Below are 54,477 nucleotides of genomic sequence, written 5' to 3' on the forward strand. Positions count from 1 at the left end.
GCTGATGCCGTCGAGGAAGCGGACGTCCTCGTCGTTGAGGTAGACGTTGACGAAGCGGCGCAGCTTGCCGTCGTCCACGATCCGGGCCTGGATGCCCTGGTGCCGGGTGTCGAGGTCGGCGAACAGGTCGGCGAGGGTCTCCCCGGTGCCTTCCACCGCCTTCTGACCGTCGGTGTAGGTGCGGAGGATGGTGGGGATGCGGACCTCGATGGCCATGGCTCAGGGCTCCTGTCGGAAGTGTCGTGGGTTGGTACACGGGCGCGCCGGTGGCCCCGCCCGGGCTGTCGGCCCCGGGGGAGCACGCCGCGGCTCATGGCCGTACGGCGGCGGGGTGGGGGTCAACAGATGGCGCTGGCGAGCCTGCACAGGTCGACGTGCAGCCGCGCCACGAGCAGTGCGCCCGGCGTCTTCGTGCTCACGTCGTGGGAAACCATGCGGTCATCGTATCGATTCCCGGTCCGGTACCTGGAATGTGATCTCAGCCTTCGGACGATGTTCATCCGTAGTGCGAGACCACCCGTACCTCTTCCTCGGTGACCTCGCCCTCCACGATGCGGAACGAGCGGAACTGGAAGTCGCCGCCGCCGTCGGTGTCGGCGGTGGAGACCAGGACGTAGTGGGCGCCGGGCTCGCCCGCGTAGGAGATGTCGGTGCGGGACGGGTACGCCTCGGTGGCCGTGTGGGAGTGGTAGATGACCACCGGTTCCTCGTCGCGGTCGTCCATCTCGCGGTAGAGCTTGAGCAGGTCCTGGGAGTCGAATTCGTAGAACGTCGGTGAGCGCGCGGCGTTCAGCATGGGGATGAACCGCTCGGGGCGGCCTTCGCCCACGGGGCCGGCGATCACTCCGCACGCCTCGTCGGGGTGGTCCTCGCGGGCGTGGGCGACGATCTGGTCGTGCAGGGCCTGGGTGATGGTCAGCATGGGAAGCAGGATAAGCAGAGGGGCCCCGCCGTACCGGTGGGTGGTACGGCGGGGCCCACATCGCGGACAGCGGTGGTCGTCGGGTCAGCCGACCTTCTCGAACTCGGGCTCGCCGCCCAGCTCGTCGTCCGACCCGCCGCCGAGCCGGGTGACCTGCGGGCTGCGGCTCTTGAGCACCGCCCAGCCGATGCCGAGGGCGACGGCCCAGCCGGCCATCACGTACAGGCAGACCCGGGCGTCGGCGTCGTAGGCGATCAGGCCGGTGACGAAGAGCAGGAAGGCGATCGCGAGGTAGGAGCAGACCGAGCCGCCGGGGGCCGGGAAGGAGGAGGCGGGCAGCCGGCCGGCGACCACCTCGCGGCGGTACCTGACGTGGCTGACCAGGATCATCAGCCAGGTCCAGATGCCGGCGGCGGTGGCCACCGAGGTGACGTAGCCGAACGCCTTCTCCGGGACGACGTAGTTCAGCACCACGCCGATGCCCATGAAGACCACCGAGACGGTGATGCCGAGGGCGGGGGTCTTCGTCGCCGAGAGGCGGCTGAAGAAGCCGGGCGCCTCGCCGTTGTCCGCGAGGGTGCGCAGCATCCGGCCGGTGGAGTACATGCCGGAGTTGCAGGAGGACAGGGCGGCGGTGAGCACGACGAAGTTGACGATGGCGGCGCCGGCCGGGATGCCGATCTTCGCGAACGCGGCGACGAACGGGGAGACGCCGGGCGCGAACTCGGTCCACTTCACCACGCTGAGGATGACGGTGAGGGCGCCGACGTAGAACAGGGCGATCCGCCAGGGCAGGGTGTTGATCGCCTTGGGGAGGGTCTTCTCCGGGTTCTCCGACTCGCCGGCGGTGACGCCGACCAGTTCGACGGCGAGGTAGGCGAACATCACGCCCTGGAGCGTCATCAGCGAGGAGCCGACGCCCTTGGGGAAGAAGCCGTCGAACTCCCACAGGTTGGCGACCGCGGCGGTGTCGCCGGCCTGGCTGAAGCCGAAGGTGAGCACGCCGAGCCCGATGACGATCATGCCGATGATGGCGGTGACCTTCACCATCGAGAACCAGAACTCGATCTCGCCGAACAGCTTGACCGAGATCAGGTTGGCGACGAACAGCACGATCAGGAAGACCAGCGCGGTCACCCACTGCGGGATGTCCGGGAACCAGTAGTTGATGTAGATGGCGGCGGCGGTCAGCTCCGCCATGCCGGTGACCACCCACATCAGCCAGTACGTCCAGCCGGTGAAGTAGCCGAAGAACGGGCCGAGGAATTCGCGCGAGTACTCGGCGAACGAGCCCGAGACGGGGCGGTAGAGCAGCAGTTCGCCCAGGGCCCGCATGATGAAGAAGATGATCAGGCCCGCGAGGGCGTACATCAGGATGAGGCTGGGGCCCGCCTTGGCGATGTTCGCCCCGGCGCCCAGGAAGAGGCCGACGCCGATGGCGCCGCCGATCGCGATCATCTGGACCTGGCGGCTGCCGAGCCCGCGCTGATAGCCCTCCTCGGGGGCCTCGGGGGCCTGGTCCTTGCCGACCTGCGCCGATGTCATGTGTGGTGCGCCTTTCTCCATGCCGACCCGGGCCTCTCGTCGGCCGCGGACCGGATCTCGATCCCCCCGGATACTGGAGCTGAGCGGGCCTCGCGTCCCGCTCGTGCCTGGCCGGCGGTCCGCCGGCTCGGTGGCGCCCCCGGCCGACATTCGGGTGGTGTCGGCCGGGCGGTCGTGAAGATTTACCACGGTTGCGGCTGGGAACACAGGGGCGCGTTGTGGCGCGCTTCACGGACAAAGGTGGATAAGAGACCGTCGAAAGGTGCACAGCGGAGCGCCATGGTGACGCGATCGTTATCCGGAGTTGAGGCTCCGCTGAGCGAACAGGTGTACGGGGCCGGCCGGGCCGGCCCGCGGGTTCAGGGCAGCAGCGTGCCGACCAGCGTCTCCTGGAGCCCGCCCAGCCACAGGTACGCCATCACCATCGGCTTGCGCGGGTCCTCGTCCGGGAGCCGGTAGAGCAGGTCGGTGTCGTCCTCGTCGGCGATGTCCAGCCGGGAGCCGATGGCCAGCCGCAGGTCGTTCAGACAGCTCAGCCACTGCCGGGACTCCTCCGCCGACAGCTTGAGCACCGCGCCGCCCGTACCGGCGGAGGCCAGCGCGTCCAGCGAGCGGACCACCGCCAGCGCGTTCTCCCGCTTGCCGGCCCTGAGGTCGTTCTCGGTGAACCGGCGGAACTCCGCCGAGTGCGCCCGCTGCTCCTCCGCCTCGGCGGCCTGCGGGGTGCCCTCCGGGTCGATGTAGGCGTCCGGGAACAGCCGCTTGAGCACCGGGTCGGCGGGCGGTTCGCTGGGGCCCTCGGCGAAGAGGTCGGCGAGCGGGTCGTCGGAGGCGTCCGCGCCGGGGCCGGGGCCGATCAGCTCCAGGAGCTGCACGGCCAGCGACCGGATGATGGAGATCTCGACGTCGTCGAGGGCGACGGCCGCGCCGCCGCCGGGGAGCGGTTCGAATTGTCCTGGCATGAAGGCGTGTCAGCTACTTCCGGTCCTGCTGGAGGGTGGCCCACAGACCGTAACCGTGCATGGCCTGCACATCACGTTCCATCTCCTCGCGGCTGCCGCTGGAGACGACCGCGCGACCCTTGTGGTGGACGTCCATCATGAGCTTGGTGGCCTTGTCCTTGGAGTAGCCGAAGTACGTCTGGAAGACGTAGGTCACGTAGCTCATGAGGTTGACCGGGTCGTTGTGCACGATCGTGACCCAGGGGACGTCCGGCTCGGGCACCGCGAAGGCTTCCTCCGCCGGGTCGGTGCGTTCGATCTCTACGGGAGCGGGTGACGTCACATCACCCATGCTGCCACCGCAGGGGGGTGGTCGCACAAACCGGCCGGTGCCGGGATTCGAAATCGTCAGACTGACGAAATGGGGGTACGATCGGTTTTCATGAACACAGCGGACCTCGGGCTGCCGGTCGACGTTCCCTCGACGGCGCTCTTCACGGACCAGTACGAGCTGACGATGCTGCGGGCCGCCCTGGCGGCGGGCACGGCCGGGCGGCACAGCGTGTTCGAGGTCTTCACCCGGCGGCTGCCGGACGGGCGCCGGTACGGCGTGGTGGCCGGCACCGGGCGAGTCCTGGACGCGGTGGAGAACTTCCGTTTCGACGCCGGCGTGCTCGACTTCCTGCGGGACCAGCACATCGTCGACGAACCGACCCTGGCCTGGCTCGCGGACTACCGCTTCAGCGGCGACATCTGGGGCTACCCGGAGGGCGAGGTGTACTTCCCGGGCTCGCCGATCATGCGGGTGGAGGGCAGCTTCGCCGAGTGCGTGCTGCTGGAGACGGTGATCCTTTCCATCCTCAACCACGACTCGGCGATCGCCGCCGCCGCCTCCCGGATGGCGTCCGCGGCCGGTCCGCGCCCGCTGATCGAGATGGGCGCCCGGCGCACCCACGAGCTGGCCGCGGTGGCCGCCGCCCGGGCCGCCTACGTCGGCGGCTTCGCCACCACCTCCGACCTGGCCGCGGGCTTCCGCTACGGCATCCCGACGGTCGGCACCTCGGCGCACGCCTTCACGCTGCTGCACGACCACGAGCGGGACGCCTTCCGGGCCCAGGTCGACTCGCTCGGCTCGGGCACGACGCTGCTGGTGGACACGTACGACGTCGCCGAGGCGGTCCGCACGGCGGTGGAGGTGGCCGGTCCGGAGCTGGGCGCGGTGCGGATCGACTCCGGGGACCTGCTGCTGGTCGCGCACCGGGTGCGGCAGCAGCTCGACGAGCTGGGCGCGACCGGGACGAGGATCGTGGTGACCTCGGACCTGGACGAGTACGCCATCGCCTCGCTGGCGGCGGCGCCGGTGGACGCGTACGGGGTCGGCACCCAGCTGGTGACCGGCTCCGGGCACCCCACCGCGTCCATGGTCTACAAGCTGGTGGCCCGCGCCGAATCCGACGACCCGGGGGCGCCGCTGGTGCCGGTGGCGAAGAAGTCCAGCGGCGGCAAGACCTCGGTCGGGGGCCGCAAGTGGGCCGCGCGCCGGGTGGACTCGCACGGGTACGCCGAGGCGGAAGTGGTTGGCACCGGGCCGGTGCCCGCGGCGCTGGCCGACCGGCAGCTGCTGATCGAGCTGGTCAAGGGCGGTGAGGTGGTCGCCCGCGAGCCGCTGGACGTGGCCCGGGACCGGCACGCGGCGGCCCGCGCGGCCCTGCCGCTGTCCGCGACCCAGCTGTCCCGGGGGGAACCCGTCCTTCCGACGGAGTACGCGACCGGTGGCTCGGGTAGCTAACGCACGTGCGCTGCGACACCTCCGGCGGGCTGCCGCCCGCTCTTGTCATTGCTGATCCGACCCATCGCTGATCCGACAGCCGAAGGACACCGACCATGCGCCGCGCCTTGATCGTCGTAGACGTGCAGAACGACTTCTGTGAGGGAGGCAGTCTCGCCGTCGCCGGGGGCTCCGACGTGGCCGCCGCCATCACCGAGCTGATCGGCCAGGCGCCGGCCGGCTACCGGCACGTGGTGGCCACCCGGGACCACCACATCGCGCCCGGGGGTCACTTCGCCGACAACCCGGACTACGAGCACTCCTGGCCGGCGCACTGCGTCGCCGGCACCGAGGGCGTGGGCTTCCACCCGAACTTCGCGCCCGCCGTCGCCTCCGGCGCGGTCGACGCGGTCTTCAGCAAGGGGGCGTACGCGGCGGCGTACAGCGGGTTCGAGGGCGCCGACGAGAACGGGGTCGGGCTCGGGGACTGGCTGCGGGAGCGGGGCGTCGACGAGGTGGACGTGGTGGGCATCGCCACCGACCACTGCGTGCGGGCGACCGCGCTGGACGCGGTGCGGGCGGGGTTCCGTACGCAGGTGCTGCTGGATCTGACGGCGGGGGTGGCCGCCGGGACCACTGAGCGGGCGGTGGAGGAGATGCGGGGGGCCGGGGTGGAGCTGTCCGGGAAGCCCGTGGTGCAGTAGCCGGGCCGGGCGCCATTACGGCTGGGCGTGCATGCCGGGTGCGGCGCCGTTGTGGCTGGTCGCGCCCACGCGGCGGTAGCCGCACAAAAGGGACAGCTCCGCGCCCCTGAGTGCGCTCCCGGACGGGGCGTTTTCAGGCTGGCGACGGTTTGAGCAGGGCCCGGATCGGGTGCCACAGCTCCGGCACCAGGGGCGCCGGGTCCGTGCGCCACAGCAGGCCGTCCGGGTGGTGGAGTACGGCGGTGATCTCGTCCGGGGTCGGTGGGGCGGCGTTGCCGCGCAGGTAGACGGCGCGCAGGCCCAGGTTGCGGAGTCTGGTCAGGGCGCGGGCCCGGTTGCGGGCGTGGACCAGGACGCGGACCGTGTCCGGGCCGTCACCGGCGGGTCTGGGCAGGTTCAGCGCCACCACCACCGTGCCGTTCGGCAGCTTGCTGAATCCTCCTGCGGCCATGCGGTCCACCTCCCTGTGCCGTCCGGTGTCAATAAGAGAGCCACAGACGCACCTAAGCACGGATCGGCGGCGGCCCGCCAGGGGGTCGCCGCCGATCATGCTCTGACCTGCGAGGACGCGGATTATTTCACCGCGGGGCCGACTTCCAGGTCGATCGTGGAGCCGTCCCGGGCCTCCTTGGTGATCTTGATCTTGGTGTTGGTGTCAGTTACCTCGACGCCGCCGGTGGGGTTCGACTCGTCGTAGTAGTCACTGGCGTGATCGTCGAAGACGGAGACGCCCTTCGCGGACGGGACGCGCACGGCGACGTCCGCCTTGTGCAGGGTGAGGGCGTCGGTGCGGTAGGTGCTGAACGGCGAGTCGTACGCCTGGAACCGGTTCCGCATCAGGGTGCCGTCGGTCCACTTGAGGGCCGTCGGATGGGCGTCGACGGGGAGGATCAGGCCGGTGCCCGGGTGGTCGCCGGTGTTGTTGTCGGCCTGCGAGGTGTCCCACTTCCAGATCAACAGGCCGTTCTGGTACGGGAAGTGCTCCACCCAGTCCGGACGGGTGGTGGCGAAGCCGAAGTTGTACGGGCCCGTCTTCAGCGTCGTGTCGTAGGAGACGTACTGCCGGTTCTCCGCGATGTAGTACTGCGCGTACTCCTTGGTGAAGGAGGCGCCGACGCGGGAGAAGCCGGTGGCGGTCCAGGCGGCGTCCGCGGTCTCGGCGTTGTCGCTGAACAGCGCGGCACCGTCGGCCGTGACGCTGATCCGGTCGGCCGTGAAGCCCTTCTGCGCCACGCCGCCGTCGGTCTGGTAGCGGAAGCGGAGGTCGATCCGCTGCCCCGCGTACGCGTCCAGCGGGTAGACCAGCTGCTGGTGCGTGTCGACCGAGCCGGTGAGGGCCGGCTTGTCGCTGGCGTCGCGCGGGATCGGCTGGCCGTCCGCGGTGCCGTCCAGCGGCGTCCAGGTGGCGCCGCCGTCGGTGGACGCCTCGGTGTACAGGTAGTCGTAGTCGGCCTCGATGTCCCACCAGCCGTCGAGGGTCAGCTCGGCGGACGACGTGCCGGTGAGGTCGACGCTGCGGGTGAGGGTGTTCTTCAGGTCGTCGCCGCTGCCGCTCCACCACTGGGTGGCGCCCTCGGCGGGCGGGAAGACCTCGGTGGTGACCTCCTCGTCCGGGAGGCTGACCACCAGCGCCTGGTCGTTCTTGGTGTTGTACTCGGCGACGCCCAGCTCGTGCTTGGACTTCTTCCCCGCCTCGGCGGTGGTGTAGTCGAGCCAGCCGAGCTGGAGCTTGTCCCAGGCGTTCATGTCGCCGGGCAGGTCACCGATGGCGTCCTCGCCCCGGCCGAGCCAGGAACCGGACGACATCAGCGTCCAGAAACCGGTGGAGTTCTCGCCGCCGTTGGTGTCGTACTCGTCGGGCAGGCCCAGGTCGTGGCCGTACTCGTGGGCGAAGACGCCGAGGCCGCCGTTCTCCGGCTGGATGGTGTAGTCGCCGACCCACAGGCCGGTGTCACCGATCTGGGTGCCGCCGAGCTTGTTGTCGGCCGGGCCGGTGGCCCCCGCGTCGGTGCCGAAGGCGTACCAGCGGTGCGCCCAGATCGCGTCCTCGCCCTGCGCGCCGCCGCCGGCCGACTCGTCCTCGCCGGCGTGCACCAGCTGGAAGTGGTCGATGTAGCCGTCGGGTTCGTTGAAGTCGCCGTCGCCGTCGTAGTCGTAGCGGTCCCACTGGTCGTACGCCGACAGGTCCGCCTTGATCTCGGCGAGCGAGCGGCCGGCCGCCTCCTGGTCGGCGACCCAGGCGGTGACGCCGTCCTGGACCGCGTTCCAGGCGCAGGTGTCGCAGTCGTTGGAGCCGTAGCGGGCCTCGTTGTAGGGGACCTTGACCCAGTCGGTGACCTCGCCGTCCACCGAGTAGCGCCCCGAGGACTGCTTCTCGTAGTACTTCTTCAGCGACTCGGTGTCCTTGCCGGTACCGAAGTACAGGTCCTGGTAGTGCTGCTGGTTGTAGTCGGCCAGCCAGTCCGTGCTGTTGTCGACCGAGCGGTCCGGCTCGGCGATCTGGTTGTGCAGCGGGCCGGGGGTGCCGCCGTAGCGGCTGTCGGTCTGGTCGCCGAACTCGACCAGGATGGTGAAGATCTTGTCGGTCTTCTCCCGGCCCAGCTCGACGTACTTGGAGCCGCCCTTCTTGCCCTTGAGCGCGACCACCTTGGAGCCGTCCCGGTCCTTGGCGGTGGCCTCGCCGGATATCAGCTGGTTCAGGGCCTCTTGGCGCTGTGCGTCCTGGGTCTTGCTGAGCGGGCCGTCGAGGTCGTGGTCCCGTTCGGTGGTGGAGAGCGGGTCCTGCCGGTCGACGGCGGCGGGCCGGGCGGCCGGGTCGGCCCCGGTGGTCGCGGCCGCGGAGAGCGTGGCGGTGGCGGTGGCGGCGGCGAACGCTACGGCGGTCGCGGTCACCCGGAACGTCCAGGGTCTGGTGGTCACTTGAGATCCTCCACGGAGCACGTCTGATCAACGCGCGTAGTCAAGTGACGACATTTGACTAGAGGTTCAGAGGAAAAGACAGACCTTGACTGGAACAGATCAAGAGCGTTATGCGGATGCGCGATCCGGTTACCGGACATGGAGCCGAAACGGAACAGAAACCCGACGGGCGCGTGCAACCGTCCAGTTGCTGGACGCCATGAATCCGTGCGCCCCCCGTGCTGCCGCACTGTGAGTCAGGTAATGCTTACTTGCCGTTCCCCTCGGGCATGCGACCGATTAGAGTCGCTTGGCGGAACGCCTGGGAGTCGGCGGGAAGCCAGGCCGACAGCCCGTCTCACCCCCGAGATCACTCCCTTTCGAGGACACGATGGCCATGCCCCGTCCGACTGTCGCACAGACCGCCTACGGTTCCCTCACCGTGATCCTCTCGACGTTCGCCATGCTGCTGCTGTCGCAGACGACCTCAGCCGGGTGGATCGCCCTCGTCGCCGTCGTGGCGCTCGCCCTCGGGCTGCTGGTGGCGATGACCGTACCGACCGCGAGGTCGCGTACGGTCGCCGTCCACCGGCCGGCCGCCACGACCGCCACGGCCACCGCCGCCGAACCGGCGCCGGCGCCCGTGGCCCACCACGCCGCCGGCCCGGCCGGCGAGACGGTGGGGCAGCGCGCGGCCTGAGCGCCGGATCACGACATGACTGTGGGGCGCCCCCGGGCCGGGGGCGCCCCACAGTCATGCGCTCAGCGGGTACTGACCACGACCGTCTTGGCCGCCTTGTCGTGCAGGCCCTGCTTGTAGGGCCGGTCGAAGTAGCTCCAGCCGCCGCAGATCAGCGTCCACACGCAGGCGCAGCAGAACGCGAACGGGATCCACAGCACCGCCGCGCGGATCAGCGAGGTCTGCATCGAGGGCGTGGACCCGTTGTCCAGGTTGGCCACCCGCATGCCCAGCCACTTCTTGCCGAGCGTCTGCCCGGTCCGGCTGGTCAGGAAGGTGTCGTAGGCCAGGTACAGCACGGCCGCGATCACCGACTGCCAGATCGAGTTGCCGACCTCGGCCCGGTCGCCGTTCACGTCGTACTCCTGGACGTTGAAACCCCAGGTGAGCAGCCAGACCACGATGCCCACCAGGATCATGTCGATGATCCGGGCCAGCGTGCGGCGGCCGCTGTCGGCCAGCGGCGGCATCCCGGCCAGCGGGTCGGCGGGGCCGCCGCCGTAGGGATCACCGCCGGGGGGTCCGCCGTAGGGACCGCCGCCGGGGGGTCCGCCGTAGGGACCGCCGCCCGGGGGTGGCGGCTGGCCGCCGCCGTAGGGCGGGGGCTGACCGCCGCCGGGCGGCGGCGGGCTGTCGTACGGGGAGCCCGCGCCGCCCGGGCCCGCACCGGTTCCGGGCGGCGGAGGCTGCTTCCGATACGGGTCGTCGCCCGGCGGCTGCCCGCCGGGGCCGGGAGGCGGTTCACTGCTCATGGCCCGAGTGGACCGCGAAGCCCCGCTCGGCGCATCCGGCGAGCGGCCGTCCGGGCTACGGAATCCGCTACGCCGTTTGCCGCAGGAGGTCAGCCCGCGACGAACGTACCCGCCGCCTTGTCGTGCCAGCACTGGCGCCACGGCCGGTCGAACAGACACCACAGGACGCCGACGACCCCGATGGCCAGCAGGCCCGGCACGCTGTAGACCAGCCAGCGGCGCAGCGCGGCGCCGAAGGACGGCGGCTCGTGCGCCTCGATGTCCCGCACTTCGAGGCCGCACAGCTTCTTGCCCAGGGTGCGGCCCCACTTGGCGGTGGGCAGCGCCTCGTAGCCGACGCCGAAGACGAGCAGCACGGCGAGGACGATGCCGAGGTACACCGAGGTGGTGCCGTCCAGCAGCCACACGGTGACGGTCTCGCCGGACAGCTTCGCCGCGTCGATCTTGCCGGCGATGTGGTCGGCGGCCTTCATGCCGAGCGGTACGCCGGGGACGGCGGTGACGGCGGCCAGCACGACGGTGTCCAGCAGCCGGGCGGCCAGCCGCTTGCCGAGCCCGGCGGGGCGGGCGGCCGCCTGGCGGCGGGCGGCGGCCTGGAAGATGTCCTCGGTGGGCGGCCGCCAGGGCGCGACCGGCTGCTCCTCGGCGCCGGCCCCGGCGAGCCGGTGCACCTGCTGGGCCCAGGAGGACTGTCCGCCGCCGGGGCCCGAGGTGAGCGGGGCCTGGGCCTGGGGCGGGACGGCTCCCGGGGTCAGCTGCGGGCCGGAGGGCGCCGCCGGGGGCTGCGGATGGGGCTGCGGATGGGGCTGCTGGGTGGGGAAGGGCTGTGGCGCCACCGCCGGTCCCTGGTGGGCGGCGGGGGTGCCGGGGGTCTGCGGCTGGGACCCGTGCGGGCGCTGGGCCGCGCGCGGGGAGACCGCGCGGAACTTCATCGTGCCGGGGTCGTCGTCGGTTCCGGCGGCGGGCGCGGCGGGCGCGGCGGCCGGTCCGGGCGCGGGCGGCCGGCCGGCCCCCGGGCGCCGGAAGAGGACCGTGCCGCCGGACTCCTCCGCGGAGTCGGCCGCGGCCGCCGTACCGCCCGGGCCCGGTCCGTCGGCCGGGCCGGCCGGCCGGGGCACCCGCGGGTCGGTCCCCTGCGGGGCCGGCCAGGCGGGCCGCTGCTCCGGGCCGGGGGCCGGGCCCGCCTGCCGGGCCGGGTCGGCGCTCCAGGCCGCGGCGGGCGCGGGGCGGCTGCCGTGCTGGTGGGCCGCCGGGGCGGGCCGGTCGGCGGGGTCCTCGTCGAAGAAGTGCGGGCCGGTCTCCTCCACCGAGGGGCCGGCCGGCCGGGTGGCGGGCGGCGGGGCGAGCGGTTCGCCGTCCTCGGGCGCCGGGCGGCTGGTGCCCGGTACCCAGGCGGCACCATTCCAGTACCGGACATATCCAGGAATGGACGGGTCCGGGTAAAACCCTTCGCGGGGCTTGTCGTCGCCCGGGGCCGGGGTTGGGGCGCTCATGTCCGTCGTCCCGTATCTGCTCGGTGGTGAGATGGAGGACTCCAGTATGGAGGCTCCACATCTATCAGACGGGTGCGTCCCGCACCGCCGGTCCCGCCGTACCCACCCCTTTCCGAGCGACCTCGCGCAAGGGCTTCACACTCGCGGAGAGAATTTTCCGCGAACCCGCGTAACGCTCGCCGCCGTGCCCCCTCTCCCTCGTGCGGGCCGCTGCCCGGTCCGCGCCGCACGAGGAAGGACACCTACCGATGCGTCATACCGTCGTTGAGCGGGAGCTGGAACTGCAGCTCGTCCTGTCGCCCGAGCACAGCATCCCGGTCGCCGCCCGGCTCGCCTACCGCACCGACGACCCCTACGCCGTCCACATCGGTTTCCACATCGACTCCGCACACCCCGTGCACTGGGCGTTCGCCCGGGAACTGCTGGTGGAGGGGGTGTTCCGGCCGTGCGGGCACGGGGACGTGCGGGTGTGGCCGGCCAAGTCCGAGGGGCGCGCCGTGGTGCTGATCGGGCTGAGCAGTCCGGACGGCGACGCGCTGCTCGAGGCGCCGGCCGGGCAGGTGTCGGCCTGGCTGGAGCGGACCCTGGTGGCCTGCCCCCCGGGCAGTGAGGGCGGGCGGCTCGGCCTGGACGACGGTCTGGCCGACCTGCTCACCCGGTGAGGTCAGAAGAGCTTGCCGGGGTTGAGGATGCCAAGGGGGTCGAAGGTCTGTTTGATCGCGCGCTGCATCTCGACGCCCACCGGGCCGAGTTCGCGGGCGAGCCACTCCTTCTTCAGGACGCCCACGCCGTGTTCGCCGGTGATGGTGCCGCCGAGTTCCAGCCCGAGGGCCATGATCTCGTCGAAGGACTCGCGGGCCCGCCGGGACTCGTCGGGGTCGGCGGCGTCGAAGCAGACCGTGGGGTGGGTGTTGCCGTCACCGGCGTGGGCGCAGACGCCGATGGTGAGCCGGTACTTCGCGGCGATCCGCTCGACGCCGGCCAGCAGGTCGCCGAGCCGGGAGCGGGGCACGCACACGTCGTCGATCATCGTGGTGCCCTTGACCGCCTCCAGGGCGGTGAGGGAGAGCCGGCGGGCCTTCAGGAGCAGTTCGGACTCGGCGGTGTCGTCGGCGGGGACCACCTGGGTGGCGCCGGCCGCCTCGCACAGCGCGCCGACGGCGGCCAGGTCGGCGGCCGGGTCGGTCGTGTCGAAGGCGGCGAGGAGCAGTGCCTCGGTGGTCTCCGGCAGCCCCATCCGGGCCAGGTCGTTGACCGCCTTGACGGTCGTACGGTCCATCAGTTCGAGGAGGGAGGGGGTGTGCCCGCGTTCCATGATCGCGCATACGGCGTCGCAGGCGGCGGTGGCCGAGCCGAACTCGGCGGCCAGCACGAGTTGCGCGGGCGGCTTCGGCCGCAGGGCGAGCACCGCCTTGACGACGATGCCGAGGGAGCCCTCGGAGCCGACGAAGAGGCGGGTGAGGTCGTAGCCGGCGACGCCCTTGGCGGTGCGCCGGCCGGTCGACATCAGCCGGCCGTCGGCGAGCACGACGTCGAGGCCGAGGACGTACTCGGCGGTCACCCCGTACTTGACGCAGCACAGGCCGCCGGAGGCGGTGCCGATGTTGCCGCCGATGGTGCAGGTCTCCCAGCTGGAGGGGTCGGGCGGGTAGGTGAGGCCGTGTTCGCCGACCGCGCGGGACAGGGTGGCGTTGACGACGCCGGGTTCGACGACGGCGATCCGGTCGACCGGGCTGATCTCCAGGACGCGGTCCATCCGGGTCAGGGAGAGCACGATCCAGCCGTCATGGGCGTTGGCGCCGCCGGACAGGCCGGTGCGGGCGCCCTGCGGGACCACCGGGACGCGCAGTTCGGTGGCGACCCGCATGACGTGCTGGACCTCTTCGGCGGTGCGCGGCAGCACCACGGCGGCGGGCGTGCCGGCCGGGCAGAAACTGGCCATGTCGTGCGCGTAGGAGGCGGTGACGTCGGGGTCGGTGAGCACGGCGTCGGCGGGCAGCGCGCCGCGCAGCCGGTCGACGAGGCCGCTGCCGGTCGTCGCGGTGGCTTCGCCGTTCTCGTCGTTTCCGTCGTCTTCGTCGCGAGGCGCTTCGATACGGCTCATGATCCTCAGGGTGGCACCGGGGGCCATCGGTGTGAACCCCGGCGGCACCGCCCTTCGCCTGCCCGGGTGGTGTCACCGGGCGCCGCACAGTGGGCGGTATGACGATCCGACTTCAGCGGCGTCCGGATGGGTGGCGGCGGTGGCTGGTCGCCTCGGTGGCCGGGTCCGCCGTACTCGGTGGCGTACTGGTGCTGCTGCCCGGCGGGCCCGGTCAGCTGTGGGCGCGGGGTCCCGCGGCGGCGCCCGCGCCGGGGCCGGCGGCGATGGCGCACGACGCGGTGGCCGCCGGGGTGCCGGCCGCGCTGCCCGAGCTGGCGGTGCTGATCGGCGACCGGGAGGCGCGGGTGCGGGCGCGGCCGCTGGAGGCGCCGTCGTGGGCGGTGCTCGGGGCCGCCTACGTCGAGCAGGGGCGGCGGACCGCCGACCCCGCGCACTTCCCGAAGGCGGAGAGGGCGCTGCGTACCGCACTGCGCCTGAAGGAGTCGCCCGCCGCCCTGGAAGGGCTGGCCGCGCTGGCGGTGGCGCGGCGGGACTTCCCCGGGGCGAAGCGGTGGGGGGAGGCGGCGCGGCGGCTGGCGCCGAAGCGGTGGACCACGCAGGCGGTGCTGATCGACGCGTACACCGGGCTCGGCGACCACCAGGCGGTGGGGCGGGCGCTGGACCGGCTGGTGGCGCTGCGGCCGGGGACGGCGGCGGTGCGGGCCCGCAAGGCCGCCGTGTACCGGGACCGGGGCTGGCGGGAGGACGCGGCGGCGCAGCTCACGGACGCGGTGGCGGCGGCCGGGACGCCGGCCGAGCGGGCGGCGTATCTGGAGCAGGCGGGACGGCTGGCGTTCGAGCGGGGGGACCGGGCGGAGGCGCTGCGGTACTTCCAGGAGGCGCTGCGTACCGATCCCGACCAGCGGGCCGCGCAGGCCGGGCAGGGGCGCGCGCTGGCGGCGCTGGGACGGACCTCTCAGGCGCTCACGGCGTATCAGGCGGCGCTCGACCGGCAGCCGCGCCCCGAGGACGCGCTGGAGCTGGGTGAGCTGTACGAGTCACTGGGGCTCGGGCAGGCCGCGCGGGTGCAGTACGACCTGCTGCGCGAGCGGGTGCGGGCCGCCGCGGCGAGCGGGGCGGACGAGGAACTGGTGCTGGGGCGGTTCGAGGCGGAGCACGGGGACGCGCGGGCGGCGGTGCGGCGGCTGCGCGCCGAGTGGCGGCGGCAGCCGTCCACCGCCGTGGCGGACGCGCTGGGCTGGGCGCTGTACCGGGCCGGGCGGGCCGAGGAGGCGCTGGGGTACGCGGTGCGGGCGACCGACGGGGAGCGCGGGGGCGGGGTGCGCAGTGCGGCGTACGTGTATCACCGGGGGGTGATCGAGGGGGAGCTGGAGCGGTACGGGGCCGCGCGGCGGCATCTTCAGGAGGCGGCGCGGATCAATCCCTGGTTCTCACCGTTGGACGCGCCGCGCCTGCGACAGGCGTTGGCGGAACTGGGCGAGCCTTCGGCGGAGGGCCCGCCCTCGCGTTAGACCTCGGTGTGTCCGGTCATTGCCGACGCCGAGATCCGCCTGGCGGTGACCGCGGCCCGCCCGGTTCGGGCACCACGGCCGACGCGAGAGCCTGGCGGGACTCCGGCCCGGCCGCCCACTGCCACGGCGTGACGCCCTCGGCGACGGCACCCTCCTACAGCTGATCGGCAGGATCGATCGCTCTCACCACATGACCACCTGCGGTCCCGCCCGTGCATTCGCAAACTGCGGTCTCATGGAAATACGTCACGTGGAGCCCTCGGCCGTGTTGGTCGCAGACGGGCCAGGCCACGCGATGGTGACTCATGACGAATTCCTGCACTCCTTCCGCCACCGCACCCAGAACCTCCGCCCAATCGGGCATCGAGACCTCTGCGGACTTGATGCGCACTACGCCGACCGGCCCCAGGTCCGGGTCACGTAGATAGTCGACGTAGCAGACTTCGTCCCCGGTGACCGCTTTCCCGGTGTCCTCCTCCACCGACCTGCTGACGACCTCAAGGGCCGATCTCGACATGGAGAAGGTTCGCGCGGTCCAAGATTCACAGAACTTCGCTTCCGGCATTTCTCCGTATCCGCCGTACAGTTCGGACATCCACGCCGTTACCGTTTCAGGTAGCGGCTCTCCGTGCCGCCAAACGGCCCGCAGCATCCGGTTCTGCCAGTCCGAGAAATTTGACATTCTCGCCGCCTCCCTATGGTGTACACGAACTTCAGAGGCTTTCCTGCGGGACGCGGTCGGACAGCACCGTGAGCCCTTCGTGCAGGGAGCGGTACCCGGACGAGTTGGGCCACGCGCGTGCCGTCGACGAGCCGGCGCGGGACCAGGACGGCCTGCTGGAACGGGCTCAGTGCGCGGGTGCCGAGCCGCTCGCGGTGATGCGGGAGGCGCCGGGCGAGGAACTCGGCGGTCTGCCTGCTGACGTCGAGCACGGCGGTGTAGGTGATACTGCACGGCACGTGAAGCCTCCCGGCCGGAACTTTATCTTCGCAGACCCGTTCCTACCAGGGGCTTCACGCCTTTCCGGCCCGGGACTGGTTTCGTCCAGGTCGCCGATCCCGTCCATCGGGTCTGGGCCCGTCTGGCGCCGCTTCGCGCCGTGCCAGGATTTCGCGGGCTCTCGGGAGGCGAGCCGGGGGCCACTAGTGCCGCATCAGGCAACGTTTGCCCCGTCTGGTGAGTTGGGACGACGGGCGCCCGTTGGATGCATCCCCGCGTAGTCTCGCGGGGTGCATTCTCATCTGAACTTCGAGAACCCTCCTGCGCTGCCGCACACGGTGGTGGTTGAGACGCTGGAGCGGGCTCTTCGTGACCGCTCCGCAGAGGGCGAGGCGGCGGGAGTTCTGGTCGGGACCGCGTTGAACGACGACGACGCGGACTTCGTCGAGTTCTGGTGTGTTCAGGTCGGGACGCGGGCTGTGCCGGGGAGTCCGCTGCTGGGGCTGGCCGGCCTGTGCCTGGGACACACCGCTCGACGCTTCGGCCGGCTCGGCGACGCAGCCTTGGCCCTGGCGGAGTCGCTGGCGGCGCGGGCTGAGGCGGAACCGACGGACGTGGACGGCCGCGCCGTCGACGGCTATGACGACGTGCGGAGCTTCCTGCACCTGTGGTGATGCCTCCCGCCGGGAACGGGTCCGGCGGCATTTCCCTGTTCCGAGAGCTTTGTCAGCGCCTCCGAAGCCGCAACTTCACGGCCTTGCCCTAAAGGTTCCCGCGCCGCTCCTGTTCCCGCTCGATGGCCTCGAAGAGGGCCTTGAAGTTGCCCTTGCCGAAGCCCATCGAGCCGTGGCGTTCGATGATCTCGAAGAAGACGGTCGGGCGGTCCTGGACCGGCTTGGTGAAGATCTGCAGCAGGTAGCCGTCCTCGTCGCGGTCGACCAGGATCTTCAGCTCGCGCAGGGTCTCGACGGGGACCCGGGTCTCGCCGGCCCACTCGCCGAGGGTGTCGTAGTAGGAGTCGGGCGTGTCCAGGAACCGGACGCCGTTCGCCTTCATGGTGCGGACGGTGCGCACGATGTCGTTGGTGTTGAGCGCGATGTGCTGGACGCCCGCGCCGCCGTAGAACTCCAGGTACTCGTCGATCTGCGACTTCTTCTTGGCGGCGGCGGGCTCGTTGATCGGGAACTTGACCTTGAGGGTGCCGTCGGCGACCACCTTGGACATCAGGGCGCTGTACTCGGTGGCGATGTCGTCGCCGACGAACTCCTTCATGTTCGTGAAGCCCAGGACCTTGTTGTAGAAGCCCACCCATTCGTTCATCCGGCCCAGTTCGACGTTGCCGACGCAGTGGTCGATGGCCTGGAAGGTGCGGTCGGCGGGCGGCTCGACAATGGGGTCGGCGGCGGTGTAGCCGGGGAGGTAGGGGCCGTCGTAGCCGGTGCGTTCGACCAGGGTGTGGCGGGTCTCGCCGTAGGTGGCGATCGCGGCGAGGACGACCGTGCCGTGCTCGTCCTTGGCCTCGTGCGGTTCGGCGAGCGGACGGGCGCCGTGCTCGACGGCGTAGGCGTACGCGGCGCGGGCGTCCGGCACCTCGATGGCGAGGTCGATCACACCGTCGCCGTGCTCGGCCACGTGCGCCGCGAGGAAGCGGCCGTGGTCGGTGGCCGGCTTGATGACGGAGGTGAACACGAACCGGGCGGAGCCGTTCTCCAGTACGTAGCTCGCGGTCTCGCGGCTGCCGTTCTCCGGTCCCGCGTAGGCGACCAGCCGCATGCCGAAGGCGGTGGAGTAGTAGTGCGCGGCCTGTTTGGCGTTGCCCACGGCGAAGACGACCGCGTCCATTCCCTTGACCGGGAAGGGGTCGGCCTGCCGGGCGGTGTCGGGAGTGTGGTGTGTGGTCTGCGTCATAGCCGCAGGGTCCCCCGGGTCCGCAAGGTGCGCAATAGTTCTGGTTCCGGGTGGGCAATCTGACCAGTGGTACGGCGGTCAGGGCCGGCTTTGTGTACAGGGTGACCAGGGTGGGAGGCGGGCGGATGGGGATCGACGGTCTGGACGGGCGGATCATCGGGCTGCTGGCGCGGGAGCCGCGGATCGGGGTGCTGGAGATGTCCCGGCGGCTGGGGGTGGCCCGGGGCACCGTGCAGGCGCGGCTGGAGCGGCTTCAGTCGAACGGAGTCATCCGCGGGTTCGGACCGGAGGTGGACCCGGCGGCGCTCGGCTACCCGGTCACGGCGTTCGCCACGCTCCAGATCCGGCAGGGCCAAGGGGCCGATGTGCGGGCGCACTTGGCGTCCGTGCCGGAGGTGCTGGAGCTGCACACCACCACCGGTGCCAACGACATGCTGTGCCGGCTGGTGGCCCGCTCGAACGCCGATCTCCAGCGGGTGATCGACCGGGTTGTCGGTTTTGATGGCATCGTCCGGGCCGCCACGGCGATCGTCATGGAGAATCCCGTCCCGCTGCGGGTCATCCCGCTGGTGGAGCAGGCGGCTGCGGACACGCAGACAACCTGAGCGAGGGGTGGTGAGCGGCGGTGAACTTCTGGGAATTCCTGGGCAGCCGCCACCAGCAGCTGCTCGCGGACGCCGGACAGCACGCCAGCGCCGTCTTCCAGTGCATGATCGTGGCGACCGTCCTGGGTGTCCTGATCGGGGTGGTCACCTACCGGAGCGAGTGGGCCGGAAATCTGGCGACACTGGCCACTTCGACCGTCTTGACCATTCCGTCGCTGGCCATGATCGGTCTGCTCATTCCGATCGTCGGGCTCGGGGTGCCGCCGACGGTGACCGCGCTGACCCTGTACGGGCTGCTGCCGATCGTGCGCAACGCGATCGTCGGGCTGCGCGGCGTCGACCCGGCGCTGGTGGACGCCGCCAAGGGCATCGGCATGTCCCGGGTGGCGCGGCTGCTGCGGGTGGAGCTGCCGCTGGCCTGGCCGCCGATCCTGACCGGCATCCGGGTCTCCACCCAGATGCTGATGGGCATCGCGGCGATCGCCGCGTACGCCTCCGGACCCGGGCTCGGCAATGAGATCTTCCGCGGGATCGCCTCGCTGGGCAGCAAGAACGCGCTCAACCAGGTGCTCGCGGGCACGCTCGGGATCATCGTCCTTGCGCTGCTGTTCGACGCCGCGTACGTCCTGCTCGGACGGCTGACCATTCCCAGGGGGATCCGTGCCTGAGACGACCTCGGCCGGCCCGGCGGCGGCCGCCACCACGGGGGCCACCATCGAGCTGGAGAACCTCACCAAGCGCTACCCGGGCAGTCCGCAGCCCGCCGTGGACAACGTCTCGATGGAGATCGGGGCGGGCGAGACGGTGGTCTTCGTCGGCCCCTCGGGGTGCGGGAAGTCCACCACCCTGAAGATGATCAACCGGCTGATCGAGCCGTCCGGCGGGCGGATCCGGATCAACGGCGAGGACGTCACCGACATCGACCCGGTGAAGCTGCGCCGCAAGGTCGGCTACGCGATCCAGTCCTCCGGCCTGTTCCCGCACATGACGGTCGCGCAGAACATCGCGCTGGTGCCGCGGATGACCGGCTGGCCGAAGGCGCGGATCAGGGACCGGGTGGAGGAGATGCTCGACCTGGTGGGCCTGGACCCGGGCGAGTTCCACGGCCGCTATCCGCGCCAGCTCTCCGGCGGCCAGCAGCAGCGGGTCGGCGTGGCGCGGGCGCTGGCCGCCGATCCGCCGGTGCTGCTGATGGACGAGCCGTTCGGCGCGGTCGACCCGATCACCCGCGACCACCTCCAGGACGAACTGATCCGGCTCCAGCACGAACTGCACAAGACGATCGTCTTCGTCACCCACGACTTCGACGAGGCGATCAAGGTGGGCGACCGGATCGCGGTGCTGCGCGAGCAGTCGCACATCGCGCAGTTCGACACCCCCGAGGCCATCCTGACCAACCCCGCCGACGACTTCGTCTCCGGTTTCGTCGGCGCCGGGGCGGCGCTGAAGCGGCTCAACCTCACCCGGGTCCGGGACGTCGGCATCACCGACTACCCCACCGTCACCATCGACGACCCGCTCCAGCACATCTTCGACCGGCTGCGGGACAGCGGCAGCAACGAGATCCTGCTGCTGGACAAGCGGCGCCGGCCCTACAAGTGGCTGCGGCGCGGCGACCTGATGCGGGCCAAGGGGTCGCTGGCGCGGGCCGGGGCGCTGGTGCACGACACGGTGACCCGGGACGCCACGCTGCGGGACGCGCTGGAGGCGGTGCTCACCGACAACGCGGGGCGGGTCGCGGTCACCGGGCGGCGCGGCCAGTACGAGGGCGTCGTCGACATGGAGACGCTGATGAACTCCGTGCACGAACTCCTTGAGGCGGACCGGCTGGACGCGCTGGAGCACCAGCACGACCTGGAGGAGTCGCGGGCCGAGCGCACCCACTCCGAGCAGGAGGGATTCGGCGGGGCGGGGTTCGGAGGGGCGGGATTCGGCGGGGCGGGGCAGGGCTGATGACTCCTTCCTCCCGTTTCCCCCGGCCAGGCGGCCCGGACGGCCCGGACGGCCCGGACGGCCGGGAAGACCCGGGCGGTGGCGGCCCGCTCGCCACCGACGACGACGCGACCGAGACCGACACCGCCGCTCCCCCGCCGTCCCCGGCCGCCACCCGCCGCCGGGTCGGCTGGCGCAAGCTCACCTTCCTGCCCGCCGTACTGGTCTGCGTACTGCTGGCGACCTGGCTGTGGTTCCGGCAGGCCGACCTGGACGCGCTCAGCGAGAACGCCCTGTCCGACGGCCAGGTCACCAAGGCGCTGTGGCAGCACGTGCAGCTGACGGTGATCTCCACCTTCTTCGTCCTGATCATCGCCATCCCGCTGGGCATCCTGCTCACCCGCCGCATGTTCCGCAAGGCCACCCCGGTGGCCCTCGCCTTCGCCAACATGGGCCAGGCCACCCCGGCGATCGGCCTGCTGGCGCTGCTGGTGATCTGGCTCGGCATCGGCCGCCGGGCCGCCCTGATCGGCATCATCATCTACGCGATCCTGCCGGTGCTGTCGAACACCATCGCGGGCCTGAAGGCCAACGACCCCACCCTGCTGGAGTCGGCCCGCGGCATCGGCATGTCCCCCTTCGGCGTCCTCACCCGGGTCGAACTCCCGCTCGCCGTCCCGCTGATCCTGGCCGGCGTGCGCACCGCCCTGGTCCTCAACGTCGGTACGGCGACGCTGGCGACCTTCGGCGGCGGGGGCGGCCTCGGCGTGCTGATCACCACCGGCATCACCAGCCAGCGGATGCCGGTACTGGTGCTGGGCTCGGTGCTGACCGTCGCCCTGGCCCTGCTGGTGGACTGGCTGGCCTCGCTGGCCGAACTGCTGCTGCGGCCCCGGGGTCTGGAGGCGGGCACATGAGACGGCCGCTGTGCCTGATCCTCACCGGCGTACTGGTCAGCGGCTGCGGCCTGACCAGCGGCTCCCCGATGGTGGACGACGTCCGGCCGGGCTCGATCGGCCGCGGCGAGCCGCTCGCGGGCGCCGACCTGACCGTGGTGTCCAAGGAGTTCACCGAGCAGCTGATCCTCGGCGCGATCATGGGCATCGCCTTCGAGGCGGCCGGCGCGGAGGTACTGGACCGCACCGGCATCCAGGGCTCCGTGGGCACCCGCGCGGCCGTCGAGAACGGCGACGCGGACGCCACCTACGAGTACACCGGCACCGCCTGGATCACCTACCTGGGCAACAGCGACCCGGTCGCCGACCCGCACGAGCAGTGGGAGGCGGTCCGCGCGGCGGACGCGAAACAGGGCCTGACCTGGCTGCCGCCGGCGTCGATGAACAACACGTACGCGCTGGCCATGAACCGGGCCAACTACCAGAAGTACCGCACGAAGACGCTGTCCCAGGTGGCCGCGCTGGCGAAGTCCGACCCGGGGGCGGTGACGCTGTGCGTGGAGGGCGAGTTCGCCAACCGCGCGGACGGGCTGCCGGGGCTGAAGAAGGCGTACGGGATGAGCATCCCGGCGGGGAACGTCACGCAGATGGACACCGGCATCATCTACACCCAGACCGCGAAGGGCGCCTGCACCTACGGCGAGGTGTACACCACCGACGGGCGGATCAAGTCCATGGACCTGGTGGTGATGGAGGACGACAAGAAGTTCTTCCCGAACTACAACGCGGCGCCCATGATCCGCACCGCCACCATGAAGAAGTGGCCGGCCATCGCCGGCGTACTCGACCCGGTGACCAAGGCGCTGACCAACTCGGTGGCGCAGGAGCTGAACGCCAAGGTCGACGTGGACGGCGAGGACCCGCACCAGGTGGCGCTGGACTGGATGGTGGACAAGGGCTTCGTGCAGGAAGGCTAGGGCCTGTCGTTTGGATCAGGTCGCAGGGCATCGGCAGCGGCTTGTCATGCCGGTGAGCGGGGCCTGGTACGTGCAGCTGCAAGGCGGAGGAGGGCGGCAACGCGATGGGGGTCCCCCCGCGCGAGCGAAGCCGAGCGTGGGGGAGTTGACAACCGACGACAACGCGGCTGGGGGTCCCCCCACGCCGTTCAGGCAGTGGGGGAGCGCGTGCCAGGCCCCGCGTCTGCGGCGTGATCCAAACGACAGGCCCTAGGTCAGCAGCTCGGCACGGTGCCCTTGCCGCTGTCCAGGGCGTGCAGCGCGGCGACCGCGCCCTTCAGCGACGTCACCGGGATCAGCCGCAGCCCCTTCGGCAGCTCGGCCCCCGCGTCCGCGCACTCGTCCTTCGGGACCAGGAAGACGGTGGCGCCGTCCCGCCGGGCGGCCTTCGTCTTCAGCGGTACGCCGCCGACGGCGCCGACCTCGCCCTCGGTGCTGATGGTGCCGGTGCCGGCGATCGTCCGGCCGCCGGTGAGGTCGGAGCCGTCCAGTTTGTCGACGATGCCGAGGGAGAACAGCAGCCCGGCGCTGGGGCCGCCCACGTCGGCCAGCTTCAGGGTGACGTCGACGTCGGCGGGGTCGAGGTCCAGGTAGCTCAGCGCGGCGGCGGTGGCGGAGTCCTGGGACTCCTTCATCTGCTTCTCGTTGTACTGCTCGATCTCCTGCTCGTCGTCGCCGCTCGGGTACACCGCGTCGCGCGGCATGACCGCCCGGTCGGTGGCGAACCAGTTGCCGAGGACGTCGCCGAGCGAGACGCTGGTGTCCGGGCCGGTCGCCTCGATGGTCGTCATCCGCAGCTGGCCGGTGGTGTCGTGGACCGGCGCGCCGGAGATGGTGATCACCGGGGTGCCCTGGTTCTTCCCGAGCACGTCGGCCGTCATCCCGGGCTGCGCCACGGAGAACGGCAGCGGCGCGAACACCGCCGTGGCGAACAGCGCCACGGCGGGCAGCGCGCAGACGGCCAGGGCCTGGGGACGCGTGAGACGAGAGAGCACGGAGTAAATCTAACGCGGCGCTGGTCGGCGCCCGGCATCCGTGTCAGCGCAGCGCCTCCGCGACCTCCCGGGCCGCGTCCATCACGCGCGGGCCCACCCGCTCCGGGACCACGTCCGAGAGCATGACCACACCGACGCTGCCCTCGACACCGGACACCCCGACCAGCGGTGCCGCGGCCCCGCACGCCCCGGCCTCCAGCTCGCTCTCGGTCAGGGTGTAGCCGGGGTCGGTGGCCGGCTGCTGCCGGGCGGCGAGGATCGCCTTGCCGGCGGCGCCGCGCTCCAGCGGATGCCGGAACCCGGGCCGGTAGGCGACGTGATAGTCGGTCCAGGTCGGTTCGACGACGGCCACGGCCAGCGCCTCCGCCCCGTCCACCAGCGTCAGATGGGCGGTCGCCCCGATGTCCTCGGCCAGCGCGCGCAGCGCCGGCATCGCCGCCTCCCGGACCAGCGGGTGCACCTGGCGGCCCAGGCCCAGCACCCCGAGCCCGACCCGGGCCCGGCCGCCCAGGTCACGGCGGACCAGGGCGTGCTGTTCCAGAGTGGCCAGCAACCGGTACACGACGGTACGGTTCACTCCGAGCCGGTGGGACAGCTCGGTGACGGTCAGCCCGTGGTCGGTGTCGGCGAGCAGCTTGAGGACACGCAGTCCCCTGTCGAGCGTCTGAGAGGTCTCCGCGGTCACGACGCCCACTCCTTTTGTGGTGAGGTCTGCGGCCCCTTCGTGGCGGATACGTCACCGAGTCCCGTCGGCGACGCGCTTCAGAGGCCGCCGATCGGCCGGCGGCCCGGTGTGTCCGGGCCCGAGTCGCTTCACGGCTGCGCTCCGCGGCGGCGCTGCCACGGGGCGTGTGCGTAGCGTGACAGTAGCGAGCCGGTCCGCTCAGCGGAAGGTTCCGTCCAGAATCCGGGCACCCGCAGGTATGGACTACCGGTGTTTGTCCGCATACATACCGCACATGCCCCTGGTGACCCGCCGGTCACGTCATGCGGGTGGCCCACTCCCGCACCTTGTCGATGCGCTGCCGCAGCTGCCCGGCGGTGGCCTCGGCGCTCGGCGGGCCGCCGCAGACGCGGCGCAGTTCGGTGTGGATGACGCCGTGCGGCTTGCCGCTCTGGTGGACGTAGGCGCCGACCAGGGTGTTGAGCTGCTTGCGCAGCTCCATCATCTCCTTGTGGGAGACCACCGGCCGCCGCTCGGCGGGCAGTTCGAGCAGGTCGGCCTCCTCGTCCGGCTTCTTGCGGCTGTGCGCGATCTGCCGGGCCTGCCGCTTCTGGAGCAGCATCTGCACCTGGTCGGGTTCGAGGAGGCCGGGGATGCCGAGGTAGTCCTGCTCCTCCTCGCTGCCCGGGTGGGCCTGCATGCCGAACTCGGCGCCGTTGTACATGACCCGGTCGAAGACGGCCTCGGACTCCAGCGCCTCGAAGGAGAACTGCTCCTGCTCGCCGGTGTCCTCGTCCTGTTCCCTGTTGGCCTCGTCCATCTCCTTCTCGGACTCGGCGTAGGGGTCCTCCTCGCCCTCCTTCTTGGGCTTGTCGAGGACGTGGTCGCGCTCGCGCTCCATCTCGCCCGCGAAGGTGAGCAGGTCGGGCACGGTCGGCAGGAAGACGGACGCGGTCTCGCCGCGCCGCCTGGACCGTACGAAACGCCCGACGGCCTGGGCGAAGAACAGCGGCGTCGAGATGGTGGTGGCGTACACCCCGACCGCGAGCCGCGGCACGTCGACGCCCTCGGACACCATGCGGACGGCGACCATCCACCGGTCGTCGCTGCCGCTGAAGGTGTCGATGTTCTTGGAGGCACCGGCGTCGTCGGACAGTACGACGGTCGCCTTGCTGCCGGTGATCTCCCGGATCAGCTTGGCGTAGGCGCGGGCGGAGTCCTGGTCGGCGGCGATGACGAGGGCCCCGGCGTCCGGAACGGCCTTGCGTACTTCGGTCAGCCGCTGGTCGGCGGCGCGCAGCACGGACGGCATCCACTCGCCGCGCGGATCGAGGGCGGTGCGCCAGGCCTGGCTGACCGCGTCCTTGGTCATCGGCTCCCCGAGCCGCGCCGCGATCTCGTCACCGGCCTTCGTCCGCCACCGCATGTTGCCGCTGTAGTTCATGAAGATGACGGGCCGCACGACTCCGTCGGCGAGCGCGGACCCGTACCCGTACGTGTAGTCGGCGGCGGACCGCCGGATCCCGTCGTTGCCCTCCTCGTACACGACGAAGGGGATCGGGTTGGTGTCGGAGCGGAACGGCGTACCGGTGAGGGCGAGCCTGCGGGTGGCCGGCTCGAACGCCTCCAGACACGCCTCGCCCCAGGACTTGGAGTCACCGGCGTGGTGGATCTCGTCGAGGATGACGAGGGTCTTGCGCTGCTCGACGCGGTTGCGGTGCAGCATGGGCCGGACGCCGACACCGGCGTAGGTGATGGCGATGCCCTGGTAGTCCTTGCCGAGCGGCCCGGCGCTGTACTCGGGGTCGAGCTTGATCCCGATCCGGGCCGCGGCCTCCGCCCACTGCTTCTTCAGGTGTTCGGTCGGCGCGACGACGGTGACCTGCTGCACCACGTGGTGGTGCAGCAGCCAGGAGGCCAGGGTCAGCGCGAAGGTCGTCTTGCCGGCGCCGGGGGTGGCGACCGCCAGGAAGTCGCGGGGCTGCTCCTGGAGGTACTTCTCCATCGCCCCCTGCTGCCAGGCCCGCAGCTTGCCGGCGGTACCCCAGGGGGCACGGCCGGGGAAGGCCGGCGACAGGTGGTGCGAGGCGCTGGAACTGGCGGTGGTAGTCACGGTCTCCGAAGGGGGGTCGGTCGGCTCGGCCACGTATGACAACCGGGCCACCCTACCGGCGCCCCGACCCCCCGGATGCCCGCCCACCGCCGGGTCACCTGCGGGTGGGACGGACGTCACACGCCCTTCTGGGGTACGGCAAGCAGGAGCGCCCTTCGCTGCCGGACGGCCGCCTTGCCCGCCTGATCACGGCCGGGCGAACCTGGGGCCTGCGGATCACGGTGCGACGCACTGCGCTGCGACGGGTGCGGTGCGGTGCGGTCGCGGACGGGGAGGGTGAGCGATGCCGGCACGGACAGTGGCCACGGCGGGGAACGGGAACGCCAGGAGATCCGCGCCCCCGCCGGGCCCCGCCCGGCAGCGGCTGACGGGTGCGGCGCTGATCGTGCTGGCCGCGGCGGCGGCCCTGGCCGGCGGGTACGTCTTCACCACCTGGCTGCCCGCGGACGGCACCCGGTACCGGGAGTACCGGGCGGCCGGGGTCTGCCATGACCGTGCGGTGGTCCCGGCGGCGGAGGACTGCCTGCGCGAGCTGGCCTTCACCGTCGAGGACACCGAGGACCGGCCCAAGCAAAAGCGGGCGACGCTGCGCGGACCGGCGCCCTTCGAACGCGTGGCGGTGGCGTTCGGCGACTCGGAGCCGGTGCTGGCGGAACTCGACCCGGGCGACCGGGTCACCGGCACCGTCTGGCGCGGCGTGGTGGTGCGGGTCGCCGAGGGGGACACCCGCCAGGAAACCTCCGACGCGCCCCGCGACGAACTCCAGATGAACGCCGCCTTCGGCACCTTCGCGGGGCTGTGCGCGGCACTGGCGCTGGCCTTCGGCACGGTACGGCTGGTCCGGCCCCGCCGGCTCGGCGTCCTGACCTGGCGGCCGTACGGGAAGTGGCTGCTGATCACGGCGGGGACGGCCTGCGGGGCGGTCGGACTGATCACCGTGTGGACGGGGCTGCCGTGGCCGCTGGTGCCCTCGGTCTGCGGGGCGGTGGTGGCGGTCACCGCCGTGTTCCTGCGCCGGGACCTGCGGCGCGGGGACTGAGGCCGCTCACCGGTCCGTCCGCAGCCGGGTGGCGACCCACGCCCCGACCAGCGCCACCCCCGCCATCGGCAGGAACACCGCCGCGAAGGCGGCCGGGTGGGAGCCGGTGGCCTCGGTCGCCGTACGGCTGACCGTGCCGCCGCCGAGCGCGGCGAAGGCCGCTCCCCCGGCGGCCAGCAGCAGGACGTTCGACAGACCGTCCGAGATCTGGAGGGCGGCGGAGTTGCCGCCGGCCTCCGCGGGCGAGGACAGCTTGAGCAGCAGCACGCTGGTGGAGGAGATCACCAGCCCCATGCCGAAGCAGCCGAACGCCCAGGCGACGGCGACCGTCCAGGCCGGTACGGCGTCGATCAGGACGCTCGGCGCGGCGGCGACGGCGGCGGCGACCAGCACCATCCCGAGGGCCATCAGCCGCTCCCGGTACGGCTCGAGGCGCGCCCGGGACTGCACCCAGGAACCCCCGGCCCAGGTCAGCCCGCCCGCCGCCAGCGAGAACCCGGCCAAGGTCGGGCTGAGCCCGCGCTGGGTGACCAGCATCAGCGGGACGAAGGACTCGGCGGCGATGAAGGAACCGGCGGCGACGCCGCGCAGCAGGACGACGGAGGGCAGGCCGCGGGCGGCCCGGCAGGTGCCGCGCGGAAGCAGCCCGCGGACCGCCGGGACCAGCAGGGCGGCGCCCGCCGCGCCGGGCAGCAGGGAGAGCGGGCGCAGGTCCTGGGCGGCGTACTGGAGCAGGCCCGCGCCCAGCGAGACGGCGAGGGCGAGGCGGATGCGGCGGCGGTCGAAGGCCGCGGGCGCCCCGGGGGTCACCGGGCCGGACGCCCGCTCCCGTATCCGCGGCAGCGCGAGCGCCAGCGGGACGGCCACCAGGACCGGGATGCCGAGGAACACCCAGCGCCACCCGAGGTGTTCGGTCACCGCGCCCGAGGCCAGCGGCCCGACGATGGACGGCACGATCCACCCCGCCGCGAACGCCGCCATGATGGCCGGCCGCAACCGCTCCGGGTAGGCCCGCCCCACCACCACGTACAGCGCGACGATCACCAGCCCGCCGCCGAGCCCCTGCACGGCCCGCCCCAGGATGAACAGCCACATCGTCCCGGCCGTCCCAGCCACCACCAGCCCGGCCGCGAAGCCGCCGATGCCGTACGCGAGCGGCGCCAGCGGGCCGTGCCGGTCCGACCACTGACCGGAGAGCACCATGCCGAACAGGCTGGTGGTGAAGTACCCCGAGAACGCGAACGCGTACAGCGCCACCCCGTCCAGCTCCCGCGCCGCCACCGGCATGGCCGTCCCCACCGCCGTCGCCTCGAAGGCGACCAGCACGATGACGGAGACGACACCGATGCTCAGCGCCCGGTAGGCCCGGCTCAGCACGGTCCCGGACCCGGTCGGCGCCGGGGCGGCGACGTCGGTGCCGCGCGGTTCGGAGACGGTCATGGGCGTCAGGGTAAGGCGCGATGGGCCGGGTGGCTGCTGTCTGGAGGCGGGGGGCGGGTACGACCTTGGTCGTACGTCAGAAGGAGGTCACGGGAGCGCTCAGTCGAGCTGCGCCCGATCACCAGCGCCGAGGTTGCCCGGCGTTCCGCAGTGGGTGTGGACGCGACCGGCACCGCCCCGGCCGAACGGCAGCGAGTCGTCTCCGGCCACGATCCGCCCGTCGCAGACCAGGCACATCGTGACCCCGGTGAGAGTGTCGTAGTGGTCGCACAGCGCCAGCACGGAACGGGCCAGCCACGTCACGTGTGCCGGCTCACCGCTGAGCTCATCGATCTGCGCGCCGCCCATCCGCTGACGGGCCTGCGCGACCGCGGCCAGTGCCACACTGCCCTGCGCTTCGTCCGTCTCCTCGCGCCTCACGATTCCCAGGACCCAGGGAATGAGACCGTCGAGGTAGCCGCGGAGGTCGCGGTGCAACGCCTGTACCGTCCCCCGCCCGGGCGGCGTGCGCCGGTCCAGGAACCAGGTTGCCGCGGCCCGCATCGTCACGATGTCCGGCACCGGCGGACCGGACCGGTGGCGAGGACATGAGCATGGCGGGTACCCCATGTCGAGCGGCACCGGACCGTCGAATCCCGCGATGCTCACGGTGCCTCGGTCCTCGGTGATCACTCCGTCTCCGCCGACCCGGTAGACGCGCAAGGTCATCCTGGTCCCGTTCCCCCGGCTGGCTGTGCGGTGCACGATGTCGACACTCCCTTGGAGCACTGGGCGCACCCCGGCCGGCTGCGGGCGACTGCCGGGTGTGTGCGCGAACTGGAAGCACCGAGGCGTCCGCCGCTCCGATCTGCCGGCTTTCACGGGTGCCGGACAGATGGTGGGGGTCGGCGCGGACGGCAAGTACCCCGGTGAGGGGCACCCTGGTCAGTTGGCCGCGCACCACTCGGCGAAATTGGTGAGGGCTTCAGAGTCCCCGCGTTTCAGACGGCGCAGGGTGGCGGCGTCCTCCCGGACCCACAGGTGTTCGCGGGTGTGCTGTGGCGCGATGTGCCGAGCGGTCCGCAGAGACTCGAACGCCTTGTCGGCCTGTCCCGCCCAGAGACGGGCCCGAGCCAGTTCGATGTAGAAGCCGGACCGTCGTTCCGCCGGCATTTCCCGGGGCGGCTCCCACATTCCGGCGGCTTCCAGTGCCCGGCCGACGTACTCGTCACCGAGACCGACCGCGACGGACACCTCATGGACGCGCACGGAATCGGCCCCGAACGCCGTACCGCGGTACACGCCTTCCCGCACCCGGCCGGCCAGGGCACGGGCCTCGGCCAGGTGCTCTGACGCGGCCGAGCCGTCCCGTCTCCTGGCGGCGACGACCGCGGCCCGCATGTGCAGCGCGCCTCGAGCGGCGAGCTCCGCTTCAGTTGTCCCGACGGGCAGGACGTCCAGAGCCTGTTCCAGCGCGTACAACCCCGCGGCGTGCGCCTCGGCGGCGAAGAACGTCTCCGTGCGCACGTAAGCGACTGCGGCGGACAGCAACGGATCACCGGCCTCGGGCACGGCCCACCGCATCAGCTCGACCAGTCTGGCGGACAGGTCCCCCGCGCCAAACTTGTAGGCGACGGCGTCCGCGGAGCGGCAGGCACTGACGAAAAGCCCGGCCAGTACTTCCCGTTCCTCGCCTCCGGCGTCGTGATAGGCACGCGCGAGCTCGGCCAACAGATCGGGGAGTGCCCGGACGATACGCGTGTACTGCGCGCCCAGCCGCCACCGGGCCGCGTCTGCCACCGCGCTGTGCAGGGCCTGGATCGGGCGGACCGGCCGCTCCTGGGGGATGTCGTAGGCCGCGACAGCGGCGGACAAGGCGGGCAACGCGTCACGGACCCGGGTACGGGCCGCGTCACGGCCTGCTCGCAGCTGTGCGGGGTCGACCCCCAGCGCATCCGCGATGGCATCGAGCGTGGCTTCGCCGACGCCTCGTTCACCACGCTCGATCTTCCGGATGGTCCCGAGCCCGACACCGGCCGCGTCGGCCAACTGCCGCTGGGTCAGCCTGGGACGCGTGACGCTGCGGTAGTAGGCGATACGCGCGCCCGCTCCCCCGTTGCGTGTGGGCATACCGGCTCCCCTCCGAACCGAACCACGGCTGTCGCATACCGTACCGACCCCGGCACCGTGCGTGTGCCTGTGCGGCCTTGACGCATCGGTCAGCCGCCTAGGAGGGCGGCCAGTCGGGCGAGGTCGTCGATCCGCCAGTCCGCCACCGCCGCGACCTCGGGGGCGTCCGCCCACAGATGGCCCCACGGGCCGCGCCGGATGTGTGCCGTACGGAGACCTGCGGCGCTCGCCGGGAACACGTCGTTGGCCGGGTGATCACCGACGTAGAGAGTGGAACCGAGAGGCGCCTGAGCCACTTCCGCCACTCGCTGGAAGAACTCCGGCCGAGGCTTCGCGACACCCCAGTCCCCGGACGTGACGACGAGGTCGACCGGCAGGTCCAGCTCTCGCAGCAGCTCCCCGGCACGCGCCGTCTGATTACCGGCGACGATCAGGCGATGTCCTCGCTCGCTCAGCGCGGACAGCACCGGACGGACGTCGTCATACAGGTCGCTCTCGTCCAGGACCTCGCCGTGGCCCGCCGCCTCCCGAGCCCGGTACTCGGCCCCGACGTCGATCCCCGGCCGGGCGAGGCGCAGCGCTTCGGCATTGTCCTGGCCCTTGGCGACGACCGCGCCGACGAGCGCGGAAAGAGTGTGCCGAGGAACGTCCAGCCAGTCCGCCCAGGAAGCCCAGTAGCGATCATCCCGGATAAGCGTCTCGCCGATGTCGAACACGATGGTCTCCACCACGGACGGAAGCCTAGGGGCCACCTGTCGCGTGCGGCACCGACCGCGGCCGTTCATGAACGGCGTATGGCAGTCCCGTTGCGGCCCCGGGCGGTCCCTTGAGTCCGCTCGCCCGCCGCGCCTACGGTCGTCTCACGAACGACGCACACGGCCGTGTGCCCGAGTGGTTCAGGGACTCGCCTGCAAAGCGAGTTACGCGGGTTCGAATCCCGCCACGGCCTCAAGTGCCTTGACCAGGCAAAAGAAAAGGGCGGCACCCCATGCGGGGTGCCGCCCTTTTGGTCGTCCGTCTCAGTTCCCGTCTCAGTTGGCCGGTACGAGGGCCCCGGCCGCACCGTCGTCGTCATCGTCCGGTCGGCCCGTCTCGGGCTTCCAGATCAGACCGTCCACCTGCCGCGCGACGTCGGCCCGCACAGCGTCCACCATGTGCTGGTACCGGGCGGCCATGGCAGTGGTCGACCACCCCATGAGTCCCATGACGGCGCGCTCGGGGACACCGAGGATGAGCAGGACCGTGGCGGCCGTGTGGCGAGCGTCGTGTAGACGCCCGTCCCTGACGTTCGCCTCCCTCAGAAGGACCTTCCAGTCAGCCCAGTCCCGGCGGTGGGACGGACTACGGCCGTGTTCGTCCGGGAAGACGAGCCGGTTGTCCTCCCAGCGCTTCCCGGCCGCCGCCCGCTCCTCTTCTTGCGCCTTGAGGTGAGCACGGAGTAGGCCAACGAGCTGTTCGGGGAGACCGACAGCGCGGCGGCCGGCGCGCGATTTGGTGGTGGACAGCTCCGCGTTCGTGCGACGCCTCTGGGGGCAGTACCCGGCGGCCTTGCGTCCGCAGGGGTCCACGCACCCGTGGGCGTACTGCGGCCGGTGACGACTACGGCGGACCACGAGGAATCCACCGTCAAGGTCCACGTCCTCCCACCTCAGACCGAGCACTTCCCCTTGTCGCAGTCCGAGCGCGAGGGCGACGGCCCAGCGAGCGGAGTTGCGGTGCTGGTCAGCGGCCTTGAGCAACCGCTGTACCTCTTGGACGTTGTAGGGCTCCACCTCGTGTTCCCCCGTTTTCGGTGCCTTGGCCAACTGGACGGGGTTCTTGCCGAGATGTCCGCGCCGTACGGCCTCGTTGAGGGCGGTGCGGAAGGTTCGGTGCACCTGGTGAGCGGTCGCGGGCTTGCTGCCGTTGGCCTGCATCTTGGCGTAGAACGCCTCGATGTGCTCGGGCTTGAGCCTGTCGAGCCGGTGAGCGCCCAAGCCGGGGATGAGGTGCTTCCGTACGGCCACGCCGTACCCGACCATCGTGTTGTCGTTGACGGCGAGGGGCGCGACGCTCTCAATCCAGTGCGTCAGCCACGCCGTGACCGTCCACGCCTTGCCGGGCTTCTTCACGGTCTTGGCGTCGCGCTGCTTCTCCAACTCGCGCACTGCGGCCGTCACTTCGGCACGGGTCTTGCGTTCGACGTGACGGCGGTCCGGGGTGCCGTCGTCGCGGATGCCGACGGTGACACGGCCGTGCCACTTACCGTCTTTGCCCAGGTAGATCGAGCTACGGCCGTTGGGCTGTCGAGTGCGCTTCTGTTCCTCTGCCACGGGCAGACTCCTGTTTCTTGGTGTCGGGATAGAGACCGGGGCGGCGGGCTGTCCTGTCCGGGAGTGCCGCCGCCCCGGGCGTCGTCAAGCGGCTTGGTGGGCGGTGCGGAGACGGGTGACGTACGCGGCCGGCGCATCGGCGGGGACGCGGCGGAGGCCGCCGACCATGACGGACTCCAGTTCGCCGGTGCGGATGAGGGCGAAGCATGTGGTCCGGCCGATGCGGAGGCGGCGGGCGGCCTCTTCGACCTTGAGGAGAACCAACGTGGCGTCGTCGTCTGCGGGGGTCACGAGGGTGCCGTGTTCGTCCAAGGCTCACTCCTGTGGGGCTGAGTTCATGGGCAAGTGCCGCCGCACAAACCGCAAAATCCGCAGAAAAGCCGGGAAGGGGTGCTGACCTGCGGTGATGCAGTGTGCGGACGGTGGTGGACGGTGCTCCGCAGAAACCCGCGATATTCCGCAAAAATCAGGGGCGGTCGTCGACCGGCCCCGGGGGTGGGGTGGTGCTCGGTTTTTTGCGGAATATCGCGGGATTGTGCGACGGCCCCCCGGCCGGATTGGGTCAGGGTCCGCGTCGCAGGTCAGCGGGGGTGTCCGGGCTTATTGCGGATTTTGCGGTTTGTGCGGGAGGGGTTGAAGGCGGACCGCGTCACCGGCCGCCCTGCCGCAAGGCAGGGTGGGCCAGTAGACGGGGCGCCGGGGGGCGTCCGCGCTTGCCGGTGCGCTCCGGCTGGTAGGACCGCAGATAGCCGTGGTCTTCCAACAGCGCGAGGGCCGGTTCGAGATCCGCGACGGTGGGGACCTCGCTGCGGGACAGGACGGTGAACACATCCCGTCGGCTGACGTCCTCCCATCCGTTGTCCCTCAGCGCTTCCAGGACGCTGCGGGCGCGGGACAGGACGGGGTCGGCGCCCATGACGTCGAACACGGCGAGGGCGTGAGCGGTGTAGTACTCCCCCAGCTCAATCGCCGCGTCCATGGTGGCGGCGGTGACCGGGTGGGCGTAGCCGTTGCCGCCGTGTTCGGCGAGGTGCAACAGCGCGGCCATGCGGGCGGTCGCTCCGGCGAGTTTTCCGGCCCAGTTGGAGATGTGGCCCAGCTTCCCGCCGCGTGCCTTGAGCTGGGGTTCGATGCGCTTCTGATAGGCGATCAGGGCCGCGTCGGCGTCGGGGCTGAGTTGGATGACGGCCGGGTCGGTCCACTCCGCCAGGGACAGAGTGAGGTCGATGACCCGGGCGGTGTAGGTGGCGGCCGTCTTTTCCGGGACGGGGTCGGTGATGATCTGGCGTTCACCGACCGTGGACGCCGGCAGGGAGTACAGGAAGCGGGCCAGCAGTCCGCGTCCCTCGAACCCCTTCACCTTGCCGATGTCGCGCAGCACGTCCGGCTGTACGGCGAGGCCGATGGTCAGGGCGGGGGCGTCGATGTACTCGCGGCGGGTCTGCCGGTTGACCCGCAATCGGTCTCCGGCGTGGCCTTTCAGGAAGACTTCCATGTTGGGGGCGCCGGAGTAGCGGCCGGCGATGATGTCGAAGATGCCGCCTTCCGCGCTCATCACCGACAGCCGCCCGCCCTGCTCCGCCATGAGCGAGGTGACCGTCTCGGGTGTCGAGTCGTCCGCCAAGAGCACCGGTTCGGCCGGAACGGTGAGCGTCCCGGCCGTCTGCGCGAGGCCCACAGCGGTCGCCACCATCTCCTGCCGCTTGTCGCCGTCGGCGGACGCGGCCTTGGCGGCGGCCTTGTCCGCCGCTTCCTTGGCCAGCCGCGCCGTCAACTCCGCCTCGACAATGACCGGCTGCATCGCGGTCTTGAGCTGTTTCTCCGCCTCATAGAGGGGGTTGGTCAGCAGGGCGAAGACGGCGGACTTGCGGTTGGCGGGCGGGAGCGCGACCACCGTGAAGAGGTTGGTGGGCTCGCGCCAGTTGCCGCGTACGTGGACCACTGACCGGCCGCCGGCCGCCGTGGCGAGCACGGCGAGGGCGACCGACCCAGCGAGGTCCACCGGGGTCTGCGTCTCCTCCGCCACGGCCGCCACGAACTCCCCCAACCAGGCAGGGAGGACGTGGGCAGGGAACGACGGACGCTCACGGCGGCCGGTGAGGGGAATGGGGGCCTCCCACACGTCCGGTGCCGTGTCGTCCTCGCCGGGCGGGTCTTCCAGGGTGGGCAGTCCGGCCCACAGGTCGGGGCTGTCCACAGGCTGTGGCGTCATGAGACCGCCCTCCCTTCGGCGGTGGTGGTGTGCGGGCAGATGCCGACGATGACGCGGGCTTGCAGAGCGAGGACGGCGGCGCGGCCCCGGGCGCGTTCGTGCTGCCCGCAGGCGCAGAGCCAGTCCGCGACCGGTACGCCCCCGCACTGAACCTGTAGCCCCGGGGTGATGCCGGTGACGGTTGCCGTCTGCGGGTCAGAGCCAACGGCAGAAAGGACGCCCTTGCGGGCGGCGACCTTCGTTTCGCCCACGGTCGGCCGCGACGGGCGCTGTACGGCGCCCTGAGGGCCGTTCGTAGGGGTTCGGGATGCTTTGTTCATGCCACGCGCTCCGTAGCCGTCTCAAGGCCGTTGGCGACCGCGCGGCGGGCATAGGTCTCCGGGACGCCCACGGAGACGGCGGCGGCCACGACCGCGTCCCCGAGTACGGCCAGTCCGCACGGTCCCGGGCACCCGGTGTGCTGGGCAGCAAGGAACCGGGCGACCCCGAACGCCTGTGAACCGGCGCCGGATTCGGTCCGGGCCCGTACCAGGGCGAGGCCGCGTTCCAGGCCGGTGCGGACGTAGCGCTCGGTGTGGCGGCACCCGGTGGCCACCGACCGGTCCCACGGGGCGCGGGAGGGAAGGGAAGATGCCACCTCCCCCGGGGCGGGGGTGGCCTCTTCCTTCACCAACAGGGCGCGCACGGCCGCCGGGAGAACGGCCATGCGGCCGGTCCCGGGTCCGAGCCAACGGGCGTACTGCATGAGCGACTTGACGTCGACCCCCGGGCGGACCGCGTTCGACGACGGCATGGCGCCCTGGTAGAGCCAGTGCTCACCCCGCGTCGTCAGCACCGTACGAGTGGCGGGCAGGGTCTCGCGGGCCCACGCGACGGCCGCCTCGTTGTCCAGGTCGACGACCGTCAGCCCCGCTCCGCCGGGGTGGTAGGCGACCGCCACCGCCTCACGCCACACCGGCGCCCACACGGGCGAGATGAGGACGTGCGGGTCAGTGGTCGCGGCAGCCCACGCGTGACACGGCGCGGGGCACCGGCAGGGGCCCACCGCCTTCATGTTGGGCCGTCCGCCACAGGCGCCGTCCTTGCAGGAACGGCAGTTGCCGAACGGGACCTTTCCCGCCCGCAGGGGCAGGACCGGGACACCGGCCGCCGCGAGGGCGAGGGCGACCCGCAGGGGTTCGGGCACCGTGCTCATGCCGCCTCCCTCAGGGCGAGGGCGGCGAGGAACCCGCGTCCGATCCATTCGGTGTAGGCGGGCGGGATGCACTCGCTGATGCCGTCGCGGGACATCCACGGCACGCCCAAGTCCTCGCGGACGTAAGGCACGTTGGAAAAGTGACCGACCGCGTGGTACCAGTCACCCCGCTTGAGCGGGCGGCCCATCTTCACCGTCGGGTGCCGGTGCTCGGGGTGCGGCGGGACAGGGACCGGGAAACTCGCCTCGAACAGGCGATGCCGGTAGGTGTGCAGGCCGAACGACGCACCGCACAAGGTGACCGGGTCACGCAGCTCCGGTGCAGCCTCCGGAACGTTCTCGATGATCCAGGGCCGTCCGGTGGACTGCATGGCCGCGCGGGTCGGGGCGATCAGCCGGGGGTGCTCGCGGCCCTGAATGCGCTGACACAGCGTGTAGTGCTGGCACGGCGGCGACCCGGCGATGACGTCGTACTCGTGACCGTGGGCGCGGATGTACTCAACCGCGTCGCCCTGGATGAACGTGAACGGATAGCGGGGCTGCGGGGCGATGTCGACGCCGGTCACGTCGAACCCAGCGAGGTGCCAGCCCACGGCGGCACCGCCCTGACAGCAGAACGCGTCCAGCAGACGCGGCCGGGGCACGTCTCGCCCCGTTCGGGTGGCGGGGGCCATACGGCCCTCGCCGAACGCACTGAGTTGGGCCATGCTGTAGGTCTCCTGTTCTGCTACGTCGGGATACGGAGACCGTGGGCGGCGGGCTGTCCTTGTCCGGGAGTGCCGCCGCCCACGGGCGGAGCTAGAAGGGCGGTTCGTCGCTGTAGCCGCCGGGCCCCCACGGGTCACGGCCGTTGCCACGACGGCGCAACCACCGGGGTCGGCGCGGGAGCGGCAGAAGGACCATGCGCCACTCCGTCCAACAGGGGCAGGGCTCCCACTCGGTGCCCTCGTACTCGCCGTCGTAGTGGTTGCCGTAGTCGTGCGGGATACCGCCCACCCCGTCGCAGTCGAGGCAGTCCGGGCGGGGCGTGTCGGTCAGGATCAGGGCGTTGCGAGGCAGCGCGGTGCGCTGGATACGCAGTCGAATCACAGGTGTTGATCTCCTTCTCAGCCGTAGAACTTGTTCCGCTTGATGACGGCCTTGCGGATGTTGACCGTCGTCCCACCGCCATGGCCGCCCGCGCTGAACACCTGCACGGCGATCCAGCCGCCGAAGACGACGGCGGCGAAGATGACGAGCTGGGTCACCAGCGCGGTCAGGGCGGTGACGAACGCGGTGAGCATGAGCAGTCCGCCGCACACCGCGAGGAACCCCACGCCCCCGAGCGCGATGTTCACCGCCGCCCGGGAGACGGCCGGCTTGTGCGCGACCGGTTCGGGCTTGACCGGTTCGATGGCGTAGCCGGTAACGACACGGCCGTCGGGGAGGACCACGCTCGCCACGGCCGGGATGGTGCCCGGCTGCACGGGCATGAGCGGGGCGGTGTGCGCGTGGGTGAGCGGGGTGGGGGTGTGGACTTCCACGGCCGCCGTCTCGTGTGCGGCCGGACGGCCGTACGGGGTGGGTTCGTTCACGGTGCTGGTCTCCCTTCTAGCGGCCGGCGTCGGCGAGGGCGCCGGTGACGGCGGTGACGAGCTGGTTGACGGTGTCGCTCGCGTCGGTGTCAGCGAGGTAGAAGCCGAAGAGCGCGACGACGACGGCCGCACCGGCGCCTACGGCCTTGAAGCGCAGCAGCAGCGCGACGCCGACGGCGAGCAGCAGTACGAGCGAGATGGTGATTTCCACGGGGCCTCCCAGGTGGTCAGCGGGTGCCGGCGCGGTAGGTGCGCGCGGCGCGGTTGTAGATCCAGCGGCCGACGCGTATGCGCTTGCCGGTGGCGTCGCAGCGGCGGCAGTCACGGCCGCGCTTGGCCTTGCCCTTGCGGTCGGTCTTGAAGCCGTGGCCCATGCCGTCGCACTTGCGGCAGTCCCCGAACGGGCTCAGCCAGCACTTGACGATGTAACCAAGGGTGACGATCAGGAGGAATGCGGTAGCGAGGGCTGCAAGGCTCATCAGGGGCCTCTCAGAGGGGGTTCGAGGGGTTTTCGCAGGTGGGCCGCTACGTACTAGCGGCCTGATCAGGAGTGGTTTGGGTCGCTAGCAGGGTTGCTACCGGTAGCGACGTCCGCCGCTACCGGTAGCAGGCTGTGAGACCTATCCGGCGTCCCTCTTCTGGTTGCGCTGCGTAATCGCGGCGGCGATGTCGTCGCGCTTGATGCCGCGCTTGTTGACCTGTTCGCCGTCGATGCGCCGGCTGATCTGCACCGTGCCGATGCCGAACGGCTTGAGCGCGGCGGTGAGCGCTTCCGCCTTGGGCTTGGCCTCCAGCTCCACCCACGGCCCGTAGACCTCCGGGCGCAGGGCGGCGAGCCGGTCCACGACCGTTTCCGACCACACCTTGGTCTCGCCCTTGCCGAGCACGGCCGCGACGTCGTCGAGGATCGTCGCGGACGTCTCCGGCGCCGGGACCTCCCCGGCCGCGTCGCCGGACAGCGTCCCTTCGGCCTCGCGCAGCGCGGCGGCGCGGCTCAGGACGCGTTCGGCGTCGCGGCCGTCGGCGAGGTAGGTGCGCACGATCCCGGAGTCGTCGGACATGCCCTTGAGCAGACCCACGCCCTTGTGGGACTTGAGCAGCTTGGACGCGTCCAGCCCCTCCGAGTACGAGCCCGCACCGAGGATGGTGTCCGAGACCTGGTAGGCGCCGACCCGCAGGGCGAACCGGGCCTGGTGCTGGTCACGCAGCTTCGAGGGGCACGCCTTGTCGTCCGGCTTCTGCGTCGCGGTCATCACCGAGACACCGACGGCCGGGGCGACCCGGGCGAGGTAGACCAGCAGGGACAGGATCTCCTTGCCGTGCTCGGGGTGGGTCAGGTACTCCTGTACCTCGTCCACCACGAACAGCGTGAGCGGCATGTTCAGGTTCTTGTCCCGGCTGATCTCCGGGGTGAGCTTGCCCTCCGGGCAGATGTGCAGCGGCAGTTCGGAGAGCCGGTGGTACCGGTCTTCGACGTCCGCCTTCAGTTCCCGCAGAGAGGCGAGCAGGTGCTGAACCGGGTCGACGCCGTTCTTCGGCACGATGCCGAACCCGACGCGGTGCGCGACCTTGGTGAACGCCCGCCAGTCCGGCGACGCCTTGCCGTCGAACACGTACAGGCGCACGTACGGGTCCAGCGCGGCGGCGAGGGCGATCGTGCGAGCGGAGAACGTCTTGCCCTGACGCGGCACGGCGCCTACCAGCAACGACAGCCACAACATCGTGGCCATGACCGGGTTGCCCCGCTCATCGACACCCCACGGGAACGGCTTCCAGAAGTCCACCCGCGTCGCCCCCAACAGCGGGGACTTGCCAGAGGGGACGGCGAGCGGGTCACGGTCGGCGATCCAGTACGACACCCGCCGCCCACTCGTCTCATCCTTGTCCAGGAAGAGCTGAGTCGGGGCGATGTCCATACCGGACGCGAGACGCGCGTGCGCCTTCACCGCGTCCTCGAACGTCTTGCCGTACGGCAGATCGACCACCACGCGCCAGCCGTCGCCGTCCCGGCCGATCGGCCGGGGGAAGGCGATCGTCTGATCCTTCGTGGTCAGGCCGGACGCCTCGTGCGCGCGAATGACGATGTCCGAGGACAGCTTGCGCTTGCGGAACGTCACCTTGGCCAGGTCGATCAACGGCCGGTCCGCTGGCGCCCCGACCACACCGAGTGAGGTGGTCAGCGCGGCCATGGCCAGCATGAGCAGCCACGACGGCGCCATGACGTACAGGGTGAGCGCGGCGGCGAGGCCGATGAACCCTCCGAGCGTGGCGACGATCCCGCGCAGTCGGACGCGGTCGTTGCGCTGGCGGGAAAGCTTCAGGTAGTCCGCCGCGTTCTCCTCCGCCACGGCCGCGAGGCGCAGCGGCTTGCCCTCCGCGTCGGCCACCCATCGGCCGATCGCGGTCGACCACCGCCACGCGCCGCGCGGCGAGTAGGCGCAGATCTTCGGGGTGTAGACCAGCGGCAGGCGTACGGCGTGGTAGCCGGCGACGGCGGAGTAGTGCCGGACGGCCCACTTGCGGACGGCCGTGCGCTGGTCAGGGAGCTTCACCCAGTCCGGAAGCACCGGCATCCGGGCCTTGTCGCGCGCCTCCATCCACTCCGCCACCGAGGGCGGGTAGACCTCGCGGGGCGGGTCGACCGGGGCGCCCTCGGTCAGGCCGTCGGCCTCGGGGTCGTCGGTGTCGGGGAGTTCGGCCTCCCACTCCCCCGGCTTGACCGGCCCCTCGCCGGTCGGCGCGGCCGGGTCGGTCTTCTTCTTCAGCGGGAACGGCACGATGTCGGCCGTCGGCTGTTCGACGCCCTCCGGGTCCCCGGCGGGCGTGAAGGCGGTGGTTTCCGTCACGATGTACGCACTCCTTCGGGAGTCGAAGGGTCCGGCCGACTTGCTGTGGAAGGTCGGGCGGCCGGACCCGGTGCAGTGATGGTGAGGGCCCTACTGGGCGGTAAGGGGTAGGAATCCTGCCCCCTCGCGGAGGGGTACGGTTTGTACCCCTCGCAGGTCACGCAGCGCGCTGTTCCTCGGGAAACGCGCAGGTCACGCAGGATCCGAGCGTGGGCGGGATGACGTATCCGGCGTCCCGGTGACACTCGGGGCAGGTGCGGCGGGCGCGCATCATCGCGGCGTGGGCCCGCCACCGGGCCGGGGTCATCGGCCGGACCGGTTTGGCGAGGTCGACGCGGTACAGGTAGGCGACCAGCGGCGGGCGACCCCGCCGCCGGGGGCGTTCGAGCTGGGCGGCGACGTCCTGCCCTCCGGGCCGCAGGTCGCGGGCCCGCAGTTGGCGGCGGGTGGCGTAGCCGTCCGGGGCGAGGTGCCACCGGAAGACGGGCAACGTGCTCATGCCGCGCCGCGCCGTCCGGGACGACGACCGGCCACCGATCCGAGCAGCCGCCCGAGACGGGCCCGGCGAGGACCGGACCGCCCCGAGCGCTTGGCCACGTACATGGCCTCATCGGCGCGGCGCAGCAGCGCGGACAGGTCATCGCCCGGGTGGTCGGCGGCCCGTACCCACCCCAGGGACACGGTGGTGTGCACGTCGGGGGCCGTGTCGACCGGCCGGGCGAGGACGCGGGCGAGGGTGTGCAACCGGTCGGCCATCGTGCCGTCGCGGTCGACGACGACGGCGGCAAATTCGTCCCCACCGAGTCGTCCCGCCACCCCGCCGGGGGTGGTGCCGTGGGCGAGGCGGGCGGCGACAGTGGAGAGCAGCACGTCACCGGCCGCGTGGCCGTGGGTGTCGTTGATCTGCTTGAAGTGGTCGACGTCCGCCAGCACGACCACGGCGCGCGGGTCGCGCAGCAGGCGGCGGGCCCGCCGGGTGAACGCGTCCCGCGTCCACAACCCGGTGAGCGGGTCACGGCGGGCGGTGGTCAGCCGGTTGTGCAGCCACCGGGCATGTACCGCCCACCCGATGACGGGCGGCACCGCCGCCAAGAGCGCGGCGAGGGTGTTCACGGCGTCACCGCCCCGGCGGCGCGTTCGGCGAGCAGAGCGTCACGCAGCATGCGGGCGTTGGCGGGCGAGGTGCGCAGGGCCCGGCGGATGCCCTCCCCGGTCACCTCAGCGTCCGTCCATCCGGCCGTCGCCTTCCGCGCTTCCGCCATGAGCTGATCGGGAGTGCGGCGGGTGCGGGTCGACTTGGCGGCGACCGGGACACGGCCCGTCGCCCGACGCGGCGCGGTCGACGCGGGCAGGACCGAACGGGCGGGCGTCGGGGCGATCGGGACCGGCTTCACCGCCGGGACGACGGCGGGCATCGGCTTCACCCCGGTGCCCGACTTTCCGAGGTCGACCGGCGCCGGGTCGGGGACCGGAAGCCGAGTCAGGACGACCGTGGCCGGGGTCGATACAGGCAGGTCAGAGGTAGACCGTTCTCGACTGTTTCCTGTCGATTCCTCCGCATTTGTGACAGCGGGAAGGATCGGGGCGGCGGTGCCGAACATCGAGCCAAGGGCCGCGTCCGCGCCGTCGCTGATCCGGTCGCGCTGGACATCCAGCAGCCTCGATCCGAGTGCCGCGTCCCCGACCCCGACCCTGCGGGCCAGTCGCCACGACGCCCGATCGGACCGCTTCCGCACCCGGCTCACCGGGTGGTGGGCGGCGCGTGCCCGGTGGTAGGCGAGAGCCTGCACGACGTCGGCGGTGCGCCGCTCGTTCTCCGCGTCGCGGCCGTCGGTGTGGACGACGATCCGGCGGGCGAGGAACGCCATGCCCTCCGCAGAGACGGACATGCCCATCGGGGTGAGGGCGTAGACGACGGTGCGGCCCGGGTCCGGCGCGGCCATGGCGCCCATGACGGCGGCGGCGGCCGGCAACGCCCACAGCCCCGCCCGCACGACACGCGGCGAGGACTGGCCCAGCATGGTCAGACCCAGCAACACCAGGGCGAGCACCGCCGTCGCACCCTCGCCCGCACCGAGCGCACCGAGCGCGGTACCGGTGCCGTAGGCGTGCCCGATGTTGCTGTACGTGCCGATACCGCCGACCACGCCCGTGGCCAGCATCGGCACGAACGCGGCCGTCAGCACACCGATCTGAACCTTCGTCAGAGGCTTACGGGTCTCGCTCATGCCGCACCTCCCAGGGCGAACACGACGGACAGGATCAGCAGAGCGCCACCCGCGCACGTCAGGTCGACCGCGCGGCGCAGGCACGTGAACTTGGCGACCGCCAGCCGGGCCAGGCCCGCAATGTCGGCGGCGAGGTCCCGGGACGCGGCGGTGTCGGTGATCTGCTCCGGGGTGAGCGTGGCCCACAGCGGGAAGCCGTGCCGGCCGCCCAGGTTCGGGCGCACCGACCGCAGCAGCAGACCAGCCGCCCCGACCAGCAGCGCCAGCCCCAACCCGCCCGCCACGTAGGCGGGGACGTTCAGCGGCAGGTCACGGGCGACCGTCCACGCGCCGGCCAGCACCGCCCCGACGAACGCCAGCAACAGCGCCGTCTTGGCATCGGTCCGCGCGATCTCCGCCTTAACCTCAGCGTGCGCGGCCGTCAGGTTCTGCGTCACGGCGCTCATGCCGCTTCCCCCGTCCCCGCCCGGTGGCCACGAACGGAACGCAGGAACGGCACCGTACGGGTCAGCGCGTCGGCGTACAGGGCGTCCCAACCGGCGATCTCGTCACCGGCCTCGCCCATCGCGACCAGGTCGGCGAGCACGTCCCGGGCCGCGTCCTCACGGGCGGCACGCTCGCCGTCCGTCTCGAACTCCAGCGGGCCCCGGAACAGGTCGACGTCGATGCCGAGCGCCAGTTCCGCGAACTCGATGTCGCCGTGCGCTTCCTGGCCGGCCACGAAAGTGCGCATACGCATGGTGGATCTCTCCTTGGAACGTCGGGAAGGGCGCGGGGCGGTCGGCTGTCCTGTCCGGGAGTGCGACCACCCCGCGAAGAACGGGGTCAGATGGTGGGGATGATGAGCGCGCGGAGGATGTCGGCGTGATCGAACGCGAGCGGCGGCAGGTCGCTCAGGGGCCACCACTGGGCGTTGGTCGCGTCGGTACCGGCCTCGACGGTCGTTCCGGGGATGACGGTCAGGTGGTAGGCGACGGTGACGTACCTGCCGCGCGGGTCACGATCGGGCTGGTCGAACGTGCCGATCTGGTCCAGCTCTTCCGGTGCCGCGTGAACGCCGGCCTCTTCGGCGAGTTCACGGGCAGCGGCGGCGCGGCTCGTCTCACCGGGGTCGACGTGACCGCCGGGCAGCGCCCACTGGCCCTTGAACGGGTCCCAGCCGCGCTCGATCAGCAGGACGTACCCGTCGGTCGTGGTGACGACGACGTCAGCGGTGTAGCGGATGGTCTCGAAGGTCTCGGAGACGAAGACGCGCTCGGTCACGGATGAACTCCTTGGCTGTGTCGGGATGGAGAGATCGGGCGCGGCGGGCTGTCCTGTCCGGGAGTGCCGCCGTGCCGGGAACGAGGTCCAACGCTGCGCGAGCAGCGGGCGGTGGTGCGAGGTGGTGCGCTGTCTCCTTCGGGAACACGGGCTCCCGTTTCAGGCGTATGGAGACGTGACCTTTCGGTCTAAGCCCTCCGGTTGACCAGGGGTCCGGGTCCCTCGGCCCGCTCTGTCCCGGGCCCCTTGTCGTGCGGTAGTGCAGGTCAAGCGGTCTCCCCGTTGGATCGGGGCGACCCCTCGCTAACTAGCTTGCACTAGTCTGCTGTGGTGCACAACCCTCGTGGGGTGATGCGCACTAGTTCGCTGTGGTGGGTACCCTCAAGGCATGACTGTCACAGGAGGGCCTAAGCCGAAGGCAGTGCAGGTCGCGGACGCGCTCCGCGACGACATCAAGAGGATGAAGCCGGGGGAGAAACTCCCGTCTCAGCGAGAGTTGATAGACCGCTTCGGGTACGCCAGCCAGACCATCCAGAACGGGCTAGCCGCACTCCGGACCGAAGGGCTGATCGTGTCGGCGGGGAACCTGGGCAACTTCGTCAGCGACGGGTCTGCCCCGGGTGACGACGTCCGCGATGACATCAAGGAAATCCGCTCCCAACTCAAGGCGTTGACAGAACGGCTCGAAGCGCTGGAGAGCCGCTCCGCACCGGGTGGCGCTTGATCTGCAACCAGCATGGGAGTAACGGAGTGTGTGAGGTAAGTGACAGCCAGGGGACGGCGAAGGGGGGGTGGGGACATGTCCAGTGACACCCCCTTGTCCCCTTCCCTGTCCCCCCTGTCCGCGCACGAGACTCGGGGTAGGCACTCAGAGGGAGAGCGCATGACTGACGACAGGCCCGCATGGGCGCGGCGCATCGCCGCCGAACGACAGGCGCGCGACTGGTCACAGCGTGACGCGGTCAGGGCCCTGCGTGCGCACGCCCCCACGGAGCTGCCGGCAGAGGACAGCATGATTCGCCAGTGGAAGCGCTGGGAGTCCGGCCAGGCACCGAACGACTTCTATCAACCGATCATCGCGGCCACATTCGGCACGGTGACACATGCCCTCTTCCCTGCTCCGTCTCGCCGGGACGGAGACAAGGAGATCTTGGCAGCGAGCGGCATGGAGACTCTGGAGATCGTGAGTCGCCTGAACCGGTCCGACGTCGACAGCGCGACGCTCGATGCCCTCCGGATCACAACGGACCGCCTCTGCTCCGAGTACCCGTTCATGCCGAGCGCCCAGCTTCTTATCGAGGGTCGGCAGTGGCTTCGCCGCGTTGTTGACCTGCACACGAAGAGCCTCACGCTTGCCCAGCATCGCGAGGTGCTCGCGCTGTCGGGTTGGCTCGCCTTGCTGGTCGGCTGTGTCGAGTACGACACGGGGGACCGCCACGCAGCCGAGTCGACGCGGCGTGCCGCTCTCTCACTCGCGACCGAGTCCGACCATCCCGAAGTGGCGGGGTGGGCACACGAGATGCGGGCCTGGTTCGCCCTCACGACCGGCGACTATCGCGGGGTCATCGCGGCAGCGCAAGCCGGGGCAGAGACCGCAGCACACCATGGCGTCGCCGTGCAGCTCGCCGGTCAGGAAGCCAAGGCATGGGCGCGGCTTGGGGACCGTCGGCAGGTTGAGGTGGCCCTCGACAAGGGGCGCCGGCTGCTAGAGGGGATGCCGTATCCCGAGAACCTGGACAACCACTTTGTCGTCGACCCCTCCAAGTTCGATTTCTACGCGATGGACTGCTATCGGCTGGTTGGGGAAGACCGGCTTGCGCGAACACTCGCGGAAGAGGTTCTGCGTGCGGGAACTGACTTCGACGGCACGGAGCGGTCACCCATGCGGAACGCCGAAGCGCGGGTAACCCTGGGGGTCACCGCAGCGCGAGAGGGCGACCTCGAACAAGCACTCATCCATGGCGAACGCGCCCTACAGGGCGAGCGTCAGTCTGTCCCGTCCCTGATCATGACCAGTCGAGAACTCGCGGCCGTCATGAGGCAGCGCTACAGCACCGAACCGGCTGCACAGGACTACCTGAACCACCTGCAAGATCTAGGCAGGGAGAAGCCGGGGTTCCTTCCGTCCTGACCCCTGACATGACTGTGGCCCACCTCGTTGGAGGTGGGCCACAGTCATGTCAGTCCCATGCTCGGCGGAAAGACTTCCAAGCCTTTACCGCGCGTGCCCCTTCGTTGAACAACGCTCGAAGGCTCGCCAGAACAGCCGTGATCACCTCGAACGCTTCAATGATCATCGTCGCGGCAGAGGGACCCCGCCCATCACTGCCGCCAAAAGCTGCGGATTCCATTGCGCCAATGTAGCCATCGGACAGCGACACCACCTGCAAGTTCCCTGACTTGGCTACCCGTTGTTCATCGGCACCGCTCGTTGTCCTGGTCTTTGTCCAGTACGCCGACGGCCTCCACCGTTCACCGCCGTACGCGCACCCCCTCTGACCTGCCCTGCGAACGCCGCGGCCGGCCATGCGGACAGTTGGAAAGCGTGTTGGGAGCAACCCCTAACGAGTTGTGCAAACCTGGCCGCACCGGATTCCGTGCGCCTGGACATCGCTCAGGTGCCAAGGGGGTGCGCGTCGGCCGCCTCCAGCCGCGGCCTCGGCACCGCCGCTGCCCTTACCCCAGCCTGCTCCTGCACCAACGCGCGCAGTTCTGCCGGCGTGGGCCAAGGCGCGCAGCGGTGAATCATGCGGTGGCAGTTCGAGCAGATCAGGGCGAGGTCTGCAAGCCTCGTCGTGCCTTCCCCTGCCTCATGGAGCGGCACCACATGGTGGCACTCGATGTAGCCCTGTCCACGCTCGCCGTAGACCGCGCTGAAGTCGAAGTCACACACTTCGCATGCCAGAGTGCCGCCTTTTTTGAGGACAGCGGCGATCTTCTTCGCGCGGAGCGCCTTGTTCCGTTCGCGTGTGCGGTGGCGGCGGTAGAGCACGCGCCCCTCAGGCGCGCTGACCTCATCGTCATCGGTGTCGTCGCCCTCGGGGAGCACGGGCTGAAGAGTCCCAGAGCGCAACCCCTCGCGCAGCAGTGCCGCAGCCCGCGCCATCTCCGCCGGGCGTTCAAGAAAGTCCCGCAACACCTCGCGGTCCAGCTGCCCGCCGTTCGTCGGGGTGCCCTGGTAGTCCGGATGGAAGCTGGCAATGTTCAGTGTCTTGAAGGCAGCGCCGTTGCAGTTACGGTACTCAGCCGCGCGCTCTTCCGGAGGGTAGGCACCCAGAAGTTGAAGGAGTTCGGACAGCTCCCCGATGCGCGGGTCGGAGGCAGACAAGCCCTGCCAGCCGTTCCGCGCGACGACGTCACAAGCGAGAATCAGTTCGTCGCGCGTCCACTTCGGGCTACGCGATACACCGATCTTGAACCCTTCGCGCTTGAGCCAGTCAACGGCGTGGCCTACACCTCCGCTTAGCTCTTGCCAAGTGAGGGGCCTGCCGTGCCGGTGCTTGTGAGCTACGGCCGCGATCGCCTTGGAGTCGTACTCCTTGCCATCGTGCAGGATGAGGAACTTCCTGGCTGCTTTGAAGCCGTACAGGCTGAGGAACTCCGGTCCCCCCAGCTCGTCGTACTCCTGCATGGTCTTCAGAACGTCGTCCCGCGAGATGGCTCCCTTTTCCATAGCTGAAGCCTACGGCCCGGCTATGACAGCGTTCTCAGCACTGCACTTCGTACCGCGGCAGCCGAACGGCCGTATACCGTCTCGCGGTTCCGCATCCTTGCAAACCTGTACGCAGCCCGCCCACACGAACGCGGGCCAGTGGAGCGGACCGTGGTTCACGTGGGTGAGGGTTGACAGAGTCGCCGAACCCGGCACCACCCGACGCGGCACGGGGACCCATGACACCGTGTGGCGTCGCTGGCCAACGGCAACAGCCCGCCGGAAGAACGATGAGCCGCTATGGGAAATTGAGCTAGGAGGAAGTGTTCCGATTCCGAGCTTCATCTAGTAGTCGACGCACCTCGTCCTTAAGTGAACCGTCGCGGCCTCTTCTCTGCGCTAGTGCCGCGGACGAACCGTCACCACGCCAACTCTTGCTTGGTTGCCCCAGAGGTACCGCAAGCGCGAATTGTTCCCGGACTGGCAAGTCAAAGTACCCCAAGTGCTCAAGAGCTTCAGCAACTTGTGAATAGTCGCTGTACTTGTGAAATTTCTTGGGATCGCTTCTGTACGCCTCAACGCGGTCGCCGGCAGAGTGTTCGTCGCGCAACAGGTGAATCATTGCTTGCCGCCGGTACCGAATCGCTCCGGGTGAGCGATTCAGAGCGTGTGCAACATCCTCGTAAGTCTCGTCTGGCGTAGCGAGAATCACTGCGAGGGTGGCAAGCATGGTCCAACGCTTGCCGAACTGGCTCGCAATATTTATTTCGACGTCTTCTGCGAGCTTCTCCCAGAATTCACGCTTTTCCGCCGGGACGAGCCTAAGTGTGTCCGGGTTAACTTGAAGCCGCCGCGTGGCACCTGGATTGCTCAGCCCTTGCATTTCACTCACTGGGCGGTCTTCCGGGAAGTATGAAGCTTGGGCAGCCGCTCATTCGCGAAGTCGTCAAGCGACTGCACGGAATCGTACAGGCGCTTAATCAGGTCGCCTTTGTCACCTGCATCGATCTCTTTAATGGAAAGGAGGTCAACGTCACGGAGACCGCGTACGGCACTCTCCATGGCCTCAACCGCCCTGAAGAGCACCTTGACCGGGTCAGCCTGTGTCTTCTTGACCTTTTCCTTTTCATTCTTGGCGCGCTCCTGCTCGCGCCGGAGCTTAACGACGCTCTTGACACGCTCTTCGAGCTTGCGCGGGTCCGCTGCGACTAGCTTGTCTTTCTGTTCGGCAACTTCCCGCGCCACTCGAAGCTGCTCTTCCGGCTTCATCCGCCAAGCTCGCTTATCCGGAGAGGAAAACTCAGCGAGTACGCGAATGTGCCCCTCGGAAAACTTCTCCGGATGAGCAGAGATCACATCGAGCACTACCGGGTCGATAGCGAGGTACTTCATTGCTTCCGCCACTGACTCCGCGGTCTCACCCTCGAAGCAATTCGCAACCTGCTCGACGCTCATACTGTAGTGCTCCATCAGCGACACAAACATACGCGCACGTTCCACGGGGATGAGCGGCTCAGCCATGTTCGCCGCGTACAGATGCTGCTGGATCAGCAGGTCTTTGTTCTTCTCCTCCCCCGCCGGAATGCGGTAGATGTTGGCCCGCAGTGTTTCCATGTCACCGCGGCGTGCTGCCTGATAGCGACGGTGGCCGTTGATCAGTTCGTACTTACCCGCAGGTTCGCTGCCGTCCTGGAGAAGAGATACGGCGTGAATCTGACCGTGTTCTTTGATGCTCTTCGCGAGGTCGTCAAGGCGTTGCTCGACAGTTTCCCGACGGACTTTCTGCGGGGACTCGGCGATCTCACCCAAAGGTACATGCCGACCGGTTTCGATTACTTCGAGGGCCATTGTCTAAATCTCCTAGATGAGGTTTCCGTCATTAGGTGACGCGCTGAGGGTTTCGCCACCCTCTTGAGTGATACGGGCCTCCAGCTGGTGGGCTGCCCGAATGACACCGGCGATGTACTGCCCCGATTTCCCCGTATAGATCCGCAGAAGTTGATCCTTCGGCATCCTGGCGTATCGCGTCAACGCACGTTCCGTGCTCCGCATCGCATCTGGTCCACCGGACCGCTCCACCATTTCCCTAGACCGGTCCGCCGCCTCTCGGCTGCCTCGGAGTCCGGCTGCCCGCTTCCTGAGATCCCGTACGGACAGCCGCTCCTCGGCTGCCGCTATCAGGAGCGGGACTCGGAGGTGCTCCTGCTGCCCTGCGATCGCCTCCAGATGCGTGATCCGGAGACTGGCCAGGTTCTTGGCCCCGATCGCTTCGCGGTCGGCAGGCGCGAAGGTTCGCGACAGCCACGCAAGCTTCGTGGCCCAGTTGGGGGTGATCCCCATCTGAGCTGCGGTGGCGTCCAGGGGGATACCGGCGTTCTGCTGCTCGTTGATGGAGTCGCCGGTCGCGAGGTGCTCCTCCGCAGTGGCTGTCACTGTCATACCCACAACGATAGCCACTCGATAAGCGGCGTGTGCCGTCTTCACTCAGAAGCATAATTGCAGGTCAGAGCGATGTGATGCTGACCGATGGCGTGCTGGTCAGCCATTGGTAAGCGTCGATAAGCGTCGAGTCGACCTCGATGGACGCTGTCGGAGGATCGTCTACAGGCAGCATGCTGAAGCTCGGAGGGTCGAGGCTCGGGCGCGACAGCAGGCATCAGAGAGGCGGGCCGCTTGCCACCCGACGTCACCGGACGCTGTGATCGGATTTCCGAGGGGGACCGCGCCCGTCTCAGTTTCCGTCTCGTTCATCGCCGTACACGGCCGTCCAGGGCCGTTCAGCCACCCCGGGCCGACACAGCATCCGTATGGGAATGAACCCCGGCGAACGCAGCCGGACCATCCCCCGACCAGGACTGACAAACCTGCAAAGCGAGTTACGCGGGTTCGATCCCCGCCACGGCCTCCACTTTCGCCGCGAACGGCCCGTGCAGGGCCGCCCATTGCAGGAGCAGGACGGTCTTGCCGTCGGTGATGCGGCCGTCGCGGGTCATGGCGAGGGCGTCGGGGAAGGGCAGTTCGAGTACTTCGATGTCCTCGCCGTCCTCCTCCAGGCCGCCGCCGGGGCCGGTGCGGTCGGCCGGGGTGTAGGGCGCGGCGAAGAAGTGCAGGCGTTCGGTGACCGAGCCGGGGCTCATGTAGGCGTCCAGGACGTGGGTGAGCGGGCCGAGGGTGACTCCCAGTTCCTCGGCGGCCTCGCGGCGGATCGCGGCGGGCGGGTCGTCGGCGTCCAGGAGTCCGGCCGCCGCCTCGATCAGCATGCCGTCGGGGTGGTCGTTCACGTAGGCCGGGTAGCGGAACTGGCGGGTGAGCAGGACGGTGCCGCGGGTGGTGTCGTAGGGCAGGACGACGGCGCCGTTGCCGCGGTCGTAGGTCTCCCGTTGCTGCCGCTGCCAGCGGCCGTCGCGGCGGCGCAGGTCGAAGGTGGTGCGGCGCAGCACGTGCCAGCCCCGGGAGGTCAGTTCGACGTCGCGGACGACGACGTCGGGGTTGCGGGTCAGGTCGCGGCCGGCCCGGTCGAGGGCGGTGCGGCCGCGGTGGTCGGGGACGTCGATGCCGGGGCGGGGGGTCACGCGGCCTCCTCCCGTTCGAGCGCGGTGCGGTGCGGGAGCTCCGTCACGTCGTGGTAGACGGGCAGGCCGCGGCGGTGTGCGGTGGCGACGTCCTGGTCGGCGCCGGCCGAGGCGCCGGGCAGCCGGAGTACCGCGTCGCAGTGGGCCAGCAGCCGGTCGGCGGCCGGATGGAGGACCTCGTCGGCGAGGGGGTCGGTGGGGCCCGCGCCGGCGGAGCGCAGGACGGGCAGGGCCACCCACTCCCCGATCATCGGCACATGGCCGGCGGCGAAGACCGGCCAGGCGGCGGCTTCGAGCCGGGCGAGGTTGGCGGCCATGGCGCCCGGGTCGCCGTCGGTGCCGGAGCGGTAGGGGCCGGCGATCAGGATCAGCAGCGGTCTGTCAGTAGCGGTCATGGGCGTTACGATACATGCAATAACGTGCATGATCGTGAAGGAGTACGCATGCTGGCTGCTCAACGGCGTGCCCATCTGCTCGGGCTGCTGGCCCGCGAGGGCAAGGTCGTCGCCAAGGACGTCGCCGCCGAACTGGACATCTCCGAGGACAGCGTGCGGCGCGACCTGCGCGACCTGGCCGCCGAGGGGCTGTGCCAGCGGGTGTACGGGGGCGCGCTGCCCGTTTCCCCCGCCGTGGTGGACTACGCCGCCCGGCAGGAGCTGGCCCCGGACGGCAAGCGGAAGGTCGCCGCGGTGGCCGCCGGGCTGGTGCGGCCGGGCAGCGCGCTGATCCTCGACGGCGGCACCACCGCGCTCGCCGTCGCCCGCGCGCTCCCGTCCGAACTGGACTGCACCGTGATCACCCACAGCCCGACCATCGCCGCCGCGCTGCTCGGCCATCCGCGCGCCGAGCTGTTCCTGCTCGGCGGCCGCGTCTTCAAGCACTCGGCGGTCACCTGCGGCGCCGCCGCGGTGGAGGCCGCGCAGTACGTCTCCGCCGACCTCTGCCTGCTCGGTGTCACCGGCGTGCACCCCGAGGCGGGGCTGACCACCGGGGACGCCGAGGAGGCGGCGATGAAGCGGGCGCTGGCGGCGCGGGCCGCGGACACCTACGTCCTCGCGTCCTCCGAGAAGATCGGCACGGCCTCCCGGTTCCGTGTGCTGTCGTGGGAGGGCGCGAGCGGACTGATCACCGACGCGGGTCCCGACGATCCGGTGATCGAGCGGCTCACCGCGCTCGGCGTGCGGATTCTCACGGCCGGCTGACGCACGCCGCCCGGTGCCGGGCCCACAGGGTGAGGATGAAGGCGGGGAGGTCCGGGGCCAGCGGGGTCAGGGTGCCGGTGGGGCGGTCCCAGGTCAGGACGGCGCCCGTGCCGGCGTCCAGGACGACCGCGGCGCCGTCCGCCAGAGCGCCCAGGCGGACGAGGCGGTCCGCCCCGGTGGGGAGGACGGCGGGGCGGTCGTCGTCCGGCGCGCACTCGGCCAGCGTCGGCAGCGGCATGTCGCCGTCCTGCGCCAGCCGGAAGGGGAACGCCTCGTCCGGCAGGCCGGTCTCGCGCAGGAAGCGGCGGGTGGGCTCGTGGGTGAGGCAGGAGGGGAAGTCGACCTCCTCGAAGCGGGACACCCGGCCGCGGCCGAACTCCCGGTCCAGGAAGCGGTACGGCAGGTCCGCGGCCGGCGCCGTACGGCGGCTCGTGGCCAGCAGCAGGCAGCCGATCAGCACCGACGTCTTCCACAGCAGCGACATCTCGCTCCCGGCCGGCGCCCGCCGCCCGGCGCCCCGGGCCCAGCTCGGGTCCGGCACCGACGTCGCGTCCCGCACCAGGGTCAGCAGGGACACCGCCGGCCGGACGGTCGTGCTGATCGTCGTATCGCTCGTCGCCCCGCGCATGGTGTCCCCCGGATGTCTGTGTGCCCGTAGGCGGGTCCGGCCGTGCCGCCCGTCCCCACTGCTTCGCACACTACGCGGCACCACTGACAACGCCACTGACGACGGCACTGACAACGCCACTGCGCGCGAACCTTGGTTCCCCGTCCACCGGGGTCCACCGGGTAGGACGCGCCGGGCGCCGCGCGCGTTGCTCCGCGCGCGGGTGCGGAACCGGTCAGCCCTCGGTGACCACGGCCGCCTGCGGCCGGATCGGCAGCCGGTTCACCGAACGCCCGGTCGCCGCGCGCACCGCCGACGCGACCGCCGCCGGGGACGCCACCACCGGCACCGCGCTGACCGCCTTCGCGCCGAACGGCGCGACCACGTCCCGCTCCTCCACCAGCTTCACGATCCGGATCTCCGGGGTGTCCAGGGAGGTCGGGAGGGCGTAACCGGTGAGGTCGGGGTGGCGGATCAGACCGCGCGGGGTACGGAGGTTCTCGGTCAGCGCGATGCCCACGCCCTGGGTGACGCCCGCCTCGATCCGGGTGGTCAGCTGGGCGGGGTTGAGGATCCGGCCGACGTCCTGGGCCACCGCCAGCTCCACCACCCGTACCGAACCCAGTTCGATGTCCACGTCCACCACCGCGCGGATCGCGCAGAACGACATGCCGACGAAGGCGTCGCCCTGACCGGACTCGTTCAGCGGCTCGGTGGGGTGCGGCCGGCACTGGGCGGTGGCCCACAGCTCCTTGCCGTCCAGCGCCTCGGTGACCGTCG

59 protein-coding genes, 1 tRNA gene and 1 pseudogene (2 of these 61 only partly in view) are annotated in these 54,477 nt (G+C 70.7%); 16 read left to right on the forward strand and 45 right to left on the reverse strand.

Translation table 11 applies throughout. From position 1 onward, the window contains the following. From AB0G32_RS07765 to clpS, 6 genes are all read right to left on the reverse strand, one after another. Positions 1-216, reverse strand: partial view of a MoaD/ThiS family protein gene (locus AB0G32_RS07765; protein WP_361159641.1) — the 5' portion only. It extends 63 nt beyond the left edge of the window; 216 of the gene's 279 nt are visible here — the first part of the coding sequence; its start codon is at positions 214-216; the stop codon falls past the left edge of the window. Positions 217-338: 122 nt separating this feature from the next. Then, positions 339-434, reverse strand: a complete 96-nt coding sequence (locus AB0G32_RS07770) for a putative leader peptide (RefSeq protein WP_361159644.1) — start codon at positions 432-434, stop codon at positions 339-341. Between the two features lie 62 nt (positions 435-496). Continuing rightward, positions 497-922 (reverse strand): M67 family metallopeptidase, encoded by a 426-nt coding sequence (locus AB0G32_RS07775; RefSeq protein ID WP_361159647.1) that lies wholly within the window; start codon positions 920-922, stop codon positions 497-499. A gap of 84 nt (positions 923-1,006) precedes the next feature. Further along, positions 1,007-2,467: an amino acid permease gene (locus tag AB0G32_RS07780; RefSeq protein ID WP_361159649.1), complete on the reverse strand. Its 1,461-nt coding sequence runs from the start codon at positions 2,465-2,467 to the stop codon at positions 1,007-1,009. Between the two features lie 359 nt (positions 2,468-2,826). Continuing rightward, entirely contained in the window at positions 2,827-3,429 is a 603-nt protein-coding gene (locus AB0G32_RS07785) for a DUF2017 domain-containing protein (protein ID WP_361159652.1), read from the reverse strand. 13 nt (positions 3,430-3,442) lie between these two features. After that, entirely contained in the window at positions 3,443-3,760 is a 318-nt protein-coding gene (gene clpS / locus AB0G32_RS07790) for an ATP-dependent Clp protease adapter ClpS (protein ID WP_361159655.1), read from the reverse strand. 90 nt (positions 3,761-3,850) lie between these two features. Here clpS and AB0G32_RS07795 point away from each other — a divergent pair, with 90 nt between their 5' ends. Both AB0G32_RS07795 and AB0G32_RS07800 read left to right on the forward strand, forming a co-directional pair. Next, positions 3,851-5,197 (forward strand): nicotinate phosphoribosyltransferase, encoded by a 1,347-nt coding sequence (locus AB0G32_RS07795; protein WP_361159658.1) that lies wholly within the window; start codon positions 3,851-3,853, stop codon positions 5,195-5,197. Positions 5,198-5,292: 95 nt separating this feature from the next. Beyond that, the gene (locus AB0G32_RS07800) at positions 5,293-5,880 is read left to right on the forward strand and encodes a nicotinamidase (RefSeq protein ID WP_361159661.1); all 588 of its coding nucleotides are present in this window, start codon (positions 5,293-5,295) and stop codon (positions 5,878-5,880) included. A 133-nt stretch (positions 5,881-6,013) separates the two neighbouring features. Here the strand turns inward: AB0G32_RS07800 and AB0G32_RS07805 are convergent, their stop codons facing one another. Together AB0G32_RS07805 and AB0G32_RS07810 are read right to left on the reverse strand one after the other, a co-directional pair. Then, a complete protein-coding gene (locus tag AB0G32_RS07805; protein ID WP_361159664.1) occupies positions 6,014-6,331 on the reverse strand; it encodes a hypothetical protein in 318 nt (105 codons plus the stop codon). A 122-nt stretch (positions 6,332-6,453) separates the two neighbouring features. Next, a complete protein-coding gene (locus tag AB0G32_RS07810) occupies positions 6,454-8,799 on the reverse strand; it encodes an immune inhibitor A domain-containing protein (RefSeq protein WP_361159666.1) in 2,346 nt (781 codons plus the stop codon). Positions 8,800-9,169: 370 nt separating this feature from the next. Between AB0G32_RS07810 and AB0G32_RS07815 the strand changes: the two genes are divergently transcribed. Continuing rightward, positions 9,170-9,478, forward strand: coding sequence for a hypothetical protein (locus tag AB0G32_RS07815; protein ID WP_361159669.1), 309 nt, complete (start codon positions 9,170-9,172; stop codon positions 9,476-9,478). Positions 9,479-9,540: 62 nt separating this feature from the next. Here the strand turns inward: AB0G32_RS07815 and AB0G32_RS07820 are convergent, their stop codons facing one another. Beyond that, positions 9,541-10,269, reverse strand: coding sequence for an RDD family protein (locus AB0G32_RS07820; RefSeq protein WP_361159672.1), 729 nt, complete (start codon positions 10,267-10,269; stop codon positions 9,541-9,543). Positions 10,270-10,358: 89 nt separating this feature from the next. After that, positions 10,359-11,762, reverse strand: coding sequence for an RDD family protein (locus tag AB0G32_RS07825; protein WP_361159675.1), 1,404 nt, complete (start codon positions 11,760-11,762; stop codon positions 10,359-10,361). A gap of 248 nt (positions 11,763-12,010) precedes the next feature. Here AB0G32_RS07825 and AB0G32_RS07830 point away from each other — a divergent pair, with 248 nt between their 5' ends. Further along, the gene (locus tag AB0G32_RS07830; RefSeq protein WP_361159678.1) at positions 12,011-12,424 is read left to right on the forward strand and encodes an SsgA family sporulation/cell division regulator; all 414 of its coding nucleotides are present in this window, start codon (positions 12,011-12,013) and stop codon (positions 12,422-12,424) included. Positions 12,425-12,426: 2 nt separating this feature from the next. On the opposite strand, the gene AB0G32_RS07835 is transcribed toward AB0G32_RS07830, so the two are convergent. After that, positions 12,427-13,866: an FAD-linked oxidase C-terminal domain-containing protein gene (locus AB0G32_RS07835; RefSeq protein ID WP_361159681.1), complete on the reverse strand. Its 1,440-nt coding sequence runs from the start codon at positions 13,864-13,866 to the stop codon at positions 12,427-12,429. A gap of 98 nt (positions 13,867-13,964) precedes the next feature. Between AB0G32_RS07835 and AB0G32_RS07840 the strand changes: the two genes are divergently transcribed. Next, positions 13,965-15,377 carry a tetratricopeptide repeat protein gene (locus AB0G32_RS07840; RefSeq protein ID WP_361159684.1) on the forward strand — a complete coding sequence of 471 codons (1,413 nt, stop codon included), beginning with the start codon at positions 13,965-13,967 and terminating at the stop codon, positions 15,375-15,377. A 154-nt stretch (positions 15,378-15,531) separates the two neighbouring features. Here AB0G32_RS07840 and AB0G32_RS07845 read toward each other — a convergent pair whose 3' ends face one another. Together AB0G32_RS07845 and AB0G32_RS07850 are read right to left on the reverse strand one after the other, a co-directional pair. Then, positions 15,532-16,059, reverse strand: a complete 528-nt coding sequence (locus AB0G32_RS07845) for a hypothetical protein (protein WP_361159986.1) — start codon at positions 16,057-16,059, stop codon at positions 15,532-15,534. Between the two features lie 95 nt (positions 16,060-16,154). Continuing rightward, positions 16,155-16,337: pseudogene (locus AB0G32_RS07850) on the reverse strand (IS5/IS1182 family transposase); the annotation flags it as partial. Between the two features lie 270 nt (positions 16,338-16,607). Here AB0G32_RS07850 and AB0G32_RS07855 point away from each other — a divergent pair. After that, a complete protein-coding gene (locus AB0G32_RS07855) occupies positions 16,608-16,991 on the forward strand; it encodes a hypothetical protein (protein WP_361159686.1) in 384 nt (127 codons plus the stop codon). 88 nt (positions 16,992-17,079) lie between these two features. Here AB0G32_RS07855 and hppD read toward each other — a convergent pair whose 3' ends face one another. Further along, entirely contained in the window at positions 17,080-18,225 is a 1,146-nt protein-coding gene (hppD, locus tag AB0G32_RS07860) for a 4-hydroxyphenylpyruvate dioxygenase (RefSeq protein ID WP_361159689.1), read from the reverse strand. Positions 18,226-18,350: 125 nt separating this feature from the next. On the opposite strand from hppD, the gene AB0G32_RS07865 reads away from it, so the two are divergent. The 5 genes from AB0G32_RS07865 to AB0G32_RS07885 are packed head-to-tail and all read left to right on the forward strand — an operon-like array spanning position 18,351 to position 22,635. Next, the gene (locus AB0G32_RS07865) at positions 18,351-18,830 is read left to right on the forward strand and encodes an Lrp/AsnC family transcriptional regulator (RefSeq protein ID WP_361159692.1); all 480 of its coding nucleotides are present in this window, start codon (positions 18,351-18,353) and stop codon (positions 18,828-18,830) included. 20 nt (positions 18,831-18,850) lie between these two features. Next, positions 18,851-19,498: an ABC transporter permease gene (locus AB0G32_RS07870; protein WP_361159695.1), complete on the forward strand. Its 648-nt coding sequence runs from the start codon at positions 18,851-18,853 to the stop codon at positions 19,496-19,498. Continuing rightward, the gene (locus AB0G32_RS07875; protein WP_361159698.1) at positions 19,491-20,783 is read left to right on the forward strand and encodes a betaine/proline/choline family ABC transporter ATP-binding protein; all 1,293 of its coding nucleotides are present in this window, start codon (positions 19,491-19,493) and stop codon (positions 20,781-20,783) included. The genes AB0G32_RS07870 and AB0G32_RS07875 overlap by 8 nt, the downstream gene beginning before the upstream one ends. Next, positions 20,783-21,679, forward strand: coding sequence for an ABC transporter permease (locus tag AB0G32_RS07880; protein ID WP_361159701.1), 897 nt, complete (start codon positions 20,783-20,785; stop codon positions 21,677-21,679). Before AB0G32_RS07875 ends, AB0G32_RS07880 begins: the two co-directional genes overlap by 1 nt. After that, positions 21,676-22,635 carry a glycine betaine ABC transporter substrate-binding protein gene (locus AB0G32_RS07885; protein WP_361159704.1) on the forward strand — a complete coding sequence of 320 codons (960 nt, stop codon included), beginning with the start codon at positions 21,676-21,678 and terminating at the stop codon, positions 22,633-22,635. The genes AB0G32_RS07880 and AB0G32_RS07885 overlap by 4 nt, the downstream gene beginning before the upstream one ends. A 254-nt stretch (positions 22,636-22,889) precedes the next feature. Here AB0G32_RS07885 and AB0G32_RS07890 read toward each other — a convergent pair whose 3' ends face one another. The 3 genes from AB0G32_RS07890 to AB0G32_RS07900 form a co-directional block, all read right to left on the reverse strand. Then, the gene (locus tag AB0G32_RS07890) at positions 22,890-23,669 is read right to left on the reverse strand and encodes a S16 family serine protease (RefSeq protein WP_361159707.1); all 780 of its coding nucleotides are present in this window, start codon (positions 23,667-23,669) and stop codon (positions 22,890-22,892) included. Between the two features lie 43 nt (positions 23,670-23,712). Continuing rightward, positions 23,713-24,354 carry a helix-turn-helix domain-containing protein gene (locus tag AB0G32_RS07895; RefSeq protein ID WP_361159710.1) on the reverse strand — a complete coding sequence of 214 codons (642 nt, stop codon included), beginning with the start codon at positions 24,352-24,354 and terminating at the stop codon, positions 23,713-23,715. Positions 24,355-24,649: 295 nt separating this feature from the next. Next, complete coding sequence (locus AB0G32_RS07900; RefSeq protein WP_361159713.1) at positions 24,650-26,446, reverse strand: DEAD/DEAH box helicase; 1,797 nt, start codon at positions 26,444-26,446, stop codon at positions 24,650-24,652. 283 nt (positions 26,447-26,729) lie between these two features. Between AB0G32_RS07900 and AB0G32_RS07905 the strand changes: the two genes are divergently transcribed. Continuing rightward, entirely contained in the window at positions 26,730-27,485 is a 756-nt protein-coding gene (locus AB0G32_RS07905; protein WP_361159716.1) for a hypothetical protein, read from the forward strand. A 6-nt stretch (positions 27,486-27,491) separates the two neighbouring features. On the opposite strand, the gene AB0G32_RS07910 is transcribed toward AB0G32_RS07905, so the two are convergent. The 4 genes from AB0G32_RS07910 to AB0G32_RS07925 form a co-directional block, all read right to left on the reverse strand. Next, complete coding sequence (locus AB0G32_RS07910; RefSeq protein ID WP_361159719.1) at positions 27,492-28,925, reverse strand: MFS transporter; 1,434 nt, start codon at positions 28,923-28,925, stop codon at positions 27,492-27,494. Positions 28,926-29,024: 99 nt separating this feature from the next. Then, positions 29,025-29,486, reverse strand: coding sequence for a DUF6415 family natural product biosynthesis protein (locus AB0G32_RS07915; protein WP_361159722.1), 462 nt, complete (start codon positions 29,484-29,486; stop codon positions 29,025-29,027). A 363-nt stretch (positions 29,487-29,849) separates the two neighbouring features. Further along, positions 29,850-31,034, reverse strand: a complete 1,185-nt coding sequence (locus AB0G32_RS07920; RefSeq protein ID WP_361159725.1) for a helix-turn-helix transcriptional regulator — start codon at positions 31,032-31,034, stop codon at positions 29,850-29,852. An 89-nt stretch (positions 31,035-31,123) separates the two neighbouring features. Next, a complete protein-coding gene (locus AB0G32_RS07925; protein WP_361159728.1) occupies positions 31,124-31,765 on the reverse strand; it encodes an HAD family hydrolase in 642 nt (213 codons plus the stop codon). 146 nt (positions 31,766-31,911) lie between these two features. Here AB0G32_RS07925 and AB0G32_RS07930 point away from each other — a divergent pair. Next, a tRNA-Cys gene (locus AB0G32_RS07930) sits at positions 31,912-31,983 on the forward strand. A gap of 82 nt (positions 31,984-32,065) precedes the next feature. On the opposite strand, the gene AB0G32_RS07935 is transcribed toward AB0G32_RS07930, so the two are convergent. The 16 genes from AB0G32_RS07935 to AB0G32_RS08010 form a co-directional block, all read right to left on the reverse strand. Then, the gene (locus AB0G32_RS07935; RefSeq protein ID WP_361159731.1) at positions 32,066-33,346 is read right to left on the reverse strand and encodes a site-specific integrase; all 1,281 of its coding nucleotides are present in this window, start codon (positions 33,344-33,346) and stop codon (positions 32,066-32,068) included. Positions 33,347-33,430: 84 nt separating this feature from the next. Beyond that, positions 33,431-33,658, reverse strand: a complete 228-nt coding sequence (locus tag AB0G32_RS07940) for an excisionase family DNA-binding protein (protein ID WP_361159734.1) — start codon at positions 33,656-33,658, stop codon at positions 33,431-33,433. Positions 33,659-33,995: 337 nt separating this feature from the next. Further along, positions 33,996-35,543, reverse strand: coding sequence for a YfjI family protein (locus AB0G32_RS07945; protein ID WP_361159965.1), 1,548 nt, complete (start codon positions 35,541-35,543; stop codon positions 33,996-33,998). A 331-nt stretch (positions 35,544-35,874) separates the two neighbouring features. Then, positions 35,875-36,753 (reverse strand): bifunctional DNA primase/polymerase, encoded by an 879-nt coding sequence (locus AB0G32_RS07950; protein WP_361159737.1) that lies wholly within the window; start codon positions 36,751-36,753, stop codon positions 35,875-35,877. Beyond that, positions 36,750-37,427, reverse strand: coding sequence for an SAM-dependent methyltransferase (locus AB0G32_RS07955; protein ID WP_361159740.1), 678 nt, complete (start codon positions 37,425-37,427; stop codon positions 36,750-36,752). Before AB0G32_RS07955 ends, AB0G32_RS07950 begins: the two co-directional genes overlap by 4 nt. A gap of 124 nt (positions 37,428-37,551) precedes the next feature. Further along, positions 37,552-37,842, reverse strand: a complete 291-nt coding sequence (locus AB0G32_RS07960) for a hypothetical protein (RefSeq protein ID WP_361159742.1) — start codon at positions 37,840-37,842, stop codon at positions 37,552-37,554. 17 nt (positions 37,843-37,859) lie between these two features. Beyond that, a complete protein-coding gene (locus tag AB0G32_RS07965) occupies positions 37,860-38,327 on the reverse strand; it encodes a hypothetical protein (protein ID WP_361159745.1) in 468 nt (155 codons plus the stop codon). Positions 38,328-38,343: 16 nt separating this feature from the next. Beyond that, positions 38,344-38,538: a hypothetical protein gene (locus AB0G32_RS07970; RefSeq protein ID WP_361159748.1), complete on the reverse strand. Its 195-nt coding sequence runs from the start codon at positions 38,536-38,538 to the stop codon at positions 38,344-38,346. A 16-nt stretch (positions 38,539-38,554) separates the two neighbouring features. After that, entirely contained in the window at positions 38,555-38,806 is a 252-nt protein-coding gene (locus AB0G32_RS07975) for a hypothetical protein (RefSeq protein WP_361159751.1), read from the reverse strand. Positions 38,807-38,947: 141 nt separating this feature from the next. Beyond that, positions 38,948-41,173, reverse strand: coding sequence for a cell division protein FtsK (locus AB0G32_RS07980; protein WP_361159754.1), 2,226 nt, complete (start codon positions 41,171-41,173; stop codon positions 38,948-38,950). A gap of 157 nt (positions 41,174-41,330) precedes the next feature. Continuing rightward, positions 41,331-41,672 (reverse strand): RRQRL motif-containing zinc-binding protein, encoded by a 342-nt coding sequence (locus AB0G32_RS07985; protein ID WP_361159757.1) that lies wholly within the window; start codon positions 41,670-41,672, stop codon positions 41,331-41,333. Then, positions 41,669-42,286: a GGDEF domain-containing protein gene (locus AB0G32_RS07990; protein ID WP_361159760.1), complete on the reverse strand. Its 618-nt coding sequence runs from the start codon at positions 42,284-42,286 to the stop codon at positions 41,669-41,671. Before AB0G32_RS07990 ends, AB0G32_RS07985 begins: the two co-directional genes overlap by 4 nt. Further along, the gene (locus tag AB0G32_RS07995) at positions 42,283-43,401 is read right to left on the reverse strand and encodes a conjugal transfer protein (protein ID WP_361159763.1); all 1,119 of its coding nucleotides are present in this window, start codon (positions 43,399-43,401) and stop codon (positions 42,283-42,285) included. Before AB0G32_RS07995 ends, AB0G32_RS07990 begins: the two co-directional genes overlap by 4 nt. Beyond that, positions 43,398-43,847: a Pycsar system effector family protein gene (locus AB0G32_RS08000; protein ID WP_361159766.1), complete on the reverse strand. Its 450-nt coding sequence runs from the start codon at positions 43,845-43,847 to the stop codon at positions 43,398-43,400. Before AB0G32_RS08000 ends, AB0G32_RS07995 begins: the two co-directional genes overlap by 4 nt. Continuing rightward, positions 43,844-44,134 (reverse strand): hypothetical protein, encoded by a 291-nt coding sequence (locus AB0G32_RS08005; RefSeq protein ID WP_361159968.1) that lies wholly within the window; start codon positions 44,132-44,134, stop codon positions 43,844-43,846. Before AB0G32_RS08005 ends, AB0G32_RS08000 begins: the two co-directional genes overlap by 4 nt. A gap of 92 nt (positions 44,135-44,226) precedes the next feature. Next, the gene (locus tag AB0G32_RS08010) at positions 44,227-44,664 is read right to left on the reverse strand and encodes an NUDIX hydrolase (protein ID WP_361159769.1); all 438 of its coding nucleotides are present in this window, start codon (positions 44,662-44,664) and stop codon (positions 44,227-44,229) included. Between the two features lie 388 nt (positions 44,665-45,052). Between AB0G32_RS08010 and AB0G32_RS08015 the strand changes: the two genes are divergently transcribed. Together AB0G32_RS08015 and AB0G32_RS08020 are read left to right on the forward strand one after the other, a co-directional pair. Beyond that, on the forward strand, positions 45,053-45,388 hold the full coding sequence (locus AB0G32_RS08015) for a winged helix-turn-helix domain-containing protein (protein ID WP_361159772.1): 336 nt from the start codon (positions 45,053-45,055) through the stop codon (positions 45,386-45,388). 159 nt (positions 45,389-45,547) lie between these two features. Further along, positions 45,548-46,795 (forward strand): XRE family transcriptional regulator, encoded by a 1,248-nt coding sequence (locus tag AB0G32_RS08020; RefSeq protein ID WP_361159775.1) that lies wholly within the window; start codon positions 45,548-45,550, stop codon positions 46,793-46,795. A gap of 49 nt (positions 46,796-46,844) precedes the next feature. Here AB0G32_RS08020 and AB0G32_RS08025 read toward each other — a convergent pair whose 3' ends face one another. The 6 genes from AB0G32_RS08025 to AB0G32_RS08050 form a co-directional block, all read right to left on the reverse strand. Further along, complete coding sequence (locus AB0G32_RS08025) at positions 46,845-47,048, reverse strand: hypothetical protein (protein WP_361159778.1); 204 nt, start codon at positions 47,046-47,048, stop codon at positions 46,845-46,847. 230 nt (positions 47,049-47,278) lie between these two features. Next, on the reverse strand, positions 47,279-48,337 hold the full coding sequence (locus tag AB0G32_RS08030; protein WP_361159781.1) for an HNH endonuclease: 1,059 nt from the start codon (positions 48,335-48,337) through the stop codon (positions 47,279-47,281). 867 nt (positions 48,338-49,204) lie between these two features. Beyond that, the gene (locus tag AB0G32_RS08035; RefSeq protein WP_361159784.1) at positions 49,205-50,164 is read right to left on the reverse strand and encodes a ParB/RepB/Spo0J family partition protein; all 960 of its coding nucleotides are present in this window, start codon (positions 50,162-50,164) and stop codon (positions 49,205-49,207) included. A gap of 12 nt (positions 50,165-50,176) precedes the next feature. Then, positions 50,177-50,755 (reverse strand): hypothetical protein, encoded by a 579-nt coding sequence (locus AB0G32_RS08040; RefSeq protein ID WP_361159787.1) that lies wholly within the window; start codon positions 50,753-50,755, stop codon positions 50,177-50,179. A 437-nt stretch (positions 50,756-51,192) separates the two neighbouring features. Further along, the gene (locus AB0G32_RS08045; protein ID WP_361159790.1) at positions 51,193-51,888 is read right to left on the reverse strand and encodes an NUDIX domain-containing protein; all 696 of its coding nucleotides are present in this window, start codon (positions 51,886-51,888) and stop codon (positions 51,193-51,195) included. Continuing rightward, positions 51,885-52,283 (reverse strand): DUF4406 domain-containing protein, encoded by a 399-nt coding sequence (locus AB0G32_RS08050; protein WP_361159793.1) that lies wholly within the window; start codon positions 52,281-52,283, stop codon positions 51,885-51,887. Before AB0G32_RS08050 ends, AB0G32_RS08045 begins: the two co-directional genes overlap by 4 nt. A 48-nt stretch (positions 52,284-52,331) precedes the next feature. Here AB0G32_RS08050 and AB0G32_RS08055 point away from each other — a divergent pair, with 48 nt between their 5' ends. Next, positions 52,332-53,090 (forward strand): DeoR/GlpR family DNA-binding transcription regulator, encoded by a 759-nt coding sequence (locus tag AB0G32_RS08055; RefSeq protein WP_361159796.1) that lies wholly within the window; start codon positions 52,332-52,334, stop codon positions 53,088-53,090. Here the strand turns inward: AB0G32_RS08055 and AB0G32_RS08060 are convergent. Next, positions 53,077-53,718, reverse strand: a complete 642-nt coding sequence (locus tag AB0G32_RS08060) for an SUKH-4 family immunity protein (protein WP_361159799.1) — start codon at positions 53,716-53,718, stop codon at positions 53,077-53,079. The two genes, AB0G32_RS08055 and AB0G32_RS08060, sit on opposite strands and share 14 nt — an antisense overlap. A gap of 214 nt (positions 53,719-53,932) precedes the next feature. After that, a protein-coding gene (locus AB0G32_RS08065; protein WP_361159802.1) for a molybdopterin cofactor-binding domain-containing protein crosses the window boundary here: on the reverse strand, positions 53,933-54,477 show its 3' end. 1,771 nt of this gene lie beyond the right edge of the window; only the last 545 of its 2,316 coding nucleotides appear in the window; the start codon falls outside the window, past its right edge; the stop codon is at positions 53,933-53,935.

This window comes from Streptomyces sp. NPDC023723 (genome assembly GCF_040639815.1).
In the GTDB taxonomy this organism is placed as follows: Bacteria; Actinomycetota; Actinomycetes; order Streptomycetales; family Streptomycetaceae; genus Streptomyces.

What these genes read in the sequence shown, in the direction of transcription:
- AB0G32_RS07770 (WP_361159644.1), bottom strand. Translation starts at nt 434, where the DNA reads ATGGTTTCCCACGACGTGAGCACGAAGACGCCGGGCGCACTGCTCGTG.
- AB0G32_RS07775 (WP_361159647.1), bottom strand. Translation starts at nt 922, where the DNA reads ATGCTGACCATCACCCAGGCCCTGCACGACCAGATCGTCGCCCACGCC.
- AB0G32_RS07780 (WP_361159649.1), bottom strand. Translation starts at nt 2,467, where the DNA reads ATGACATCGGCGCAGGTCGGCAAGGACCAGGCCCCCGAGGCCCCCGAG.
- AB0G32_RS07785 (WP_361159652.1), bottom strand. Translation starts at nt 3,429, where the DNA reads ATGCCAGGACAATTCGAACCGCTCCCCGGCGGCGGCGCGGCCGTCGCC.
- clpS (WP_361159655.1), bottom strand. Translation starts at nt 3,760, where the DNA reads ATGGGTGATGTGACGTCACCCGCTCCCGTAGAGATCGAACGCACCGAC.
- AB0G32_RS07795 (WP_361159658.1), top strand. Translation starts at nt 3,851, where the DNA reads ATGAACACAGCGGACCTCGGGCTGCCGGTCGACGTTCCCTCGACGGCG.
- AB0G32_RS07800 (WP_361159661.1), top strand. Translation starts at nt 5,293, where the DNA reads ATGCGCCGCGCCTTGATCGTCGTAGACGTGCAGAACGACTTCTGTGAG.
- AB0G32_RS07805 (WP_361159664.1), bottom strand. Translation starts at nt 6,331, where the DNA reads ATGGCCGCAGGAGGATTCAGCAAGCTGCCGAACGGCACGGTGGTGGTG.
- AB0G32_RS07815 (WP_361159669.1), top strand. Translation starts at nt 9,170, where the DNA reads ATGGCCATGCCCCGTCCGACTGTCGCACAGACCGCCTACGGTTCCCTC.
- AB0G32_RS07820 (WP_361159672.1), bottom strand. Translation starts at nt 10,269, where the DNA reads ATGAGCAGTGAACCGCCTCCCGGCCCCGGCGGGCAGCCGCCGGGCGAC.
- AB0G32_RS07825 (WP_361159675.1), bottom strand. Translation starts at nt 11,762, where the DNA reads ATGAGCGCCCCAACCCCGGCCCCGGGCGACGACAAGCCCCGCGAAGGG.
- AB0G32_RS07830 (WP_361159678.1), top strand. Translation starts at nt 12,011, where the DNA reads ATGCGTCATACCGTCGTTGAGCGGGAGCTGGAACTGCAGCTCGTCCTG.
- AB0G32_RS07835 (WP_361159681.1), bottom strand. Translation starts at nt 13,866, where the DNA reads ATGAGCCGTATCGAAGCGCCTCGCGACGAAGACGACGGAAACGACGAG.
- AB0G32_RS07840 (WP_361159684.1), top strand. Translation starts at nt 13,965, where the DNA reads ATGACGATCCGACTTCAGCGGCGTCCGGATGGGTGGCGGCGGTGGCTG.
- AB0G32_RS07845 (WP_361159986.1), bottom strand. Translation starts at nt 16,059, where the DNA reads ATGTCAAATTTCTCGGACTGGCAGAACCGGATGCTGCGGGCCGTTTGG.
- hppD (WP_361159689.1), bottom strand. Translation starts at nt 18,225, where the DNA reads ATGACGCAGACCACACACCACACTCCCGACACCGCCCGGCAGGCCGAC.
- AB0G32_RS07865 (WP_361159692.1), top strand. Translation starts at nt 18,351, where the DNA reads ATGGGGATCGACGGTCTGGACGGGCGGATCATCGGGCTGCTGGCGCGG.
- AB0G32_RS07880 (WP_361159701.1), top strand. Translation starts at nt 20,783, where the DNA reads ATGACTCCTTCCTCCCGTTTCCCCCGGCCAGGCGGCCCGGACGGCCCG.
- AB0G32_RS07885 (WP_361159704.1), top strand. Translation starts at nt 21,676, where the DNA reads ATGAGACGGCCGCTGTGCCTGATCCTCACCGGCGTACTGGTCAGCGGC.
- AB0G32_RS07905 (WP_361159716.1), top strand. Translation starts at nt 26,730, where the DNA reads ATGCCGGCACGGACAGTGGCCACGGCGGGGAACGGGAACGCCAGGAGA.
- AB0G32_RS07910 (WP_361159719.1), bottom strand. Translation starts at nt 28,925, where the DNA reads ATGACCGTCTCCGAACCGCGCGGCACCGACGTCGCCGCCCCGGCGCCG.
- AB0G32_RS07920 (WP_361159725.1), bottom strand. Translation starts at nt 31,034, where the DNA reads ATGCCCACACGCAACGGGGGAGCGGGCGCGCGTATCGCCTACTACCGC.
- AB0G32_RS07950 (WP_361159737.1), bottom strand. Translation starts at nt 36,753, where the DNA reads ATGAGCACGGTGCCCGAACCCCTGCGGGTCGCCCTCGCCCTCGCGGCG.
- AB0G32_RS07955 (WP_361159740.1), bottom strand. Translation starts at nt 37,427, where the DNA reads ATGGCCCCCGCCACCCGAACGGGGCGAGACGTGCCCCGGCCGCGTCTG.
- AB0G32_RS07975 (WP_361159751.1), bottom strand. Translation starts at nt 38,806, where the DNA reads ATGAGCCTTGCAGCCCTCGCTACCGCATTCCTCCTGATCGTCACCCTT.
- AB0G32_RS07985 (WP_361159757.1), bottom strand. Translation starts at nt 41,672, where the DNA reads ATGAGCACGTTGCCCGTCTTCCGGTGGCACCTCGCCCCGGACGGCTAC.
- AB0G32_RS07995 (WP_361159763.1), bottom strand. Translation starts at nt 43,401, where the DNA reads ATGAGCGAGACCCGTAAGCCTCTGACGAAGGTTCAGATCGGTGTGCTG.
- AB0G32_RS08000 (WP_361159766.1), bottom strand. Translation starts at nt 43,847, where the DNA reads ATGAGCGCCGTGACGCAGAACCTGACGGCCGCGCACGCTGAGGTTAAG.
- AB0G32_RS08005 (WP_361159968.1), bottom strand. Translation starts at nt 44,134, where the DNA reads ATGCGCACTTTCGTGGCCGGCCAGGAAGCGCACGGCGACATCGAGTTC.
- AB0G32_RS08015 (WP_361159772.1), top strand. Translation starts at nt 45,053, where the DNA reads ATGACTGTCACAGGAGGGCCTAAGCCGAAGGCAGTGCAGGTCGCGGAC.
- AB0G32_RS08020 (WP_361159775.1), top strand. Translation starts at nt 45,548, where the DNA reads ATGACTGACGACAGGCCCGCATGGGCGCGGCGCATCGCCGCCGAACGA.
- AB0G32_RS08030 (WP_361159781.1), bottom strand. Translation starts at nt 48,337, where the DNA reads ATGGAAAAGGGAGCCATCTCGCGGGACGACGTTCTGAAGACCATGCAG.
- AB0G32_RS08035 (WP_361159784.1), bottom strand. Translation starts at nt 50,164, where the DNA reads ATGGCCCTCGAAGTAATCGAAACCGGTCGGCATGTACCTTTGGGTGAG.
- AB0G32_RS08040 (WP_361159787.1), bottom strand. Translation starts at nt 50,755, where the DNA reads ATGACAGTGACAGCCACTGCGGAGGAGCACCTCGCGACCGGCGACTCC.
- AB0G32_RS08050 (WP_361159793.1), bottom strand. Translation starts at nt 52,283, where the DNA reads ATGACCGCTACTGACAGACCGCTGCTGATCCTGATCGCCGGCCCCTAC.
- AB0G32_RS08055 (WP_361159796.1), top strand. Translation starts at nt 52,332, where the DNA reads ATGCTGGCTGCTCAACGGCGTGCCCATCTGCTCGGGCTGCTGGCCCGC.
- AB0G32_RS08060 (WP_361159799.1), bottom strand. Translation starts at nt 53,718, where the DNA reads ATGCGCGGGGCGACGAGCGATACGACGATCAGCACGACCGTCCGGCCG.